Origin of the sequence: Pseudolactococcus raffinolactis NBRC 100932, from assembly GCF_001591765.1 — a bacterium.
Classification (GTDB): Bacteria; Bacillota; Bacilli; order Lactobacillales; family Streptococcaceae; genus Pseudolactococcus; species Pseudolactococcus raffinolactis.
In genome coordinates this window covers 1-56,417 of record NZ_BCVN01000007.1, presented here as the reverse complement: position 1 = coordinate 56,417, position 56,417 = coordinate 1, and the positions used below count along the sequence as shown (strand labels likewise).

General features: G+C 41.5%; 69 protein-coding genes and 4 pseudogenes (1 of these 73 running past the window's edge). 5 read left to right on the top strand and 68 right to left on the bottom strand.

The features are described 5' to 3' along the window. The 23 genes from LRA01S_RS04045 to rpsJ form a co-directional block, all read right to left on the bottom strand. A protein-coding gene (locus tag LRA01S_RS04045) for an adenylate kinase (RefSeq protein ID WP_061774337.1) crosses the window boundary here: on the bottom strand, positions 1-553 show its 5' portion. The gene continues 95 nt to the left of window position 1, outside the view; 553 of the gene's 648 nt are visible here — the first part of the coding sequence; it begins with the start codon at positions 551-553; its stop codon lies beyond the left edge, outside the window. 122 nt (positions 554-675) lie between these two features. Next, complete coding sequence (gene secY / locus LRA01S_RS04040) at positions 676-1,986, bottom strand: preprotein translocase subunit SecY (protein ID WP_061774336.1); 1,311 nt, start codon at positions 1,984-1,986, stop codon at positions 676-678. A gap of 155 nt (positions 1,987-2,141) precedes the next feature. Continuing rightward, positions 2,142-2,591: a 50S ribosomal protein L15 gene (rplO, locus tag LRA01S_RS04035; protein WP_061774335.1), complete on the bottom strand. Its 450-nt coding sequence runs from the start codon at positions 2,589-2,591 to the stop codon at positions 2,142-2,144. Positions 2,592-2,712: 121 nt separating this feature from the next. Continuing rightward, positions 2,713-2,892, bottom strand: coding sequence for a 50S ribosomal protein L30 (gene rpmD, locus LRA01S_RS04030; RefSeq protein ID WP_003138079.1), 180 nt, complete (start codon positions 2,890-2,892; stop codon positions 2,713-2,715). Positions 2,893-2,902: 10 nt separating this feature from the next. Further along, positions 2,903-3,397 carry a 30S ribosomal protein S5 gene (gene rpsE, locus LRA01S_RS04025; RefSeq protein ID WP_003138081.1) on the bottom strand — a complete coding sequence of 165 codons (495 nt, stop codon included), beginning with the start codon at positions 3,395-3,397 and terminating at the stop codon, positions 2,903-2,905. A 20-nt stretch (positions 3,398-3,417) separates the two neighbouring features. Further along, positions 3,418-3,765, bottom strand: coding sequence for a 50S ribosomal protein L18 (gene rplR / locus LRA01S_RS04020; RefSeq protein ID WP_003138082.1), 348 nt, complete (start codon positions 3,763-3,765; stop codon positions 3,418-3,420). Between the two features lie 198 nt (positions 3,766-3,963). After that, a complete protein-coding gene (gene rplF / locus LRA01S_RS04015; RefSeq protein WP_061774334.1) occupies positions 3,964-4,500 on the bottom strand; it encodes a 50S ribosomal protein L6 in 537 nt (178 codons plus the stop codon). A 120-nt stretch (positions 4,501-4,620) separates the two neighbouring features. Continuing rightward, positions 4,621-5,019: a 30S ribosomal protein S8 gene (gene rpsH, locus LRA01S_RS04010; RefSeq protein WP_061774333.1), complete on the bottom strand. Its 399-nt coding sequence runs from the start codon at positions 5,017-5,019 to the stop codon at positions 4,621-4,623. A gap of 253 nt (positions 5,020-5,272) precedes the next feature. Next, a complete protein-coding gene (locus LRA01S_RS04005) occupies positions 5,273-5,458 on the bottom strand; it encodes a type Z 30S ribosomal protein S14 (protein WP_031366996.1) in 186 nt (61 codons plus the stop codon). A 17-nt stretch (positions 5,459-5,475) separates the two neighbouring features. Continuing rightward, on the bottom strand, positions 5,476-6,018 hold the full coding sequence (gene rplE, locus LRA01S_RS04000) for a 50S ribosomal protein L5 (RefSeq protein ID WP_061774332.1): 543 nt from the start codon (positions 6,016-6,018) through the stop codon (positions 5,476-5,478). A 22-nt stretch (positions 6,019-6,040) separates the two neighbouring features. Then, a complete protein-coding gene (rplX, locus tag LRA01S_RS03995) occupies positions 6,041-6,346 on the bottom strand; it encodes a 50S ribosomal protein L24 (protein ID WP_003138088.1) in 306 nt (101 codons plus the stop codon). Positions 6,347-6,453: 107 nt separating this feature from the next. Beyond that, positions 6,454-6,822: a 50S ribosomal protein L14 gene (rplN, locus tag LRA01S_RS03990; RefSeq protein WP_003138089.1), complete on the bottom strand. Its 369-nt coding sequence runs from the start codon at positions 6,820-6,822 to the stop codon at positions 6,454-6,456. Positions 6,823-6,845: 23 nt separating this feature from the next. Continuing rightward, a complete protein-coding gene (gene rpsQ, locus LRA01S_RS03985) occupies positions 6,846-7,106 on the bottom strand; it encodes a 30S ribosomal protein S17 (protein ID WP_003138090.1) in 261 nt (86 codons plus the stop codon). Between the two features lie 22 nt (positions 7,107-7,128). Beyond that, the gene (rpmC, locus tag LRA01S_RS03980) at positions 7,129-7,335 is read right to left on the bottom strand and encodes a 50S ribosomal protein L29 (RefSeq protein WP_003138091.1); all 207 of its coding nucleotides are present in this window, start codon (positions 7,333-7,335) and stop codon (positions 7,129-7,131) included. Beyond that, positions 7,325-7,753: a 50S ribosomal protein L16 gene (gene rplP / locus LRA01S_RS03975; RefSeq protein ID WP_003138092.1), complete on the bottom strand. Its 429-nt coding sequence runs from the start codon at positions 7,751-7,753 to the stop codon at positions 7,325-7,327. Before rplP ends, rpmC begins: the two co-directional genes overlap by 11 nt. After that, on the bottom strand, positions 7,753-8,406 hold the full coding sequence (gene rpsC / locus LRA01S_RS03970) for a 30S ribosomal protein S3 (protein WP_003138093.1): 654 nt from the start codon (positions 8,404-8,406) through the stop codon (positions 7,753-7,755). The genes rplP and rpsC overlap by 1 nt, the downstream gene beginning before the upstream one ends. A gap of 12 nt (positions 8,407-8,418) precedes the next feature. Then, on the bottom strand, positions 8,419-8,763 hold the full coding sequence (gene rplV / locus LRA01S_RS03965; protein ID WP_003138094.1) for a 50S ribosomal protein L22: 345 nt from the start codon (positions 8,761-8,763) through the stop codon (positions 8,419-8,421). A gap of 19 nt (positions 8,764-8,782) precedes the next feature. Further along, a complete protein-coding gene (gene rpsS / locus LRA01S_RS03960) occupies positions 8,783-9,061 on the bottom strand; it encodes a 30S ribosomal protein S19 (protein ID WP_003138095.1) in 279 nt (92 codons plus the stop codon). 100 nt (positions 9,062-9,161) lie between these two features. Beyond that, positions 9,162-9,995: a 50S ribosomal protein L2 gene (gene rplB / locus LRA01S_RS03955; protein ID WP_003138096.1), complete on the bottom strand. Its 834-nt coding sequence runs from the start codon at positions 9,993-9,995 to the stop codon at positions 9,162-9,164. 14 nt (positions 9,996-10,009) lie between these two features. Beyond that, positions 10,010-10,297, bottom strand: a complete 288-nt coding sequence (locus tag LRA01S_RS03950; RefSeq protein WP_003138097.1) for a 50S ribosomal protein L23 — start codon at positions 10,295-10,297, stop codon at positions 10,010-10,012. Next, positions 10,297-10,923 (bottom strand): 50S ribosomal protein L4, encoded by a 627-nt coding sequence (gene rplD, locus LRA01S_RS03945; protein ID WP_031366994.1) that lies wholly within the window; start codon positions 10,921-10,923, stop codon positions 10,297-10,299. The genes LRA01S_RS03950 and rplD overlap by 1 nt, the downstream gene beginning before the upstream one ends. Positions 10,924-10,946: 23 nt before the next feature. Then, the gene (gene rplC, locus LRA01S_RS03940; protein ID WP_003138100.1) at positions 10,947-11,570 is read right to left on the bottom strand and encodes a 50S ribosomal protein L3; all 624 of its coding nucleotides are present in this window, start codon (positions 11,568-11,570) and stop codon (positions 10,947-10,949) included. A 14-nt stretch (positions 11,571-11,584) separates the two neighbouring features. Then, entirely contained in the window at positions 11,585-11,893 is a 309-nt protein-coding gene (rpsJ, locus tag LRA01S_RS03935) for a 30S ribosomal protein S10 (RefSeq protein ID WP_003138102.1), read from the bottom strand. Between the two features lie 259 nt (positions 11,894-12,152). Here rpsJ and mscL point away from each other — a divergent pair, with 259 nt between their 5' ends. Beyond that, positions 12,153-12,530 (top strand): large-conductance mechanosensitive channel protein MscL, encoded by a 378-nt coding sequence (gene mscL / locus LRA01S_RS03930; RefSeq protein ID WP_061774331.1) that lies wholly within the window; start codon positions 12,153-12,155, stop codon positions 12,528-12,530. 73 nt (positions 12,531-12,603) lie between these two features. Here mscL and thrC read toward each other — a convergent pair whose 3' ends face one another. The 5 genes from thrC to LRA01S_RS03910 all read right to left on the bottom strand — a co-directional run bounded on the left by thrC (position 12,604) and on the right by LRA01S_RS03910 (position 17,427). Beyond that, positions 12,604-14,094, bottom strand: coding sequence for a threonine synthase (thrC, locus tag LRA01S_RS03925; RefSeq protein ID WP_061774330.1), 1,491 nt, complete (start codon positions 14,092-14,094; stop codon positions 12,604-12,606). Positions 14,095-14,207: 113 nt separating this feature from the next. Beyond that, on the bottom strand, positions 14,208-14,801 hold the full coding sequence (nusG, locus tag LRA01S_RS03920) for a transcription termination/antitermination protein NusG (protein WP_061774329.1): 594 nt from the start codon (positions 14,799-14,801) through the stop codon (positions 14,208-14,210). A 93-nt stretch (positions 14,802-14,894) separates the two neighbouring features. Further along, positions 14,895-15,089: a preprotein translocase subunit SecE gene (secE, locus tag LRA01S_RS03915; protein WP_061774328.1), complete on the bottom strand. Its 195-nt coding sequence runs from the start codon at positions 15,087-15,089 to the stop codon at positions 14,895-14,897. Beyond that, the gene (gene rpmG / locus LRA01S_RS10750; protein WP_072353644.1) at positions 15,089-15,238 is read right to left on the bottom strand and encodes a 50S ribosomal protein L33; all 150 of its coding nucleotides are present in this window, start codon (positions 15,236-15,238) and stop codon (positions 15,089-15,091) included. The genes secE and rpmG overlap by 1 nt, the downstream gene beginning before the upstream one ends. Before the next feature lie 41 nt (positions 15,239-15,279). Beyond that, positions 15,280-17,427: a transglycosylase domain-containing protein gene (locus LRA01S_RS03910; protein ID WP_061774327.1), complete on the bottom strand. Its 2,148-nt coding sequence runs from the start codon at positions 17,425-17,427 to the stop codon at positions 15,280-15,282. A 150-nt stretch (positions 17,428-17,577) separates the two neighbouring features. Between LRA01S_RS03910 and LRA01S_RS10745 the strand changes: the two genes are divergently transcribed. Beyond that, on the top strand, positions 17,578-18,576 hold the full coding sequence (locus LRA01S_RS10745; protein ID WP_082785377.1) for an RluA family pseudouridine synthase: 999 nt from the start codon (positions 17,578-17,580) through the stop codon (positions 18,574-18,576). Here the strand turns inward: LRA01S_RS10745 and LRA01S_RS03905 are convergent. The 24 genes and pseudogenes from LRA01S_RS03905 to LRA01S_RS03790 form a co-directional block, all read right to left on the bottom strand. Next, positions 18,474-19,286 carry a metal ABC transporter permease gene (locus LRA01S_RS03905; protein WP_061774326.1) on the bottom strand — a complete coding sequence of 271 codons (813 nt, stop codon included), beginning with the start codon at positions 19,284-19,286 and terminating at the stop codon, positions 18,474-18,476. The two genes, LRA01S_RS10745 and LRA01S_RS03905, sit on opposite strands and share 103 nt — an antisense overlap. Then, a complete protein-coding gene (locus tag LRA01S_RS03900) occupies positions 19,279-20,049 on the bottom strand; it encodes a metal ABC transporter ATP-binding protein (protein WP_061774325.1) in 771 nt (256 codons plus the stop codon). The genes LRA01S_RS03905 and LRA01S_RS03900 overlap by 8 nt, the downstream gene beginning before the upstream one ends. Continuing rightward, positions 20,049-20,498 carry a zinc-dependent MarR family transcriptional regulator gene (locus LRA01S_RS03895; RefSeq protein ID WP_061774324.1) on the bottom strand — a complete coding sequence of 150 codons (450 nt, stop codon included), beginning with the start codon at positions 20,496-20,498 and terminating at the stop codon, positions 20,049-20,051. Before LRA01S_RS03895 ends, LRA01S_RS03900 begins: the two co-directional genes overlap by 1 nt. 75 nt (positions 20,499-20,573) lie before the next feature. Next, entirely contained in the window at positions 20,574-21,422 is an 849-nt protein-coding gene (locus LRA01S_RS03890) for an aminotransferase class IV (RefSeq protein ID WP_061774323.1), read from the bottom strand. Between the two features lie 83 nt (positions 21,423-21,505). After that, a complete protein-coding gene (gene ispE / locus LRA01S_RS03885) occupies positions 21,506-22,357 on the bottom strand; it encodes a 4-(cytidine 5'-diphospho)-2-C-methyl-D-erythritol kinase (protein ID WP_061774322.1) in 852 nt (283 codons plus the stop codon). A 4-nt stretch (positions 22,358-22,361) separates the two neighbouring features. Then, on the bottom strand, positions 22,362-22,646 hold the full coding sequence (gene comGG / locus LRA01S_RS03880; RefSeq protein ID WP_061774321.1) for a competence type IV pilus minor pilin ComGG: 285 nt from the start codon (positions 22,644-22,646) through the stop codon (positions 22,362-22,364). 11 nt (positions 22,647-22,657) lie between these two features. Beyond that, positions 22,658-22,933: pseudogene (locus LRA01S_RS03875) on the bottom strand (competence type IV pilus minor pilin ComGF); the annotation flags it as partial. Between the two features lie 142 nt (positions 22,934-23,075). Next, positions 23,076-23,381 (bottom strand): competence type IV pilus minor pilin ComGE, encoded by a 306-nt coding sequence (gene comGE / locus LRA01S_RS03870; protein WP_082785376.1) that lies wholly within the window; start codon positions 23,379-23,381, stop codon positions 23,076-23,078. Then, positions 23,353-23,715 carry a hypothetical protein gene (locus LRA01S_RS03865; protein WP_144259879.1) on the bottom strand — a complete coding sequence of 121 codons (363 nt, stop codon included), beginning with the start codon at positions 23,713-23,715 and terminating at the stop codon, positions 23,353-23,355. The genes comGE and LRA01S_RS03865 overlap by 29 nt, the downstream gene beginning before the upstream one ends. Before the next feature lie 37 nt (positions 23,716-23,752). Then, positions 23,753-24,058: a competence type IV pilus major pilin ComGC gene (comGC, locus tag LRA01S_RS03860; RefSeq protein WP_174519819.1), complete on the bottom strand. Its 306-nt coding sequence runs from the start codon at positions 24,056-24,058 to the stop codon at positions 23,753-23,755. A 23-nt stretch (positions 24,059-24,081) separates the two neighbouring features. Continuing rightward, complete coding sequence (comGB, locus tag LRA01S_RS03855) at positions 24,082-25,167, bottom strand: competence type IV pilus assembly protein ComGB (protein ID WP_306301678.1); 1,086 nt, start codon at positions 25,165-25,167, stop codon at positions 24,082-24,084. Beyond that, positions 25,049-25,990, bottom strand: coding sequence for a competence type IV pilus ATPase ComGA (gene comGA / locus LRA01S_RS03850; protein ID WP_061774317.1), 942 nt, complete (start codon positions 25,988-25,990; stop codon positions 25,049-25,051). Before comGA ends, comGB begins: the two co-directional genes overlap by 119 nt. Before the next feature lie 62 nt (positions 25,991-26,052). Further along, a complete protein-coding gene (locus tag LRA01S_RS03845) occupies positions 26,053-27,897 on the bottom strand; it encodes an acyltransferase family protein (RefSeq protein WP_061774316.1) in 1,845 nt (614 codons plus the stop codon). Next, the gene (locus LRA01S_RS03840) at positions 27,894-28,256 is read right to left on the bottom strand and encodes an MORN repeat-containing protein (protein WP_061774315.1); all 363 of its coding nucleotides are present in this window, start codon (positions 28,254-28,256) and stop codon (positions 27,894-27,896) included. Before LRA01S_RS03840 ends, LRA01S_RS03845 begins: the two co-directional genes overlap by 4 nt. A 140-nt stretch (positions 28,257-28,396) precedes the next feature. Further along, the gene (locus tag LRA01S_RS03835) at positions 28,397-32,791 is read right to left on the bottom strand and encodes a PolC-type DNA polymerase III (RefSeq protein ID WP_061774314.1); all 4,395 of its coding nucleotides are present in this window, start codon (positions 32,789-32,791) and stop codon (positions 28,397-28,399) included. A 211-nt stretch (positions 32,792-33,002) separates the two neighbouring features. After that, entirely contained in the window at positions 33,003-33,227 is a 225-nt protein-coding gene (locus LRA01S_RS03830; RefSeq protein WP_138491819.1) for an AbrB/MazE/SpoVT family DNA-binding domain-containing protein, read from the bottom strand. Positions 33,228-33,410: 183 nt separating this feature from the next. After that, a pseudogene (locus LRA01S_RS03825) lies at positions 33,411-34,595 on the bottom strand (ATP-binding protein). A gap of 159 nt (positions 34,596-34,754) precedes the next feature. Further along, positions 34,755-36,749: pseudogene (gene tkt / locus LRA01S_RS03820) on the bottom strand (transketolase). 62 nt (positions 36,750-36,811) lie between these two features. Further along, complete coding sequence (gene araD, locus LRA01S_RS03815; protein ID WP_373279974.1) at positions 36,812-37,543, bottom strand: L-ribulose-5-phosphate 4-epimerase AraD; 732 nt, start codon at positions 37,541-37,543, stop codon at positions 36,812-36,814. After that, positions 37,536-38,390 (bottom strand): L-ribulose-5-phosphate 3-epimerase, encoded by an 855-nt coding sequence (locus LRA01S_RS03810; RefSeq protein ID WP_096824039.1) that lies wholly within the window; start codon positions 38,388-38,390, stop codon positions 37,536-37,538. Before LRA01S_RS03810 ends, araD begins: the two co-directional genes overlap by 8 nt. Next, a pseudogene (locus tag LRA01S_RS03805) lies at positions 38,386-39,027 on the bottom strand (3-keto-L-gulonate-6-phosphate decarboxylase UlaD). The gene LRA01S_RS03810 and the pseudogene LRA01S_RS03805 overlap by 5 nt, the downstream one beginning before the upstream one ends. Before the next feature lie 9 nt (positions 39,028-39,036). After that, the gene (locus LRA01S_RS03800; protein WP_061774311.1) at positions 39,037-39,336 is read right to left on the bottom strand and encodes a PTS sugar transporter subunit IIB; all 300 of its coding nucleotides are present in this window, start codon (positions 39,334-39,336) and stop codon (positions 39,037-39,039) included. Positions 39,337-39,351: 15 nt separating this feature from the next. Then, positions 39,352-40,815, bottom strand: coding sequence for a PTS ascorbate transporter subunit IIC (gene ulaA / locus LRA01S_RS03795; RefSeq protein ID WP_061774310.1), 1,464 nt, complete (start codon positions 40,813-40,815; stop codon positions 39,352-39,354). Positions 40,816-40,841: 26 nt separating this feature from the next. Beyond that, positions 40,842-41,300 (bottom strand): PTS sugar transporter subunit IIA, encoded by a 459-nt coding sequence (locus tag LRA01S_RS03790; RefSeq protein ID WP_061774348.1) that lies wholly within the window; start codon positions 41,298-41,300, stop codon positions 40,842-40,844. A 275-nt stretch (positions 41,301-41,575) separates the two neighbouring features. On the opposite strand from LRA01S_RS03790, the gene LRA01S_RS03785 reads away from it, so the two are divergent. After that, positions 41,576-41,974 (top strand): DUF4430 domain-containing protein, encoded by a 399-nt coding sequence (locus tag LRA01S_RS03785; RefSeq protein WP_061774309.1) that lies wholly within the window; start codon positions 41,576-41,578, stop codon positions 41,972-41,974. Positions 41,975-42,006: 32 nt separating this feature from the next. Here the strand turns inward: LRA01S_RS03785 and LRA01S_RS03780 are convergent, their stop codons facing one another. The 16 genes from LRA01S_RS03780 to LRA01S_RS03710 all read right to left on the bottom strand — a co-directional run bounded on the left by LRA01S_RS03780 (position 42,007) and on the right by LRA01S_RS03710 (position 54,483). Further along, positions 42,007-42,453 carry a CoA-binding protein gene (locus LRA01S_RS03780; RefSeq protein WP_061774308.1) on the bottom strand — a complete coding sequence of 149 codons (447 nt, stop codon included), beginning with the start codon at positions 42,451-42,453 and terminating at the stop codon, positions 42,007-42,009. A 66-nt stretch (positions 42,454-42,519) separates the two neighbouring features. Further along, positions 42,520-43,128, bottom strand: coding sequence for a nitroreductase family protein (locus LRA01S_RS03775; protein ID WP_061774307.1), 609 nt, complete (start codon positions 43,126-43,128; stop codon positions 42,520-42,522). Between the two features lie 67 nt (positions 43,129-43,195). Then, positions 43,196-43,720 (bottom strand): VanZ family protein, encoded by a 525-nt coding sequence (locus LRA01S_RS03770; RefSeq protein WP_061774306.1) that lies wholly within the window; start codon positions 43,718-43,720, stop codon positions 43,196-43,198. 48 nt (positions 43,721-43,768) lie between these two features. Continuing rightward, the gene (locus LRA01S_RS03765) at positions 43,769-43,957 is read right to left on the bottom strand and encodes a hypothetical protein (protein WP_061774305.1); all 189 of its coding nucleotides are present in this window, start codon (positions 43,955-43,957) and stop codon (positions 43,769-43,771) included. 19 nt (positions 43,958-43,976) lie between these two features. Next, a complete protein-coding gene (gene rlmN, locus LRA01S_RS03760) occupies positions 43,977-45,125 on the bottom strand; it encodes a dual-specificity RNA methyltransferase RlmN (RefSeq protein ID WP_061774304.1) in 1,149 nt (382 codons plus the stop codon). A 303-nt stretch (positions 45,126-45,428) separates the two neighbouring features. Then, a complete protein-coding gene (locus tag LRA01S_RS03755) occupies positions 45,429-45,671 on the bottom strand; it encodes a GlsB/YeaQ/YmgE family stress response membrane protein (RefSeq protein WP_061774303.1) in 243 nt (80 codons plus the stop codon). Positions 45,672-45,816: 145 nt separating this feature from the next. Continuing rightward, entirely contained in the window at positions 45,817-46,494 is a 678-nt protein-coding gene (locus LRA01S_RS03750) for a YutD family protein (protein WP_061774302.1), read from the bottom strand. A 36-nt stretch (positions 46,495-46,530) separates the two neighbouring features. Continuing rightward, on the bottom strand, positions 46,531-47,886 hold the full coding sequence (locus LRA01S_RS03745) for a bifunctional metallophosphatase/5'-nucleotidase (protein ID WP_061774301.1): 1,356 nt from the start codon (positions 47,884-47,886) through the stop codon (positions 46,531-46,533). Positions 47,887-48,392: 506 nt separating this feature from the next. Beyond that, a complete protein-coding gene (locus LRA01S_RS03740; RefSeq protein WP_061774300.1) occupies positions 48,393-49,850 on the bottom strand; it encodes a glycoside hydrolase family 1 protein in 1,458 nt (485 codons plus the stop codon). A gap of 113 nt (positions 49,851-49,963) precedes the next feature. Further along, complete coding sequence (locus LRA01S_RS03735) at positions 49,964-50,392, bottom strand: DUF3284 domain-containing protein (protein WP_061774299.1); 429 nt, start codon at positions 50,390-50,392, stop codon at positions 49,964-49,966. Continuing rightward, complete coding sequence (locus tag LRA01S_RS10905) at positions 50,392-50,568, bottom strand: hypothetical protein (protein WP_156470218.1); 177 nt, start codon at positions 50,566-50,568, stop codon at positions 50,392-50,394. Before LRA01S_RS10905 ends, LRA01S_RS03735 begins: the two co-directional genes overlap by 1 nt. Next, positions 50,565-50,774, bottom strand: coding sequence for a hypothetical protein (locus tag LRA01S_RS03730; protein WP_061774298.1), 210 nt, complete (start codon positions 50,772-50,774; stop codon positions 50,565-50,567). The genes LRA01S_RS10905 and LRA01S_RS03730 overlap by 4 nt, the downstream gene beginning before the upstream one ends. A gap of 111 nt (positions 50,775-50,885) precedes the next feature. Then, positions 50,886-52,331: a PTS sugar transporter subunit IIC gene (locus tag LRA01S_RS03725; RefSeq protein WP_061774297.1), complete on the bottom strand. Its 1,446-nt coding sequence runs from the start codon at positions 52,329-52,331 to the stop codon at positions 50,886-50,888. Between the two features lie 121 nt (positions 52,332-52,452). Next, complete coding sequence (locus LRA01S_RS03720) at positions 52,453-52,767, bottom strand: PTS sugar transporter subunit IIA (RefSeq protein ID WP_061774296.1); 315 nt, start codon at positions 52,765-52,767, stop codon at positions 52,453-52,455. A gap of 508 nt (positions 52,768-53,275) precedes the next feature. Beyond that, on the bottom strand, positions 53,276-53,959 hold the full coding sequence (locus LRA01S_RS03715; RefSeq protein WP_061774295.1) for a rhomboid family intramembrane serine protease: 684 nt from the start codon (positions 53,957-53,959) through the stop codon (positions 53,276-53,278). 8 nt (positions 53,960-53,967) lie between these two features. Next, on the bottom strand, positions 53,968-54,483 hold the full coding sequence (locus LRA01S_RS03710) for a 5-formyltetrahydrofolate cyclo-ligase (protein ID WP_061774294.1): 516 nt from the start codon (positions 54,481-54,483) through the stop codon (positions 53,968-53,970). Positions 54,484-54,615: 132 nt separating this feature from the next. Here LRA01S_RS03710 and LRA01S_RS03705 point away from each other — a divergent pair, with 132 nt between their 5' ends. After that, complete coding sequence (locus LRA01S_RS03705; RefSeq protein WP_003138831.1) at positions 54,616-54,813, top strand: cold-shock protein; 198 nt, start codon at positions 54,616-54,618, stop codon at positions 54,811-54,813. 191 nt (positions 54,814-55,004) lie between these two features. Then, positions 55,005-56,387 (top strand): MATE family efflux transporter, encoded by a 1,383-nt coding sequence (locus LRA01S_RS03700; protein ID WP_061774293.1) that lies wholly within the window; start codon positions 55,005-55,007, stop codon positions 56,385-56,387. Positions 56,388-56,417: the final 30 nt, after the last annotated feature.

The window sequence follows — 56,417 nt, the reverse complement described above, 5'->3', positions numbered from 1 at the left end:
GGATTGGCGCACCTTGCTTGATGTTAATATCCAATCGGTTTTTAACTGTTTCAGGTTTGTCATCCTCGCGTTGGTAGAAATCATGGCCACCACATTTGTCACAAGTGCCTTCGATTTTAGTGGGGTTGAAAACTTTATGATAAGTTGCACCACATGTGCGACAGATGAAACGGCCTGACAAACGCTCAACCAAGATAGAAGGATCTACGTCAATATTCACAACTGCATCAAGTTTAATACCCAGATCCATAAGCATGGCATCAAGTGCTTCTGCTTGTTCAATCGTCCGTGGAAAGCCATCCAGCAAGAAGCCTGATGCTTGGATGTCATCTTGTGCCAAACGTTCTTTCACGATACCGTTTGTAACATCATCTGGTACCAATTCACCTTTATCGATGTAAGATTTGGCCAATTTACCCATTTCAGTTTCATTTTTCATTGCAGCACGAAACATATCTCCAGTTGAGATGTGTTGTACACCATATGTTTCAACGATTGTTTCAGCTTGTGTCCCTTTACCAGCACCTGGTAGGCCCATGATTAATAAATTCATTTGTTCTCCAATTGTCTATTTTTCTCTACCCTTCTATTTTAGCGTTTTCAAGTCCTTTTGACAACATCAAGCAGGCATTCTTTTTGAGTATCAAAAAAACCGGTCTTTCGACCAGTCTTTTATCATTTGATTGGATCGTCCATAAAGCCTTTATATTGGCGTTTAAACATGTAACCTTCCAATTGTTTCGCACCTTGAATCGCTGTAGAAATCAAGATCAAAAGGCTCGTACCACCAAGGGCTACCATTTTAGGCAGATCAAACAAGTTAGTCGCAACAATCGGAATAATCGAGATTAATCCGAGGAAGAGTGCACCAACCGTTGACAAACGAATCAACAAACGTGAGATATATTTTTCTGTCCCCTTACCAGGACGAACAGAAGGAATATACGATCCTTGTTTTTGTAAATTCTCTGCCATTTTTTCAGGATTTACCTGAACAAAAGCATAGAAGAACGTAAAGAGTGCTATCAACAAGGCGTAAAATAGCATCCCTGTCCAAGTGTTATAATCTAAGGCATTTTTGATATTTTCAACCCAAGCTATATTCTTATTAGAATGTTGCAAGAGCTGTAAAATCGTTTGTGGTGCCGTAGAAATTGAACTGGCAAAAATAACCGGAATAACCCCAGCAGGATTGACCCGCAATGGCAAGTATGAACTTGTCGGTGCACCTTGCACGAGTTTCGTATATTGGACTGGAATTTTACGCTCAGCTTGTTGAACAAAGGTTGTGATAAATACGATAGCTGCCATAGCAACAAGTAGAATCACGACAAATATGCTAGAGTTGAATATTTCTCCCGAGCGGACATTAACAAATTTATCTTGATAAACCTGGCTAATGGCACCGGGTATTGATGAGATAATCCCCGCAAAGATAATGACTGACACACCTTGACCAAACCCACGATCGGTGATTTGCTCACCCAACCAGACAACAATCATAGATCCTGTGGTTAAGATAGCACCGATAAACAGATAGGTTTGCCATGTCGGATTCGTCACGATATTTTGAGCACTCATTGCCTGAAAACCTGCAGTTATCCCAACGGATTGTAGCATAGCTAGAACCAGCGAAATGTAACGTGTGGCTTGATTGAGTTTCCGGCGACCAATCTCACCTTGTTTGCCCCATTCGACAAACTTAGGTAGGATATCCATTTGCAATAATTGGACAATGATGGAAGCCGTGATATACGGCGACACACCCATGGCAAAAACCGAAAAGCTTTGCATCGCATTCCCTGACACCATGTTCATCATTGACAAAAATGGCAGGTCACTCAAGGCATTTAAGTTATTAACGTTAATCCCAGGCACAGTGATATGCGCACCTAAACGGAAAACGAATAGAATGCCAAGCGTAAATAAGATTCGTGCTCGAATCTCCTTAACTTTGAACGCTTGAAACAAGAGTTTAAAAAACATAGAACCCCTTTATTCTGATTTAAATCAGCTTAATCTCATAGTATTTGAAAAAAGTTTTATTTCTCTAATTGTACTATAATTAAATCTGAAATTCAAACGACTGACTAAAATCACCAAAAGTCTGATGGGAATTCCCGTCAGACTGATGAGTGTTTTTAGGCTTCAGGAGTTACAACTGAACCACCGTTAGCTTCAATAGCAGATTTTGCAGAAGCAGAAATTTTTGCTACCTCAACTTTAAGGTTTTTAACTGTGAGTTCGCCGTTACCTAGTACTTTAACACCAGATTTAACATCTTTGATGATTTTAGCAGCAACTAATGTTTCAGCAGAAACAGTTGCGCCATCTTCAAGACGGTTTAATGTATCAAGGTTAACGATTGCGTAATCTTTACGGTTAACGTTCAAGAAACCACGTTTAGGCATACGACGGAACAAAGGTGTTTGACCACCCTCGAAACCAAGACGGACACCGCCGCCTGAACGAGATTTTTGACCTTTTTGACCACGACCAGATGTTTTACCATTACCAGACGAAGTACCACGACCAACACGATTACGGACTTTACGGCTACCTTCAGCAGCTTTGAGTTCATTTAATTTCATTATAAATTTCTCCTATTATAGTTACCCCTATAGAGATAACCTTTACTAAACGCCAAGACACTTTCGCGGGAAATCGCGGAAGTGTCAGGCTCGCTTTTATTTTTGATTAATAGTTAGCCTATTAAACTTTTTCAACTGTTACCAAGTGTGCGATCTTAGTGACCATACCGTTGATAGCAGGTGATTCTTCTTTGATGACTGAGCTTGACAATTTGCCAAGGCCAAGCGCTTTAACTGTTGCGCGTTGTGCAGGCAAGCGGCCAATTGGAGACTTAGTCAAAGTAATTTTAATTTGAGCCATGATATCCTCCTTACGCTAAGTCTGCTACAGATACGCCACGCAATGCGGCAACATCTTCAGCACGTTTAAGTTGTTTCAAACCATCAACTGTTGCGCGAACAACGTTGATTGGTGTGTTTGAACCAAGTGATTTTGATGTTACATCTGCAACACCAGCAAGTTCGAGGACGGCACGTACAGCACCACCGGCTGCGACTCCAGCCCCTTCGACAGCAGGTTTGATCAAGATCTTACCGCCGCCAAATTCACCAAGTACTTGATGCGGTACAGTTGTACCAACCATTGGTACTGTGATCATGTTTTTCTTAGCTGATTCAATAGCTTTACGGATAGCTTCTGGTACTTCTTGTGCTTTACCAGTCCCAAATCCAACGCGACCGTTACGGTCACCAACTACAACAAGCGCTGCAAAACGCAGACGACGTCCGCCTTTAACAACTTTAGTAACACGGTTGATACCAACAACGCGTTCTTCGAATTCTTTTACTTCTTCGTTTCTAGCCATTTTAGTGTCTACCCCTTTCCTTAGAATTTAAGTCCATTTTCACGTGCAGCCTCAGCGAGTGCTTGCACACGTCCATGGTAAAGGTATCCACCACGGTCGAAGATTACTTCTGAAACGCCAGCAGCTACTGCTGCTTTAGCTACTGCAGTACCAACTGCTTTAGCTTGTTCAGTTTTAGTACCGTTTTCTTTCAACGATGAGGCACTTGCGAGCGTTACACCTGCTATGTCATCAATTACTTGTGCATAGATGTTTGTGTTAGAACGAAAAACATTCAAACGTGGGCGCTCTGCAGTACCAGAGATTTTACCGCGTACGCGACGATGGCGTTTTTGACGCGTTTTATTTTTATCTGGTTTAGAAATCACAATATTTACCTCTTATTTTTTCTAGTCCCTCTTAGTAGCTATTAAGCCGCTTTGCGCAGCCAAATTCTCTCCAAAAGGTTATTGTTGGTTGTTTTACTCAAAACAGTAAGCAATATCAACATGTAGTCAATAACTCCGAGCTCATCCGCTGAACGCAAGATTAACCAGAGGCCAAAAACTACAAAAATTGAAAATAGCTTATTTACCTGTTTTACCTTCTTTACGTCTTACAAATTCACCAACGTAACGAATACCTTTGCCTTTATAAGGCTCTGGTGGGCGTAAGCCACGGATGTAGGCAGCAACTTCACCGACCACTTCTTTGTTAGAACCAGACACATTAATTTGTGTGTTTGATGGCACTTCAAAAGTGATACCGTCAGGTGCTACAACTTCATCTGGATGAGATTTACCTACTGACAATGTTAATTTATTGCCAGCAAGTTGTGCACGGTAACCAACCCCGCGCATTTCAAGCTCTTTTTTGAACCCTTCAGATACACCAATCACCATGTTGTTAAGGTTAGCACGAGTTGTGCCGTGGATTGTTTTCATTTCTTTTGAATCGTTTGGACGATGCAAAGTAATTTCAGTACCTTCGATTTTAATCTCGATGTTTTTAGAGAAAGTACGAGTTAACTCGCCTTTCGGTCCTTTTACTGTCGCTGTATTGTCGTCAAGTTTAACCTCAACGCCAGCAGGGATAGTAATAATTTTATTACCAATACGTGACATGTTTGTCTCCTGTTAAATTGTCAGTTAAGCAATGGCTCACACCATTGCTTAACAGTTTTCACGGGTTTCGCTAGAGAATCTAGCGAGTTTCCAGTTGCAGATAGAATTGAAAAACAATTCTTACCAAACGTAAGCGAGAACTTCGCCGCCGATGTTTTTAGCGCGAGCTGTTTTATCAGTCACAACACCTTCAGAAGTAGAAATCACAGCAGTACCAAGACCGTTAAGGACTTTAGGTACTTCACCAGATTTCACGTAAACACGCAAACCAGGTTTAGAGATACGTTTCAAGTTAGTGATAACTTTTTCGCCATCTTTACCGTATTTAAGGAAAACACGGATGATACCTTGTTTGTCATCTTCAATGAATTCTACGTCTTTAACGTAACCTTCAGTTTTGAGGATGTTTGCGATATCGCGTTTGATTTTTGATGCAGGTGCTTCAACGACTTCGAATTTACGCATGTTAGCGTTACGAATACGAGTGAGGAAATCTGCGATTGGATCTGTCATTACCATTTTAATTTTTCTCCTATTATGAATAGTTTGATGCGAACATCACTTGTTCATTAACGACTCCACTAGCAACAAAACTAGCAGATTTATAAATACCATAATTCAGCAACTTAGGAAACCTAAGCCCATCATTCAAAAAGCAAGGCCTTTACAAGCAAATGCCAAGTAAAGTTTTTGGCGTTGTCTGCGAGGCGGTGGAAACGACGCAACCTTGCGGTTGTGAGCTGAACACCAACGAAGCAGACAGCGTCAAAAATTACCAAGATGCTTTTTTAACGCCTGGGATTTGCCCTTTATATGCCAATTCACGGAAGCAAATACGGCAAAGTTGGAATTTACGGTATACTGAATGTGGACGACCACATTTTTCGCAACGTGTGTACGCTTGCGTTGTGAACTTCGCTGGACGTTTGTTCTTTGCAATCATTGATTTTTTAGCCAAGATATTTACCTCCTATATTATTTAGCGAAAGGCATGCCAAGTTTAGCAAGCAATTCACGTGATTCTTCGTCAGTGTTAGCTGTTGTTACAATAACAACATCCAAACCACGGACTTTATCTACGTTATCATACGTAATTTCTGGGAAGATGAGCTGTTCTTTCACACCTAGCGTGTAGTTACCGCGGCCGTCAAACGCTTTGTTTGAGACACCATGGAAGTCACGGACACGTGGAAGAGAGACAGATACCAATTTATCAAGAAATTCGTACATACGTTCGCCACGGAGTGTTACTTTCGCTCCGATCGCAACGCCTTCACGCAAACGGAAACCAGCAATTGATTTCTTAGCTTTAGTGATCAATGGTTTTTGACCAGAGATTAAAGCCAATTCAGCAACTGCTTTATCAAGGTTTTTTGAGTTGTTTACTGCATCACCAACACCCATGTTGAGGACGATTTTGTCAACTTTTGGCACAGCCATAACAGATGTGTAGTTGAATTTTTCAGTCAACGCTGGGATTACTTCGTTAGTGTATTTTTCTTTCAAACGATTAGTCATTATATTCTCCTTTCCGTGTCTATTAATCTAGGATTTCGCCAGATTTTTTGTTGTAACGCACTTTTTTGTCGCCTTCAACTTTATAACCAACACGGCCAGCTACACCATTTTTGTCAAGTACTTGTACGTTTGACACATGGATAGGCGCTTCTAGTTCAAGAATCGCACCGTTTGGATTTTCGTTGTTTGGTTTTTGGTGTTTTTTGATCATGTTAGCACCTTCAACAACGACTTTGTTAGCTTTTGGCAAAGCTTTAATGACTTTACCAGTCAAACCGCGGCTTTTGCCTGCGATGACTTTGACAGTATCACCTGTTTTTACAAACATTTGAATTTTCTCCTAATTTTCTTACGTCGCATCTTGCGACACCCTTAATGTATAAGGGGACTGTGTTTGTGTTTTGTTGGCTTAAGTTTTAAACCTAAGTTTAAAGCTTAAAGTACTTCTGGTGCCAATGACACGATTTTCATGAAGTTACCTTCACGCAATTCGCGAGCAACTGGGCCAAAGATACGTGTTCCACGAGGCGTTTTGTCATCTTTGATGATAACAGCAGCGTTTTCGTCGAACTTGATGTATGAACCGTCTGTACGGCGTGCGCCTGATTTAGTACGCACGATAACCGCTTTGACAACTTCACCTTTTTTAACAACTCCGCCAGGAGCTGCAGATTTTACAGATGCAACAATAACATCACCGATACCAGCAAATTTACGACCAGAGCCACCTAGGACTTTGATAGCAAGAATTTCTTTGGCACCGCTGTTATCAGCAACTTTCAAACGAGATTCTGATTGAATCACAGCAAATTCCTCCTTTTAGAATGTTAGATGATGACTGCTTCTTCAACGATTTCAACAAGACGGAAACGTTTGTCTTTAGACAAAGGACGAGTTTCCATCACGCGAACGATATCACCAGTTTTAGCTGAGTTGTTTTCGTCGTGAGCTTTCAATTTTTTAGAGTAGTTAATACGTTTACCATAGACAGGGTGGTTACGTTTTGTTTCGATGACAACAGTAATGGTTTTGTCCATTTTGTCAGAAACCACGCGGCCTTGATAAACTTTACGTTGATTACGTTCCATTTTAAAGGTTTCTCCCTATCTATTATTTCGCTTCGCGTTGAACAGTTTTCACGCGAGCAATTGTTTTCTTAACTTCGTTGAGGCGGACAGTGTTTTCAAGCTGACCAGCAGCTGCTTGGAAACGCAAGTCGAACAATTCTTTTTTCAAATCTTGTTCGCGTGTTGCGAGTTCTTCAGCTGAAAGACCACGAAGTTCTGTCAAAAGTGATTTTACTTCATTAAGCTTCATTTGTTTCCTCCTCAGCACGTTTTACAAACTTAGTTTTAACAGGAAGTTTGTGTGATGCAAGACGTAATGCTTCGCGAGCGACTTCTTCTGAAACGCCAGCGATTTCGAACATTACTTTACCGCGTTTAACTGGAGAAACCCAACCTTCAGGTGCCCCTTTACCAGAACCCATACGGACCCCGATAGCTTTTGCAGTATATGATTTATGAGGGAAGATTTTGATCCAAACTTTACCACCACGTTTCATGTAACGTGTCATGGCAATACGAGCTGCCTCGATTTGACGGTTTGTGATCCAGTGAGAAGTTGTTGCTTGGAGACCAAATTCACCAAATGCGACTTCTTTGCCGCCTTTAGCTTCCCCACGCATTTTACCACGGAATTCGCGGCGGTGTTTCACACGTTTAGGTACTAACATTATTTGTCTCCTTTCACTGATTTTTTAGTTGGCAAGATTTCACCACGGTAAATCCAAACTTTAACGCCAAGTTTACCATAAGTTGTATCTGCTTCTTCCCATGCGTAGTCGATATCAGCACGGAGTGTGTGCAATGGCACAGTTCCTTCTGAATAACCTTCAGCACGGGCGATGTCTGCACCATTCAAACGACCAGATACTTGTGTTTTGATACCTTTGGCACCAGCACGCATTGTACGTTGGATTGCTTGTTTTTGAGCACGACGGAAAGCCACACGTTGTTCAAGTTGACGCGCGATACCTTCACCTACAAGGTGAGCATCAAGGTCAGGTTTTTTGATTTCAACGATGTTGATGTGAACTTGTTTACCAGTCAAAGCGTTTAATTCTGCACGAAGTGCATCAACGCTAGCGCCTGATTTACCGATCACCATACCTGGTTTTGCTGTGTGCAAAGTCACGATGACTTTGTTAACAGCACGTTCAGTTTCGATAGTTGAAACTGAAGCATCCGCAAGTTTAGTTTGAACAAGTTTACGGATTGCAAGGTCCTCATGGAGGTAACTTGCGTATTCTTTTTCAGCATACCATTTTGCGTCCCAGTCACGAATGATTCCGACACGCATTCCAATAGGATGTACTTTTTGACCCACGATTTTACCTCCTTATTTTTCTGTCACAACCACAGTGATGTGGCTTGTGCGTTTGTTAATTGGTGAAGCTGAACCTTTAGCCCGTGGACGGAAACGTTTCATTGTTGGACCTTCATTGATGTAGGCTTCAGAAACGAAAAGGTTTGCTTTTTCAAGACCAAAGTTGTTTTCAGCGTTTGCGATTGCAGAGTTCAAAACATTCTCAATCTCATTTGCTGCTTTAGTCGGTGTGAATTTAAGTGTTGCGATAGCATCTGCAACGTTTTTTCCACGAATCAAGTCGATTACAAGACGTGATTTACGAGGTGAAACGCGGACTGTACGAGCAGTTGCTTTAGCTGAAGTAATTTCTGCCATTTTTTTCCTCCTCTATAAATTAACGACGTGTCTTTTTATCGTCTGCTGCGTGGCCACGGTAAGTACGTGTTGGTGCGAATTCGCCCAATTTGTGTCCTACCATGTCTTCTTGGATATATACTGGCACGTGTTTGCGACCATCATAAACTGCAATCGTGTAACCGATGAAGTTAGGGAAGATCGTAGAACGACGTGACCAAGTTTTAATAACTGTTTTCTTTTCGTTGCCTTCTTGAGCAACAACCTTTTTCATCAAATGATCATCGACGAAAGGGCCTTTTTTAAGACTGCGTCCCATGTGTTATGGTTTCTCCTTTAATTTTTAGTGATTCAAACTAAATATTTGAACGACTTGTATTAGAACCACTGCCGGTGCAAAGCCGGAGCTGGCGGATAGATTATTTTTGGTTTTTACGACGAACGATAAGTTTGCTAGATCTAGCTTTCTTATTACGTGTTTTAAGACCAAGCGCTGGTTTGCCCCATGGTGTAGATGGAGATTTACGACCAACTGGTTGTTTACCTTCACCACCACCGTGTGGGTGATCGTTCGGGTTCATTACTGAACCGCGGACTGTCGGACGGATACCCTTCCAACGGTTACGACCAGCTTTACCGATATTGACAAGACTGTGCTCACCATTACCGACAACACCGATTGTTGCACGTGCAGTTGAAAGAATCATGCGAACTTCACCAGATTGTAAACGCACAAGTGTGTATTTACCTTCTTGACCAAGTACTTGTGCAGATGCACCAGCTGAACGTACCAATTGTCCACCTTTACCAGGTTTCAATTCGATGTTGTGAATCAATGTACCTACTGGAATGTTTGCAAGTGGCAAAGCGTTACCAGTTTTGATGTCGGCTGTTGGGCCAGAAACGATTGTTTGACCAACAACAAGACCTTTAGGTGCAAGGATGTATGTTTTAATACCATCAGCATAAACAACCAAAGCGATGTTTGCTGAACGGTTTGGATCGTATTCGATAGTCGCAACTTTAGCAACGACGTCATCGTGATTACGTTTAAAGTCGATCACACGGTAATGACGTTTGTGTCCGCCACCTTGGTGACGTACAGTGATGCGTCCGTTGTTGTTACGGCCTGCTTTACTTTTAAGTGATACCAACAATGATTTCTCAGGTTTGTTAGTCGTAATTTCAGCAAAGTCAAGGCTTGTCATGTTACGGCGACCGTTGGTCGTCGGTTTGTATACTTTAATACCCACTGATTACTCCTTTCTTATTCCCCGAAAATTTCAATGTTTTTAGAATCAGCCGTCAGGGTCACGATAGCTTTCTTCACTTTGTTTGTGTAACCTGTGTATTTACCTACGCGTTTAGCTTTAGGTTTCACATTGACAGTGTTAACAGAAGCAACTTTAACCCCTTCAAACGCAGCTTCAACAGCTTGTTTGATAAGAAGTTTGTGGGCACGCCCGTCAACTTCAAAGGTATATTTCTTTTCATCCATTGCAAGCATAGAGCTTTCAGTGATGATTGGTTTTTTGATTACGTCGTACAATGACATTATGCAAGAACCTCCTCAATTTGAGATAGAGCTGCTTGTGTCACCAAAATTTTATCGTTGTTTACGATATCAAGAACAGATGCTGAGTTAGCAGTTGTGACTTGAACATTTGGAATGTTACGTGCAGACAATTCAGCGAATTTATTTCCTTCGTTTTCGAAGATGACAAGAACTTTACGTTCAATGGCAAGTGCTTCAAGAACTTTTACAAATTCTGCAGTTTTTGGTGCGTCGAAGTTCAGCGCATCAACTGCCACAAGTTTGTTTTCTGCAACTTTTTCAGAGTAAACTGATTTAAGTGCAAGTTGACGAACTTTTTGTGGCAATTTGTAACCGTAAGAACGTGGTGTTGGTCCGAAGACTACGCCACCACCACGCCATTGTGGTGAGCGGATAGAACCTTGACGTGCACGACCAGTTCCTTTTTGACGCCATGGTTTTTTACCACCACCGCGTACTGCTGAACGGTTTTTAACTGCGTGAGTACCTTGACGAAGGCTAGCACGTTGGCTTAGGATTACGTCGAAGACTACAGATTCGTTTGGTTCAATACCAAAGACTGCATCGTTCAATGTGATATCGCCAGCTTGCGATCCGTCTTGTTTAAATAATGATACGTTAGTCATTTTTAACTTATCTCCTTTCCTTATTATTTAGCTTTAATAGCTGATTTTACTGTGATAAGTGATTTCTTAGCACCTGGGACATTACCTTTAACGAGGATAACATTTTTTTCAGGGACAACTTGTACGATAACGAGGTTTTGAACTGTTACGCGGTTGCCACCCATGCGACCTGCAAGGTGTTTATTTTTGAATACACGGTTAGGTGCAACAGGACCCATTGACCCTGGACGACGGTGGTAACGTGAACCGTGAGCCATTGGCCCGCGTGATTGTCCGTGGCGTTTAATAACCCCTTGGAAACCTTTACCTTTAGTCGTACCAGTGACGTCAACAACATCTCCAGCTTCAAATTGTTCTACTGTCAATTCAGCGCCCACTTCCAAGCCTTCAATGTTCTTGAATTCACGAATGAAGCGCTTAGGAGCAGTGTTTGCTTTTGCAACATGGCCTTTGGCAGGTTTGTTACTCAAAACTTCACGTTTGTCATCAAAACCAACTTGAACAGCTTCGTAGCCATCAGTTGCGACTGTTTTGACTTGAAGTACAACATTAGCTGCAGCTTCAATGACAGTTACTGGGATTAATTCGCCAGTTTCGGTGAAAATTTGGGTCATTCCCACTTTTTTCCCTAAGATTCCTTTTGTCATTAGAGTTCCTTTCCTTATAATTTAATTTCGATGTTGACACCACTTGGTAAGTCGAGTTTCATCAAGCCGTCAACAGTTTTTTGTGTTGGGTTAATGATGTCGATCAAACGTTTGTGTGTACGCATTTCGAATTGTTCGCGTGAGTCTTTGTATTTATGAGTCGCACGGATGATTGTGTAAACTGAACGGTCTGTTGGAAGCGGGATTGGACCTGCTACAGATGCGTCAGTACGTTTCGCAGTTTCTACGATTTTTTCAGCCGCTTGATCAAGAATACCATGTTCGTACGCTTTCAAACGAATGCGGATTTTTTTGTTTGCCATTTTTTCTCCTCTCGTCTATTTCTTAGAATAGGCTAGCTCCACGAGAAAACTAATACAGGATGCGTGGCAACGCCTCCGGGTGTATCACAACCTCTCGCTTCACAGCTACATACTACGCTTTACGCAGTACTTATCCATGATAACAGAAAGCTTGACCATTTGCAAGCTTTTCATCTATTTTTTTCTCGAAGGCTTCACACATCCCTTTCCTACAGTGGTTATGATATAATTAGACTATATTATTTTAGGAGGAAACGTCGTGTTAAAAGAATTTAAAGCATTTATTCTGCGAGGCAATGTCCTTGACCTAGCTGTCGGTGTCATTATTGGGGGTGCTTTCACCGCTATTGTCAAATCATTAGTGGATAATCTCATCAACCCGCTCATCGGAATTTTCGTCCAAGACGGTGCACTTGCACAGCTCAGCTTCAAATTAGGCAATGCAACATTCGCCTATGGTAAGTTCTTAAATGATGTCTTGAACTTCTTGATTACAGCATTTGTGATCTTCGTTATCATTAAAACAGTTAACAAATTGTTTGCCGCTAACAAGACAGAAGAAGCCGAAGAAGTTGCTGCTATCAACGAAGAAGTCGAAACATTGAAAGAAATCCGCGATTTGTTGAAACAAAAATAAACATCTATTATATAGAAGAAAGACCCTAGATCGTCATCTGGGGTCTTTCTTCTATATAATAATAGACATTTTATTAACCAAGTACTAAATACGCTTCAACTGCTGCTCGCATGTCAGTTGCTGGAATGACCGTATCGTGTAAAACCGGTGCACCAAAGAGATCCGAAACAGCTTTCGGTAGCGGTGTGCCTGAAATCTCCTCTAGCTTTTTAACCAAATCAAAGTCATCTTCTTGCCCGGTCAATGTCGTTAGACTTTCGACAACAACTTTTGGAAACTTATAAGGACTAGCTGTCGAGACAATAACAGTTGGTGTTGTATCTTGCGTTTCAGCAAGGTATTTTTTGTATACCGCACTCGCAACCGCTGTATGTGGATCTTCAACATAGTGATCACCTTCAAAAGTCGCTGCGATCTGAGCAGAGATTTCAGCTTCATCCGCAAAATCTGCATAAAAGCCGTTAAGTTCTGCCAACATCTCATCCGTGATTTTATAGGTGCCTGTTGTATTGAGACTCGTCATCAATTCTGATGTTGCGGCATCGCTATCCCCTGTTAAATGGAAAATCAACCGTTCCAGATTAGACGAAACCAAGATATCCATTGAGGGTGAACTCGTCACAAAGAAGTCTCGATTTTTATCATAAGTCCCTGTTCGGAAGAAATCAGTCAGGACATTATTTTCATTTGAGGCACAGATGAGCTTACCTACTGGCAAACCAATTTGTTTGGCATAGTAACCCGCTAGGATATTCCCGAAATTACCTGTCGGTACTGTGAAATTGATGCCAGCACCATTTTTAATCGCACCCGAATTAACAAGTTGCGCATAAGCATAAACGTAGTAGGCAATTTGTGGTACAAGACGACCAATATTCATCGAATTGGCACTTGAAAATTGTTTGCCGTTAGCCAGCATTTTATCGCGCAAGGCTTCATTGTTAAACATGGCTTTGACATTGGTTTGGGCATTGTCAAAGTTACCATCAATAGCGATGACCTTAACGTTTTCACCCACCTGAGTCGTCATTTGATGTTCCTGAATTTTTGAGACACCATCTTTCGGATAGAAAACAACGATTTTCGTCCCAGGCACATCAGCAAAACCTGCCATGGCAGCTTTCCCAGTATCACCAGAGGTCGCCGTCAAAATGACAATTTCACGATCAACACCGTGTTTCTTAGCAGCTGTTGTCATAAGGTAAGGCAAGATAGAAAGTGCCATATCCTTGAAGGCAATCGTATTACCATGGAACAACTCTAAATTATATTGACCATCCAGCTTAACAAGTGGTGCAATAGCTGCATCATCAAATTTACTATCGTAGGCATTTTCGACGCAATAAGCAATCTCTTCAGCTGTAAAATCATCTAGAAAAGCTGATAGAACAAGTGTTGCCACTTCTTGGTAGCTTGCATTCTTAAGTGTCTCAAAATCCAAAGCAACATTTGGTACTTCAGTTGGCACGTAAAGACCTCCGTCAGTCGCAAGCCCTTGTAGAATAGCTTGACTAGCGGTTACTTGATTGGTTTTATCACGCGTTGATTGGTAGATTAAAGTCATTTTCGGCTCCTCATGATTGGCATTTCAGTTAGTCATATTGTAGCATAATTATCAGAATATTTCAAAAAAACTTCCAAATTTCGGAAGTTTTTAGTCGATCTTCTAGGCGTTAATCAGTAAGTGATTTCATCAATTTGTTGAAGATCAAGTTCAACCGGTGTTTCACGCCCAAACATGTCAACCGTTACTTTCACTTTGTCACCATTGACTTCTGTGATCGGTCCTTCAAATCCAGAGAAAGCACCGTCAATAATTTTGACACGTTTGCCTACATGGATATCAAAGGTAATTTCACGAACGACTTTGCCCATACCTTGAAGGATTTCTTGAATTTCTTCTTCAAATAAAGGCGTTGGTTTTGACCGGTTACCATGGGAACCAACGAAACCTGTTACGTTAGGCGTATTACGTACGACAAACCAAGCTTCATCCGTCATGTTCATCTCAACTAAGACATAACCCGGGAAAAGGTTTTCTTCAACTTCTTTACGCTTACCATTGACTTCTTTATCAACAGTTTCTGTCGGAATCTCAATGCGCAAGATGTTATCCGTCATATTGTAAGTTTGCGCGCGTTCAAGCAAGTTTTCCTTCACTTTGTTTTCATAACCAGAGTAGGTTTGAATCACAAACCACCCTTGGTCAAAGTTGACAACTTGTTCCTCAGCAGCTGCTTGTTCAATGTTTTCTTCGAATGCGTCTGACATGCTCGTTCTCCTTATAAATAGTAAATAGACAATTCTGAGTATCTTTTTAGTACAAGAAAAAGGCTTTCCGCCCTTTTCCCATATTATACCATATTATTTGATCATTGGTACCAATAATTTAACGGCTTGTGTGACACCGCTTTTGATCAACCAGTCAAAAATCATGATGAATACCATGAAGAATATTGAGTACTGAATGACCATACCAAAGTCTTTTACCGCTTCTGAGCGCGTTGGCCATGTGACAAGGCGCATTTCGGCAACAATTGAATTGATAAATTTAAACATTATCTAGTCTCCTTATGCAGGGTATATTTTCCACACGTTTTGCAGAATTTGTTCACTTCGAGACGTTTATCGCGTCCGTTTGAGCTGACAGTTATCGAATAGTTGCGCGATCCACAGACCGTACAAGCTAAGCTTGCTTTTTTAATCATCTAATTATCTCCAGTTTATTATTCTACCAAAATATAGCGAATTAGTCAAACCATGACTTAACACGGTCCCAGATGTTATCGCCAACTTCTTTAGCTTTTTTACCGGCTTTATCTGTGAAAGCTTTTGCCTTTTCCGTAATATCCTTAGCTTTACTCTTAGCGTCTTCAACAACATCATTGGTAGCTGGATCCTCTGATGCTGTTGTAACAGGGTCTAGTCCTGCCAAACTATAGGCATTCTCTTCTTTGAACTGCGTATTATTGGTATAAGGCAAGATGGTACTAGCCATCGTTCTGAATATTTCCGATGCTGTCCCTGCGGATGTTCCATCCAATCTGTGCAATTCGCTCTCAGGATTTTCATAGCCTAACCAGAGTGTCATCACAACATCAGGCGTGTAACCGATAACCCATTGGTCGATATCCTCATTCGTTCCTGTTTTTCCTGCCAGTGTATACCCATAAGGCGCTGCATAAATCCCTGTCCCATTGGTATAAGTCCCTAACATCATAGATGTCATTTTTTGCGCCGTTTGACTATCAATCACACGCGTTGATTTAACTTTCGCAGTCGCAATGGTCGCACCCGTTGCACTAACAATTTTTTTGATCAGATGCGCTTCGTTCATAATGCCATCATTGGCAAAAGTCGCATAGGCTTGCGCCATCTGCCAAGGGTTTGTCTCAACACCAGCACCTAGCGCCGTCGATAAGGTGTCATTTTTATCCGTCAAGTTAAGCCCGAATTGTTTACCTTTTGCTATACCGGTTTTAATACCTATAGCCTTAAAGGTATTGATCGCCGGAATATTATAGGAATTAGCAAGTGCCTGATACATTGGCATATTGCCATGCCACTGCCGATCAGCATTGAGCGGCTGCCAACCATCATAATTCATCGGCTCATCGTGGACCGTCTTATTGATCGACCATCCCGCTTCAACCGCTGGCGTATAAACAACCAAAGGTTTAATCGTTGAGCCTGGGCTACGACCAGATTGTGTCGCAAAGTTAAAACCACGGAAACTATCATTGTCCACTGTTGGTACGCGCCCAATCAGCGCTTCCACTTCACCTGTGCTAGGATTAATGGCGACAGATGCAGACTGGGCACTAACACCATCAGCAGCGACTGGAAATTGGTAGGTATTGGCATAAGTCGTCTGCATCCCTGTCTGCATATTTTGATCCAGACCGGTGTAGATTTTATAGCCATTATTTAAAATATCGTGCTCAGTTAAGCCATAGACATTGATTGCTTCCTGAATCACCGCATCAAAATAGCTCGGATAATTATAATCGTCATCTTTACCAACATAGGCATCTGCTAGATTGCTAGTAATTCCGATTTGCATGTTCGCTTCGGCGTCCGCTTGCTTAATAAACCCTGCGTTAACCATATTTTGTAGGACCGTATCCCTGCGATCCTTGGCAAACTTACCTTCCTTATACAGCGGATTATAGACCTCAGGCCATTTGAGAATCCCCGCAAGGGTCGCCGCTTCTTCAACAGACAATTCCTTAGCAGACTTGCCATAGTATTTCATGCTGGCATCTTGAATACCCCAAATCCCATTCCCAAAGTAAGAATTATTCAGGTACATGGTTAAAATGTCTTTTTTATCGTATTTTTTATTGATTTCAAGGGCTAGGAACAATTCCTTAGCCTTACGATCGACCGTTTGCTTTTGGGTTAAGAAAGCATTTTTAGCTAACTGCTGCGTGATGGTTGAGCCACCGCCAAATTTACCTAGCGTCACGACAGCTAAAAGCGTCCGCTTAAAGTTGATACCATTATTATCATAGAAAGTTCTGTCTTCTGTTGCAATCACAGCATTTTTGACATTATCTGAAATCTCATCAAATTTGACCGTTGTTCCTTTTTGACCATACATAGCACCTGCAGATTGCCCGTTTTTATCAATGATTTCCGTCCGTGCTTCCATTGATTGCTTGAGCGTTTCAACATCAGCTGTTTTGGCGAGAAAAAGGAGATAACTCGCAATCGATAGCACCAAGAAAAGGACCAAAGCAATCGTAATTTTGGTCAAATTATAACGTTTCCAAAAGCGCTTAATGGGCGCAGGAATCAATTGTCTTTTTTTTGTTTTTGCTTTTCTATCTAATTCCGGATCAGCATTTTTTTGCGATCGACTTAAACTCGATTTCTTCAATTCGTTTTCTGTCATAGCTCTATTCTACCATATTTTAGTTAGCGGACCTTAAAGAAAGGCGATAGTCAAGCAATAAACCAAGGAAAATGAAACGTGTCTCGATTTTTTTATACTAATTGAGAGAAATTTTAAAATAGTAGCGTCTATTTTTGGTATAATAGCTACATGAAATTCACGATCAAACTACCTACCGACCTAAAGGAGATGTCGGTAGAGGCACTTTTAATAAATGAGTGGCTTGTGCCTAAAAAGCAACGCCATTTTCTAAGGACTAAGCGCCACCTTCTTATCAATGGTGATATCGCTAACTTTTCTCATCAGGTTGAAGGTGACGATCAGATCACTGTGATATTTGATTCTGAAGACTTTCCCGCTAAATCATTATCCTTTGGCGATCAAATTTTAGGGAGATCTTTAATTTTGTATGAAGATGAACATCTGGTCATTGCCAATAAACCCGAAAATATGAAAACACACGGGAACGACGCAAATGAGATTGCCTTGCAAAATCATGTCGCAGCTGCTTGTAATCAAACTGTCTATGTCGTTCACCGGCTAGATTTTGAGACTTCTGGTGCCGTCTTATTTGCTAAAAATCCTTTTGTTCTACCTATTTTAGACCACATGTTGCGAGAGCGCCAAATTCACCGGACTTATCAAGCCTTGTGTGCTGGTCAGGTCAAACAAGATAAGATGATAATCGACCAACCTATCGGGACTGACCGCCATGATAAAAAACGGCGAGTCGTGGTCTCACGTGGTGGCCAACGTGCGGTGACGCATGTCCTTGTTTTGAAACGTTTGGCAACTGAAACCTTGGTCCAGTGTCAGCTTGAAACCGGGCGCACGCATCAAATCCGCGTCCACCTCAGCAGTCTAGACCATGCCATTCTAGGCGATGCTGTGTACAGAGGGCGCAAAGCCTCACGTCTTATGTTACACGCGAAACATCTCGAACTCAGACACCCATTTACCCAAGAAATAATTCGCGTGACAGCTACTTCTGAGTCATTTGAACGCATCATGAAAAAAAATCGTTACAGACTAAGCTGTAACGATTTTTATTTGAGCATTACTTTGATTTTGCTGATAGCTAACGTCAGGATAAAGACACCGACGAAGACGAGAGTGATGGTGGCACTGGCTGGTGCACCACTTTCGTAGGAAATCACCAAACCTGCTAGCATACCGATGAAACCGATGATAACAGACAGCGCAAGGACACGCTTGAAGGTCAGACCGACCCGCATGGCAATGGATGCTGGCATGACCATAATAGCTGAGACTAGGAGGGCGCCTGCGACTGGGATCATCAAGGCGATGGCGATACCTGTGACGACATTAAAGAGAGTTGACATGAGTCGGACGGGCAGGCCATCAACGAATGCTGTATCTTCGTCAAAGGTCATCACATACATAGGCCGCATGAAGAGGACAAAGACAACTAAAACCACAACCGCTAGAATGGCTAACAAGATGACTTGGGTTTGAGAAACAGTCACAATCGAGCCAAAGAGATACTGATCGAGATTGATGCCTTTGCCACGGCCTGTATTCGCAAAAATCAAGGCTAAAGATAGACCTAAGCTCATTAAAATAGCTGTCGCAACTTCCAGAAAGTTTCTGTAGAGGGTCCGCAGATACTCAAGGAGGATTGCCGCCAAAATGACCACGATTATCGTTGAAACATTTGGCGAGATCCCGATGAATAAGCCAAAAGCGACACCTGCTAATGAGACGTGGCTGAGCGTATCACTCATCAAACTTTGTCGGCGTAGCACTAGAAAGACACCTAAAAGTGGTGCAAATAACGACATGGCAACAATCGCAAAGAAGGCCCGTTGCATAAATTCATATTGAAAGAGACTAAACACTGCTCACCTCCTGATGTCTCAAGGCATCTTGATCTTGATCTTGATCTTGATCTTGATTTTGATCCTGATTTTGTTCAGTCATATCTTCATGAACACTAAAACAACGCCAATGGGTATTTTGCTTACGGGCAAGGTGGATATTGCGATCAGAGAAGGCTTTGACATCCTCTGCATCGTGCGTGATCATCAAAACCGCTTTGCCGTGTTTATGGGCAGCATGACTCATCAACCGATAAAATTCCGAACGACTAACGTCATCCATCCCAGTCGTTGGCTCATCTAAGATAAATAGATCCGGATCACTGGCAAACATTCTAGCAATAGCGACACGTTGTTTTTGACCACCAGAAAGGGCACCCATCCGTTTATCGCGCTGCTCCCACATGCCAACAGATCGCAGGGATTTTTCCACATGTTCTAGATCGTGCTGCGAGATACGTTTGAACCATCCGTTTCTTGGAAAACGACCGCTAGTCACAAATTCTTTGACTGTACTTGGAAAGCCAGCATTAAAACTCGCAATCTGTTGCGGGAGGTAAGAAATTCTCAGTTTCTTGCCTTTAATGTTTTGCTTGGCTATCGTGATCTCACCTGTCTTAGGCTTGATGATGCCTAAGGTAGCTTTGACGAGTGTTGATTTGGCTGCACCATTTTCCCCTGTCAAAGTGACAAACTCGCCAGAGCTAATCCGAAAGGCGACATTTTCCAAGACGGGTTCCGCATCGTAAACGAAGCTTAGATTTTTTACTTTAATGTAATCCACTAAAACTCCTTTTCCAATTTTTCCAGAAATCTTGCGATGATTTGCTGCTCGTTTTCTGAAAATGCGTCAGCAATACTCGCATAGGTTTCAAGCGTCGCTTGATGATGATGCGCATGTTCTTGTGCAATTGGCAAACCTGTTTGAGACAGGCGCCAAAGGACGATCCGTTCATCCGAGGTTGATTTCTCAGAGTGCGTCAACTGTAACTGCTGCAATTTTTTCAAGGCCTTAGTTACTGCAGCTGGAGAAATATTGAGTCTCTCAGCCAATTTAGCATTGGTTAGTTTTTCATGCAGGAGTAACATTAAAATATGTTCTTGTGTATTGGTCAGGCCCGCATCAGACTCACACTTGCCCAATAACACTTCCTGCTTATTTTCAGCCAGTTGCATGATTTTCGTGAATAAGACATCAATTTGCTGACTAACATCTTGGGTATTTTTTTTCATATCTCGTCATTTCCTTTACCAGTTAAGTATATCATACTGGACAAAAATGTCAATCAAAAAAAAACAGATCTCCTTTTAATCGATATCTGTTTCTTTGAAAAAGTCTTGATAGATTCTATCCTGCAGTTGCTGCAATCTTTCCGGATCTCGACCACCTACAGCTCGCCCATCAATTTCTGAGACTGGAGCACAGAGCGATCCTGAACTAGAAACGATGACTTCGTCCGCTGCTAGCATTTCTTCAACCGTGAATGGGTGTTCCAAAACATCAAAACCAAGCGCTTGACTCATCAGTAAAAGATACTTTCTTGCAATTCCCGGTAGAATCCAGTGATCTAGCGGCGCCGTTTGGAAAACACCATTTATCAAAATACTGATGTTACTATGGGCGCACTCTGTCACGCGCTGATCTCGATGATAAACCACCTCGTCCAATCCTTGTGAGGTTGCCGCTTGACTAGCTAAAACATTGGGCAAGAGATTCAAGGTCTTAATATGGCAAAATTCAAAACGATGATCCGGTGTGGTCATCAATTTAAGCCTTTTTTGACTAGAAAAATCCCCTGTCCAAGGTAGCATGTAGACGGATAAGTTAGGCTTGAGCGTTTGGGCATAGCTATGATTCCTAATGGCTGTCCCACGACTGACCTGAAAATAAACGAACAGATCACCAGTGTCTAACTTTTGGCATAAGGCTTGTAGCAACTCGCGTAACTCATCCTTTGTAAAATCCGGCTGAATATCAATCAAGGCCATGCTATTAAAAAAGCGGTCTAGATGGTCTTCAAGTTTAAAGATAATGCCATTTCTCGCAACACTGGCATCATAAACGCCATCACCGAAAAAATGTGACCGATCATTAAAGGGCACCATCATCTCTGAGAGTCGCGTAATTTTACCATTGTAGTAAGCCAAATCTTCCATGTTAAACCTTCCGTTTCTTTAGCAACATCAAATTTCAAACGCAATTGCTTTCAACTGATCAACATCTCATCAAGCTGGCATCCTTACAGCATTCTGACCAAATAGACTTCATCACAAAATCCCTTGATACTATTGCAGATGCGTTGGGCTTTTTTCTCTTGCTGACACAAGGCAAAAACAGTTGGACCACTCCCGCTCATCAGCACACCATCTGCACCACTAGCTAATAACCGTTCCTTAATCTTCGAAATCAAAGGATGCTTGGCTAATGTGACAGCTTCCAAGGAATTGCCAAGATTATCAAGCAAAGCGTTAAAATCAGAAGTGACCACCGCTTGTTCTAAGGCATCAATATTGGGATGTGGAATCTGATCCAACTTGACATGTCTGAAAATTTCAGGCGTTGACACACCAAATGATGGTTTAACCAAAACAACCCAGAATTTTTTAGGATTCTCAATTGGTCGAACATGCTCACCACGTCCCGTCACGCGCGCCGTTTGCCCATAAACGCAATAAGGGACGTCTGAGCCAATCTGCTCGCCTAATTTTGCGAGTTCTGGCGTTGTTAAATTAAGCTGCCAGAGTTGGTTGAGGGCACGTAAAGTCGCCGCGGCATCCGAAGAACCACCAGCGAGTCCTGCCGCAACCGGCGTTTTCTTATCAATATAAATCTCAACACCGGTTTTTATACCAAACGTTTTCTTTAGGACCATAGCTGCTTTGTAAGCGTGATTCTTTTTATTAAGAGGTACAAAACTTGAGTTAGATTGTAAACGAATCACATGCTCATTTTTAAGCTCTCGTACCGTAATCCGATCTGCCAAATCGATACTAGTCATAATCATATCCAGTTCATGATAGCCATCAGATCGCTTGCCTATGACGTCTAATCCTAGGTTAATCTTGGCTGGTGCTTTTTCTGTAATTTCCATACCCCTATTTTACCACATTCGGCAATTCAAAATAATAAGTTCGTTCATTTTCTAGCCGAACTGTCACTTTAAGTATGGTTTCAGTTTGTTCATACTCAGCAATACCCATGTTAAATCGAACCTGACCTGATGTTTGAGCGGCACCCCGATCCCGTGTCATTCTTGCCATGAGTTGGGCACTCAGAAATTCCTTTTGGTGTCTCAGATTTTTCTGATTGTTAACCACAGCGCTTAGGTAAAAACTTAGAATCATCCCAAAAATGGCCGTCATCACAACAGCATAGAGCATGATACCACCTTTTACTTGAGTTCTGGGAAAGCGTAGATGAATGTCCGTTCACCTCCTTTTTTAAACCTTATGCGAATCGTCACAACCTTGTCAACAGATGACATCTCAGCAGAAAATACGCCATAAATCATGGGATGATAGCCCTGACCTTGTTCGTTTGTTTTGCGAAAATCATCAGATCCTGCTTTTACCCCAAATCGTCTGATGCCCTTAGGCGTTTGCACATAAAGAAAATGATTAGATACCCTATCTAATTGTGCTTGCTCAAGTTCGCGTCTCATCAAATTTGAAAAATTTTGTCAATTTTTTTCATCCGATTGACCAATTGCTTTATATTCTTGTGAAATAAGCGCTGTCATGCTTTGAAACACAAGTAATGTTAAGCTAATCGACAAAAGTGCCACCATACATTCCAGTAAAGTAAAAGCCCTAAGGTGTTTCTTGTAAAATTTCAAGGCGCAAGACCTCCTGTCCTGAATGCTCAATCACCACTTGTTTATCTGACCTAGTCACTGAGACATCTACCCCATTTTCACTTAAGTTACTCTGCTTGCTATCAAATGCCATGAGCCCGACGTTTAAAACTTCAATGGCTTGATTTTGCTTACTTAATTGAGCGCGACTCGCTGAAATTTCGGTAAGTACAACGCTTACTAGCATCGTAAACAAGGCCATGGCCATGATACTTTCAAGTAGAATGTAAGCCTTAATGTCGTGTTTTTTTATACTGACCACTTCCTATCTGAAGCTGATAGCTAATTTTTGCGCCGCTCTCATAAGGTAACGTAATCACGATTTTTGCTTCCTTGAGAGACTGGATATTACCGTTAGCATTAAAGGTGATATCAAAATCCGAGAATTTGGTTTCATTCGGCACCTGAAGTTTGGTACCATTAAGCTTAACTATCCCATTTACCGAGGCTAACCTTCTAGACCTAGCAGTCGTGATGGCCTGTGCTTGTTGATCTTTCAAGATTGTCTCAAACTCCAAAACGAATAACTCTCCCCGTGCAACGTGAACTGTTTTCTGAAAAGCGACAGATACCACCAAAATTAGAAAGCAAGTCACCGACAATGTTAGCAAAGATTCAAGTAAAGTGAAGGCTCTAGCTTGGAATTTCACGTGATTCTGTTGTGTTCTTCTTATAATACTCATTATAAGCATCCGCCTGTTTTTGTGTGATATTGCCATTGCTGACTAGCTTGCCTAAGGTAACATCATCAGTATGGTCTAATCTATAAAGTTCCGCTTGCGAGTTAACTACCTTTACAACAGCGCCGTTTCCTGTATTCTTAACAGTCTCTTTTTGTTTGGATAGATTGGGGATAAACAATAAAATTAAGACACTAATGACAAGAAGAACAACTAGCATTTCTACTAAAGTAAAAGCACGTACTATTTTTTTCTTCATATCTTCTTTCTTCAGGTTCCTTTCTACATGCCCAGATCCATCTGAGCATAAATAGGTAGCAACATAGCTGCATAGATTAAAACAATCATCAAAGCGACAAACAAAAAAACCAATGGCTGAATGACATTCATGGCGCTTTCAACCTTTTCAAAAAATTTTGTCCAGGATTCATCCGAATAGATGAGTAATTCATCACCTAATTTGCCCTTCATTTCACCATATTCGATGATGAGGGCCAACTCCGGTGTGAAAAAGCTGTATTGCTTAATCTTGTCGTGAAATTCTTCCCCCACTTGCATAGCCCGCCTTATATCTTGACCAATTTCACGAAAAAGTAGATTCTGTTGGCTGGTCATCATCTCCAATATTTGTCGCATCTCCAAACCTTGCTTAACCAAGTTTCCCCACTCTCGCGCATAAAACGCTGTCAGATAAAGCTTTAAGTACCATCGGATCAAGGGAAGACGACCTAACCATTGGACATTAGCCAATGGTGATGTTGATTTGAAATATCGAATCAGTCCTAACGCAAAAAATGTTAACACGAGGCTCAACCCGATAAAAATCAAAGGTAAGGCATTGATCACAGTGCCCGCAAAACTATCCGTTTCAACTTGGGGTAGCAAATAGGTTTTTAATCCCAGTACGATGATGATTAGAAAAGTTAACAAGATGATGGGATAGGTCGATACAGCCACCAATTTTTTTCGAACCTTCTGAATTTTTGTTAAATTATCTATTATTAATGTCAGTGTTTGCTGGGTATCACCATGGTAATCTGCTAAAGCAACTTGTGTGACGACTAAGTTTGAAAAACGTAAATCATTTAAGATTTGTGAGAGATTTTGACCATTCGATAAGCCATCTCGCATAGTCGCAACAAATCTCTCCTCCACTAGCTTCGAGCGGCTCAAAAAATTAACAATTTCTGCTAAATGAAAACCACTCAAAAAGAGGTTATTCATCAACTGCATCAGCTTCACTTGTTGCTTAATCGCTAACCTTTTCGGCTGTCGCCTGATCAGGTGTGAGATGTCCTTCTGTAACCAATTTTTCAATTTTGGCATGCCACTTGTCGTTGGCATGCCTTTCGAATGCTTTTTCAGCACTATCTAGCACCCCCTTTCCTGCAATCAACCGTTGATAGACAACACCTGACAACGAATTATTGATTTCTTCTTTTGTTACGCCAAGCTCCAATAATCGCGCATAAACACCCGCAATCGACTTAGCATGAATCGTCGAAAAAACAGTATAGCCCGTCAGACTGGCCCTCATGACTGCTCGCGCAGTTTCCTGATCTCGAATTTCTCCGACAATCACAAGATCTGGCATATGGCGCAAGGATAATTTAATCAAGCTATCATAGGTGTTGCCAATCGCTTCATTCAGTTGGAATTGGAGCAGATCTGGTGCAACGATTTCAACTGGATCTTCAATCGTAATGACTTGCTGACCAGAAAACTTTTCTTTGGCAATGTGATGCATCAGCGTCGTTTTCCCAGAACCAACTGGCCCCGCAAATAAATAAAGACCGCGTCTAGCTACTAACTTTTTTACCTGAGGTAAATCTGCCTCAATCCAAAACTTGAGTGGTTGTTTCGTGTCATGCAAAATTCGAATCACCAAACTTTCGCGACTTTCAAAGTCACCCGCTGAGGATAGACGCAAGCGACACTTTCTATCTGCAAGCTCATACAAGCAAGATCCTAGTTGTGGCCGGCGCTTCTCACCTACATTCATCCCTGCTGTAAATTTGAAATGGGAAATGAGACTTTGACCTTCAGCATCTGACAGGAGCTGATCATATTCACGATGTGCTGACTTTCTGAAAACAACCGAAAATCCTGTTCTGGCGGGTAATATATAAATATCACTTGCCCCAAAATCGCTTGCTTTCTTTAACATCCTTTGCGCTATTTCCTTTATCATGTCATTTCCTCCTACTTTTATATACGAAAAAAATCCCCAAATGTTTGAGGATTTTTTTTGATTTATTTCGTGGGCGTTTTCTCTGCTGCTTTCAAAGCATCATTGATACACTGCGCATATAAAGCACCTCCGACATCATTACCGCCGAAGTGGGTGCCATCAGTTCCAGTAAAAGCTTCTGGATGCGCTTTTGCCAAAGTGTTCCAATCTGCCAGCGTGACATACTTATATTGATTGACTAAACTTCGTTCATAGACAGCTAATTTCTCTGAATTATAGCTTGCATCAGCACTACCGTCATGTGGCGTCATCAAAATCACGCGATGCCCTTCAGGTACAGTTTGAAGCAATAGATCTGTCTGTTCTTTATAATCATCTAAAGAGTTTGTGCCAACAGCAATCACGACATATTCACGTAAAGTTTTGCTAGCAATTTCAGCTTTCATCACTTCAATTGCTTCATTCATCTTCCGGTTACCAGCTGCATCAACAGAACTATTCGGCACATGTGCTAGTAGATATTCTCTAGTTCCCAAAGTAACACTATCACCAATCACTGAAACTCCTTTTGGAATCATATACTGGTTAGATTTGGCGGATGTCAATGGTGCCTCTAACGTACCTAAGGCATCAGCATCTTGTTGTATACCACTTAGCCATAAACTTGATTCAAGTTGACTATTTTGAGGTGCTCTAAAAATTTGGAGCGTCATGACTACTAATAAGATTCCTAAAACAGCAACCCCTGGCTTCTTAATCGCTTCGAGCGTCAATTTTGATTTGCCAAGCAATTGTTTAGATTGATCAAAAAAGAGTGGTACCGTCTTACCTCTCAACAAAGGCTCAAGATAGTAATAAGAAAGTGTTGAGAAAAGGGTCGAAAAGAGCACTGTTAAAAGGGCTGCTGGTACTTTACCTACAAATTGACCGAAAATGATGATGAATGGCCAATGATACAAATACATCGCATAGCTAATATCTGCTAGGAAAGTCAATCCCTTTGGCTCTACAATATCTAGTGTTTTCTCATGTAAGATACGAGCTTGAAAAATCATAGTTGCGGCTAAGATACTAGCCACAAGCATACCAAAAACATACGTTACCCAACTATCAAAATGAAGTTTGAAACCTAAAACCAAGAGCAAGATTAGGCTACCAATAAATATACCTATGGTTTGCTTAGTAGATTGCTGCTCGATTTTTTCTTTAAATTTACGTGGCAGACCGCGGACACCAGAAATTGAAGCTAAAATAACGCCAATAAAGAATGGGAAAATATGCGTCAAATCTGAAAAATAAAGCACAGATTTATCCATTCCGATCATCAGCCCGATAACCATGGCAAGAAAGCTGAGCAAGAATAGACTCCCTGCGACAACAAAGACTTGTCCTCTTAAAATCGCTATTTTTTGATTCACAGTACCTTCTGATTTTCTGACTCTTTTCGCCAATAAAAACAGAATTAAGCCCCAAATGATATAAAAGTGAATCTCAATTGCTAGTGACCAAGTATGGATAAATAGATGTGGTATAAACTTGTTTTCATAAGAACCACCAGAGAATATCTCATAATAATTCGTCACAAACCCCAAAGCCGCGGTGATCTGTTTACCTATTGCTGTCAAAAAATCACGATTAATGATTAAAGTAAAAGGCATAACAATTAAAATCGAAAAAACAAGTGGTGGAACAATCCGATAAAACCTACGATGAAAAAAGGATGGCAGATCAAAAGACTCAGATTTCTCAAACTCATCAAAAAAGAGACCTGTGATGAGAAAAGCTGAAAATGTAAAGAAGAGATCTACACCTATAAAACCACCAGGAAATTGATTCTCAAAGAAATGGTAATAGAGGACAAAAAAGAGACCGATTATCCGAACGATACTAAACCATTTGATTCTCATTTTTCAAATCCTCCGTTTACAAAGCGACCTGAAAAAACTTTATCTGATACGGTAATCAATTTCCCTTTGCCATTGGGTTTTCCCTTGCTAAATTCACCTTCATAGGACCATTTAGCAACTGACGTAAACTTACCTTTACCGTCAAACTGTCCATCTTTAAAATTACCTTGGTAACGATCCCCATTTTTAAAAGTTAAGGTACCATTGCCTGAAAACTTACCTTTCTTTAGCAAACCACTATAGGTTAAAGATGAGTTCGGTTTATAATTGGTCACCTTGTTGCTTGATTGTGGCCAAAAGGTAATAACGACTGCCATAAACATAACAATTAGACTAGCAATCTCGACTTTTCTACGCATCTACTTCTTATTATTCCTAACTTGTCCATTTATCATAAATTATTTAACAATAAACTAGCCCTTAAATCTATTAAACGTTATATTGTTATCTAAATAATTATATCATAAAACAAGCTTAATTTTAACAAAACGTAGAGTATTTAAAACAAATCGTCGAACAAACTCAACTGATTATCCTCAGGCATATTGCCAAGAATGCCCATCTCATCCATTTTTTCTACCAGGGTTTGAGAGACACCAGCCCGTTTTCTAAGTTCAGTTTTACTGAGGAACTCTCCTTCTTGTCTGGCCGCAACAATTTGCTTGGCCACATTGCCACCAAGACCATCCATAGCTGAAAATGGCGGGATCAATGTGTCACCTTCAATAATGAAGTCATTGGCTTCGCTCCGATAAAGATCAAGTTTGCCAAATTTAAAACCGCGCTCTAACATTTCATTACATAGTTCTAGCGTCCCAAAGAGGGCATTTTCAACATTACTAGCTTCAAAGCCCTTGGCCTTGATTTCTTGCATTTTGGCTTTCACAGCATCTAAGCCATCACCCATAACTTTAAGGTCAAAAGCATTAGCACGAATCGAGAACCAGGCACAGTAATAGTAAATCGGCATGTGCACCTTGAAGTAGGCGACACGCAAGGCCATCATAATATAGGCAGCCGCATGGGCTTTGGGGAACATATATTTGATTTTACTACATGAATCGATATACCACTCCGGCACATTATTTTCACGCATGGCAGCGATATAAGTCTCACGCTCTTCATCATCAATCTTATTCCAAAGTCCCTTACGTACACGTTCCATAATTGTAAAGGCCATTGACTCATTGAGCCCCGCATGAATCAAGTAAACCATGATGTCATCTCGACAACCAATTACATTGGCTAGATTGGCGATACCTTGCTTGATCAACTCCTGCGCATTCCCCAGCCAAACGTCCGTCCCATGGGAGAGACCGGAAATTTGGAGTAATTCTGCAAAAGTGCTAGGCTTTGTTTCCTCTAACATGCCGCGAACGAATGTTGTTCCCATTTCGGGTACACCTAGCGTGCCCGTCTTAGAAAAAATCTGCTCAGGCGTGACACCCAGAACTTCTGTTCCCGCAAAAATTTTCATGACATCTGGATCATCCATCGGAATAGTTGAGGCATCCATGCCGGATAAATCCTGTAATTTACGAATCATGGTCGGATCATCATGGCCCAGAATATCGAGTTTGAGGATATTATCATGGATGGCATGGAAATCAAAGTGGGTCGTTTTCCACTCGGCATTGATATCCTCAGCTGGATAGGCCACAGGACTGAAATCATAAACATCCATATAACCTGGAATAACGATAATACCACCCGGATGCTGACCTGTCGTTCGTTTAACACCTGTACTGCCTGCCGCAAGACGCTCGATTTCAGCGCCACGGTAGAATTTACCGTAGTCACGTTCGTAGCCTTTAACAAAACCAAAGGCTGTCTTCTCAGCCACCGTACCAATGGTTCCGGCACGAAAGGCATAGTCTTCTCCAAAGATATCTCGGACGTCCAAATGGGCGCTCGGTTGGTCAGCACCAGAAAAGTTCAAGTCGATATCGGGTACTTTATCCCCCTTGAAACCAAGGAAAGTTTCAAATGGAATATCGTGGCCATCTTTTGTGAGCCTGTGTCCACATTCTGGACAGCTTTTCTCCGGCATATCAAATCCTGAGCCATATTGCCCCTCGGTAAAGAACTCAGAGTACTGGCACTCTGGGCAGACATAATGGGGTGGCAGTGGATTAACCTCGGTAATACCGGTCATGGTCGCGACAAATGAGGAGCCGACAGACCCCCGCGAGCCAACGAGATAGCCCCGTTTGTTAGAGCGCTCAACGAGAATTTGGGAAATGAGATAGATGACGGAGAAGCCGTTACCAATAATCGAATTGAGCTCTTTTTCAATCCGCAAATCGACGATATCAGGCAAAGGATTGCCGTAGGTGGCATGCGCTTTTTCGTAGGTCAGCTTGGCCATTTTTTCCTCAGATTCAGGAATATAGGGCGTATAGAGGTCGTCACGAACTGGCGTCAAGACATCAAAAGAATCCGCCATTTTCTGTGTATTTTCAATGACAATTTGACGCGCCGTCGCTTCTCCTAAAAAGGCAAAATCGTCCAGCATTTCATTGGTCGTGCGGAAATGGACTTCTGGCAATGGTGCAGGCATGGCGTGTTCACCGCGACCGACAGGACGGTTGATGATGGCGCCGGCACCTAGGGAACGGACGATGATTTCACGGTAGATGGCATCTTCTGGATTGAGATAGTGGACATTTCCTGTCGCTAGGACTGGTTTGCCCAGTTTATCCGCAATCCGCATCAAGTCTTGCAAAATCCGTTGGAGCTCCACTTCGTCTTTGATTGTTTCTTTGGCAATCAAAGGGCGATAGATGGCTGGTGGCATGATCTCGATAAAGTCATAATAATCAGCGACTTTCAACGCATCATCAAAGGATTTATTGGTAACCGCCTCAAAAACTTCACCTTCTGAACAAGCCGACCCGATAATCAATCCCTCACGATGTGCTTCAAGGACTGATTTTGGAATTCTAGGCACGCCTGAAAAGTAATTAACGTTTGAGTAGGAGATGAGTTTAAAGAGGTTTTTCAGACCATCTTGGGTTTTAGCATAAATTGTCGCATGCTTGACCCGCGCGCGCTTGTAGGAATCCGCGTCCACGACCTTGGTATTCAAATCGCTTAGTAGCTCAATGCCAAATTTCTCCTTGGCATCATTTAAGAAGATAAAGAGCAAACGCCCCGTCGCTTCCGCATCAAAGTTGGCCAAGTGATGGCTTTCAAGGGAAACCTGGAAACGCTTAGTCAAAGGCCCCAAGCCATGTCGCTTGAATTCTGGATACAGGTTACGGGCAAACTCCAAGGTATCAATGACTGGCTGTTTAATCACAGGCAAATGATGGCGCTGATAATTCATATTCATGAAGCCAACGTCAAAGGTCGCATTATGGGCGACAAGAATACTGCCCTGACAAAAGGCTTGGAATTCTTTTAAAACTTGCTCTAGGGGTTTAGACCCTCTGACCATATCATCGGTAATCCCTGTCAACTGTGTTGTAAACTCACTCAAGGGATGACCCGGATCGATAAACTCATCGAACTGTTCGATGACATTTCCCTTGTGCATTTTAGATGCTGCGACTTGAATCAGTTTATTATATACGGCAGAAAGACCGGTCGTCTCCACGTCAAAAACAACGTAGGTCGAATCTGACAGATTGCTGTCATCTTCATCATAAGTGATCGGCACCCTGTCTTCGACTAGATTAGCTTCTATCCCATAAATAATCTTGATCCCATTTTTCTTACCGGCAGAATGGGCGTGCGGGAAACTTTGCGCCCCCGCGTGATCGGTGATGGCGATAGCCTGATGTCCCCAGCGTGCGGCTTGGGCAACGAGATCCGTCACATCAGGGATAGCATCCATGGTCGACATGTTGGTATGAGCATGGAACTCGACCCGCTTTTGATCCTCAGGCATGAGATCCTTGCGAACATTTTTGGCCTTGATTTCGACCATATCACGCGCACTTAGAACCAACTCATGCTTGTACTGGTCCATCTGAACACTACCCTTGACCTTGATCCACATACCTTTTTTGACCATATCAAACATGGCCTGCTCCTCAGGCTTACGTCCCCATTTTTGGACGATAAAAGAGCTGCTGTAGTCCGTCATCTTGACTTCCAACATGTGACTTTCCTTACCGGTCGTGCGATTCTTAAAGACCTTATGCTCCGCCGCAAAAACGTAGCCCTCAAAGACGACATTTGCCTCCTCAGTCACGACATCCTTCATTTGGAACACGGTATCAGACGCCTTGATTTCCCTGCCCAGTGCGAGTTGGTTAGGGGATGCGACCGCTTCTTTTGAAGCAGGTGCTTGATTATCAGGCTGGAAGGGGGCTTCTGGTTGGTTAGCTAAAATATCCGCTAGCGCTTCCTCAGATTTTTTTTCATACTCAGCGACCAATTTATCGGTTAACTGGTAGTCAACCTCTGGTATAATCTGTAAATCCGTGAAGCCAAAATCTTGATAGTGTTTGGCCATAACTGGAAAATAATGTTTGACAAAATATTCCAGGTTTGACAAATCACCGACTAGCAGTTTCGCTGTTGCTGCCTGGTCAGCTGTTGTGAATTTGTACTTCTTGAAAATCGCCGTGAAACTTGGTGTATCACAGCCTGGCAAGTCAAAAATGAGCGGGAGGTAGTTATTCAGCAAGGTTTCATCAAAACGACCATCTTCTGTTAAGATTGTCACTTGTGTTTTGGCGATATTTGAAAAGGCCATCTCTAGGCGATAGGCCAGTTCTCGGTATAAGTCAATCGATAAAATTGCTGGGAACTTCAAATAAAAATGCCAGACTTTACTGATGGCATGAACTTCAACCTTGTCAATATTGCCACGAAATGCCGGATTCTGACGGATTTCCGCAGGCATGTCGAGCTGATCCATGAGTTTTTCAAATAAATCGTTCATTGCACTTCTTTCTTAATTCTTTTCATTGTCATTTTCAAATTCTGAAGATGACTGATAAATTCCTTGAGTCTATCAGATATATCTCTCTTGAAATCGTATAGTCCTATTATAACAGAAAATGAAATATTGCTTTAGTTTTTCTTGGTTGTCTCTTTTGTTACACGTCCTTTAGACCATGCCCCAGACATAATGACTGGTATGCCATATACTTTCAAGTGGCAACATGTGTTTCAAAGTCACCATCCCATCCATCTAATAAATCAGCTAAACTTTCTGGTGTTATCATATGTTTTTTGATGACGAGAGCACGCGATTTTTCATCCTGCATCACATCGATTTCCCCACCAACTGTTACATCAAGAAATTCTAATAGCATCGGATCAAGTCTCATACCTACTGAATTTCCTAATCTACTAATTTTAGGTGATGTTAGCATGACCTCACCTCTTATGCTATGATAAACATGGTCAATTTATACCTTTTAACTTTCTACAATCTTAAGAATATCAAAAAAGAGCATCTCTGCTCATTTTGGAATAATCAATTTATAACATTTTTCGTGTTATATCACGACTTCTTTATGATGTATCTTAAACTTTTGATTGCCTTTATTTTAATTTTATCTGGCTAATAACCAATCTATGATATTGAGTTGTTCTATCCCTTCTTGATTGTAACGCCCATTGTCCATGGTTAGTAAAATTTTTCGGTAGTTATCTTGAATACTTTGAAATGGGCGAACTTCTCTTTGATAAGTCCTGTCATCTTCAACAGTGAGTGACACTTGATAATATTCGGTGACCCCATTTTTTTGTGCCACAAAATCAATCTTAAATTCTCCTATATTGCCAATAAAGACTTGATAGCCTCTTCGCAACAACTCCAGATAAACAACACCTTCTAAGCGATGTCCAAAATTCGGGCGTTTATTGCCCAAAAGAACTTTTCTTAGAGACTGGTCGACAGGATAGTATTTTGAATTGATCGACAGGTATTTTTTACCCGCGATATCATAGCGGTCTGCTCTAAAAAAGAGATAGGCTTCTTGAAAGCCAGATAAATATGTTGAAACGGTGTCACTTGTCGTCTTTTGTCCCATTGATGTCAGGGTATCTGCTATTTTCTTTATCGTCACTAGACTACCTGAACTATCCGTCAAATATTTGGCTAATTGTTCAACCAATGTTGCATCACTGCGCTGTTTTCTCTGCAAAACATCCTTGATCAAGACAGTATTGACGATACCTGAAATGTAATCTCGATAGGTCAACTCATCTGGAATTTCTGTTGCATAAGGAAAGCCACCAAATTCGAGATAGCGCTGAAACACGGTCGCTTTATCACCGCCCAGAGCGCTGAAAAATTCTACAAAAGATAAGGGATAAACTTTCAACTCGACATAACGTCCAGAAAGCAGAGTCGCAAGTTCACCTGATAGCATTTAAGCGTTAGAACCTGTCACGTATAAATCAACATTTTCTTTGATAAATAAGCTATCTAATACGCGCTCAAACTCAGGTACCATCTGGATCTCATCCAAGAAAATATAGTTCATCTGATCTGCTTGCAAGTTATCCGTAATTTTTTCATACAGCTTTCAATAGTCCAGATAATCAGCTAGTGCCAAATCTTCAAAATTATAGGATTGAATTTGAGTTTGACTAACCTAATCGGTGATTAGCTGTTCTTGAAATAAGGCTAAAAGCGTTGATTCCCCGCTCCGTCGCACGCCTGTCAAAACTTTGATAAATCGTTTATCTTTTAAACGTTCTAAATCAGATAGACATGTCTCTCTTCTTATCATGACAACCTCTTTCAAATTAATTCGATTTTCATCTTACATCTCTATCATAAATCAAATTAATTCGAAAGTAAATGAATTTTATTTACTTCATTCAAATTAATTCGAAACTCAGAACAAAAAAACGAGTAGTTCCCCACTCGTCAATTCAGTCTATCAAATTCACAAAGCCTTAAACGTTCCAACTACATTGTCAACCGTAAAGCCCAAAGCTTCAAAGATACGTTCAGCAGGTGCGGAAGCTCCAAAATCATCTGCTGTAATCATAGCACCTTCTGAGCCAACATATTTTGCCCATCCAAAACTACTTCCAGCTTCAATCGCTAGGCGTTTGGTCGTCGCTCTTGGTAACACACTTTCTTGATAAGTCGTATCTTGGACATCAAATAGTTCAAGGCTTGGCATGGAAACGACAGTCACACTGAATCCTTGCTCAGCTAAAATAGCTTGTGCATCTATCGCTAACTTTACTTCCGAACCTGTCGCGATGAGGATACCATCCAAGTCTTCTCTATAGCCTTTTGATAGGACATAGGCACCGCGCTCTAGATTTTCAGGTGCTAGCGCTTCTGTTCCAGCAATAACAGGAAGGTTTTGCCTTGTCAATATAAGCGCTGTTGGTCGATCTGTCGCTGATACCGCAAATTTCCAAGCTGCTACCACTTCATTGCCATCAGCAGGACGTAGGGTCACTAGATTTGGCATCGCTCACAAACTTGTCAACTGTTCTATCGGTTCATGCGTTGCCCCATCTTCACCAACAGCAATCGAGTCGTGTGTAAAGACATAGGTCACAGGTAAATGTTGAATCGCTGCCATCCGAATTGCGGGTAAAAGGTAATTTGAAAAAACAAAGAATGTCCCACCATATACTTTCGTCCCGCCATGTAAGGCAATACCGTTGATAATGGCACCCATAGCAAATTCACGCACGCCAAACCAGATATTTCTACCTCTATAATGATCAGCTTGAAAAGCTTGCTCAGCCTTAACCATGGTGTTATTTGAAGCGGAGAGATCCGCTGAACCACCCCAGAAAAAAGGGATGTTCGCTGATAACTTCTGAATCATTTCTTGCGATGAGACACGGCTAGCTACAGCACTTCCTAGCTCGAAAGTTGGCATGTCCTGCGACCATTTTTCAGGCAGATTGCCTTCAAAAGTGGCTAAAAGTGCTTGTGCCAACTCTGGATACTCCACCCGATAATCAGTAAATAACTGTTGCCAACTCGCCTCTTTTTCACGACCCGCATCATTTATAGTTATCTTGAAGCGCTTCTGTACTACTCCTGGTACAGTAAAATCAGCTTCTTGCCAACCTAGATTTTCTTTGGCAGCTTTGACACCGGCTACACCTAAAGGCGCACCATGAACTGCTGAAGTCCCTTGTTTATCTGCTCCAAAACCGATAATCGTCTTCACTTCAATTAACGTCGGTCTATCAGTTATCAACTTCGCCTGTTCAATCGCCGAGGCAATGGCTGTTAAATCATTACCATCCTCGACAAGAATATGTTGCCAGCCATAAGCTTCAAATCGTTCACCAACATTTTCAGTAAAAGCCATCGAGGTAGGGCCGTCCAAAGAAATGTCGTTGGCATCATAGAGCACGATCAATTTACCTAGTTTAAGATGTCCCGCAAGTGACGCCGCCTCAGCTGAAACACCCTCCATCAAGTCCCCATCGCCACACAAGGCATAGGTATGGTGATCTATCATCGGAAAATCAGGCTGATTAAAACGAGCAGCGAGATGCGCTTCTGCCATTGCCATTCCGACAGCGTTCGCGATTCCCTGACCCAATGGCCCCGTTGTCGCCTCAACGCCATCTGTGTAACCGACCTCTGGATGACCGGGCGTTCGTGACTGCCATTGCCGAAAGTTTTTTAGATCGCCTAGTGATACCTGATAATTTGCAAGATGGAGCAGGCTATATAAGAGTGCTGAACCATGTCCTGCGGACAAGACAAAGCGATCGCGATCTACCCATTTTCGTGAAGTCATAGGATTTATTTTTAGAAATTTTGTCCACAGGACATAAGCCATTGGTGCTGCCCCCATGGGTAACCCTGGATGACCAGAATTTGCTGCTTGGATCATATCCATTGACAGCGTACGAATCGTATTAACACCTAATTCATCTATTTTATCAAACATTCATCTCTCCATTTTTAATAAAATAGTGTAACAAAGTTTTAGCTTTGCCACACCATTTCACTTTAACCTTGGCCATAGTAAGCATTGGGCCCATGTTTTCTAAAGTAATGCTTGTCCAGCATATAACTCGGTAACACATCATGTTGAAGATTGAGCATTTCAGTAAACATCGCCATATGTGCTACTTCGTCCAAAACAATCGCATTTTCGACTGCTTTTCCAACTGTTGCACCCCAGGTAAATGGCCCATGACCAATAGTCAAAACACCTGGTACGGCAAGTGGATCAATCTGACCTTTTTCAAAGCGCTCAACAATCACCTTGCCAGTATCTCGCTCATAAGCCGTTTCAACTTCAGTCTGGGTCAATTGTCGTGTACATGGAATTGGTCCATAAAAAGTATCGGCATGCGTTGTGCCATAAGGTGGAATGTCTCGTCCAGACTGCGCCCACATCACCGCATATTTAGAATGGGTATGGACGACGGCATCAATGCCTGTAAAATGTTTGTAAAGATAAACATGGGTCGGTAAGTCTGAGGATGGCTTCAATGAATCTCCTTCTAAAAGATTACCCTCTAAATCCGTTACAACCATTTGATCAGCCGTCATGGTAGCATAAGAGACGCCACTAGGTTTGATGACGATGATGCCTAATTCACGATTAACCTCACTCGCATTTCCCCACGTCAGAACGACTAGTTTAGCTTTTTCCAGCGCTAAGTTAGCTTCCCAAACGCGATATTTCATGTCACTTAATACTTGTGGATTAATGTCCATTACATTTTCAAGCATAGCCAGCCTCCTTCAAGAAAGGTAAAACAATCCCTTTTGCTTTTTCGATTTCAGCAACTGGTGTCTCGCTCGTTTCACTCCACATTTCCATGACAAAGGATCCCGAATAATTTAGCCGTTTCAATGTTTTTAGACAGCCTACAAAATCAACACAGCCCGCACCAAATGCAACATTTTTAAATTTCCCCTCAAACTCAGAAGTCACCGCAAGCGTATCTTTTAAATGGACTTGACTAATCGCAGCAATTCCTTTTTCTAATTCATAACCTACTAGATTTTCAGGCCATGCGGATAAATTGCCAAGGTCTGGGTAAACTTGCAGATAAGGTGACGGAATTTGTGCTTTAATCTCCAGGAACTTAGAGATTGAGTTAATGAAAGGATCGTCCATAATCTCAATGGATAAGACAACTGATTTATTGGCAGCAATAGTCACACATTTCTGAAGATTTTCGATAAAGGCATTGCGACTCATTGTTGTTTTAGGTTCATAATAAACGTCATAGCCTGCCAGTTGAATCGAGCGAATTCCTAAATCACTTGCTAAATCAACCGCTTTTGTCATTAATGCCAATGCGATTTCCTGTTTGTCTGGATCAGCAGAGCCTAATGAATAGCGACGATGTGCTGATAAACACATCGACAAAATCGGCATGTCCAACTCAAAAATCGCATCACGAATAGCCTTACGTTCAGCCTTTGTCCAATCCAATCGTGCAATTCGCTCATCTGTTTCATCTACCGACATCTCAACAAAATCAAAACCAAGCTCTTTCGCCAGAGTCAAACGCTCAAACCAAGAAATATCCTTGGGAAGCGCTTTTTCGTAAATTCCTAGCATCTTAATCCCCCCAAATACGTTTTATTTCATCTAGGAAGTCAGTTGCAGCTTGTGACGGATTTCCAGCCGCCGTAATCCCTCGACCTGTGATAAAGGTGTAGACAGACATGCCTTTAAATAGTTTCAAAGTTTCAACATCTAAGCCACCTGTGACAGACACCCGAAAACCCATATCGATGAGTATTTGCACTTTGGTCAAATCCTTCTCTCCCCAAGTTTCACCTGCAAGGAGCGCATCGCGACTTTGATGATAGATAGCTTGAGAAATCCCCGCATCTAACCATAGTTGGGCCTGCTCATAAGTTCAATCGCCATAAAGCTCAACTTGAACTTCTTCTATTTTTTCAGCAGCTGCTTTCATGGTTGGAATCGTCGCACAACAGATGACCGTTGTCCAATCAGCACCAGCTTTTTGCACATTTTCAGCTAGTGTCCCACCAGCGTCTGCACACTTTGTATCCGCAACAATTTTCTTATCTGGATACATGGCACGAATACATTTAACGGCCTGATCTCCTGCCTGAAGGAGTAAAATCGTACCGACTTCAATGATATCCACGATATCACCAACATTTTTGACATCTTTAATCGCACTTGGCAAATCAGAATGATCCAAGGCAACTTGTAGATTTGGTCTTGCCATCCTAGCCTCCTAGCCACGACTAATTAAGTCGGTTTCTGTTTCAATCCGTTCTTGGATTTCTTTGGCGCTCATGACATTTTTAACACCAACAACCGTCACGCCTTTTGCTTTAGCACCGTTAAACATCTCAACGAAATTCAGAGGGGTGAAAACAACATCATAATTTCCTGCCTGTCCTTTCCCTTCGGAAATAGAGCAGTGATGAATGTTGGTAATTTTAATCCCTAGTGTTTTCATGGCTTTTTCAACGCTGCGTTTCATAATTAAACTGGTGCCTGAACCATTGGCACATGATACGAGTACTCTCATTTTGATACCTCCATTTTATGCTTTGCGTTCAGCATAAGCATCATAATCTTCAACGACCAAGAAGTAACCTTCTGGATCTCTGCGATATTGTAGTTGCGGAATAACGACTAAGATAAGAACAACGACGGCAATGCCAACATAACCCAGTAATTTCATCACGATGGTGAAACCTGGCCAAATCGTCGCCCAGTCAAACATCCCAATGTAACCACCAAATTTAGATAAACCAACCCATGACGCGATTAAGGCCGAACCGCCAACCTGGATAATTCCTGAAAGAAATGGTAGGATACAAGCTGCCTTTATCCCACCTCGATTATTGGCATAAACAGCAAAGGCTGCATTATCGAAGAAAAGCGGTATGAAGCCTGCAATGATGACAACTGGTGATTTGACTAAAATCAAAAGACCAATCATCAAAAATTGTCCCAAAGCTCCGAAAAGAAAACCAAGTGTGACAGCATTTGGTGAACCAAATGCAAATATTGCCGCAACGTCTATACCCGGTACAGCACCAGGGAGTAAAGTATTTGAAATCCCTGTAAAACTTTCTGTCAATTCTGAAACGAAGGTCCGAACACCAAGTTGTAAAATTGCCAGATTAACCGCAAATTGTAGTGATGTTGTCATGATATAGAAGAAGAAGTTTTGTGTCGATGGGATGAATTCATTTGTAACGAAGTAATCTTTCCCTAAAACAGTCATGATGATTCCAAAGAAGAAGAGCATCAGAATCGCTGTTGCCACCATATTTTCATTGAAGATAGATAAGAAACCAGGTAACTCGATATCCTCAATTTTCTTCGATTTCTTAGATTTGAACTTCTCAGCAATTGCAGAGACGATAGCAATCCCAAATCCTTGTTGGTGAGCCACCGCGAATCCTGCACCTTCTGTCAATTCTTGGGTATAGCCAACCGTCAAATTGGTGCTAACCGCCCAATAAAGACCTAGAATTAAGCCCATGACGGCAAGAATCTGAATCCGTCCCAAACTCGGAAAACAAAACAAGATGAGCCAGAAAGCTGTTGCGGCTTGTTGGACCTGAACATTCCCTGTTGTGAAAACTGCCCGCATTTTTGTATATTTTTGAAAGCGAACCAAGGCGATATTAGCGATGAAAGCGATGAGGAGTAACACCATGACATCACCAAAGGTCCGGCCAAATGTTGCCATAATCCCTGTATCGATTGCATTTTGACCAAAGTAAGGGTCGATAACAGTGGCATCCAGATTGAAACGATCCTTTAGACCTGCTAAAATCGGTCTAAAGTTATTAACCAAGCCACCTGAACCGACAGATAAGATAAAGTAACCAACCGTTGCTTTTAGAAAGCCTGCCAGACACTCATACCATGGTTTCTTCAAAAGTAAGTAACCAACTAAAACGATAACACCTATGAAATAGGCTGGCTGTGTCAGAATATTCTTAGCAAAGAAATCCCACACGACCAAAATAGCATTGAATACATTTTCCATATTGATCTTTCCCCTCTAGGACTTTCCTACGTCCAATTAACTTGGAGCAAGGCCTCAAAATCAGCTATTGACTCAATATTTTCTAGTGCTTCAATCACACCGTCTGTCATCAATAAATCTGATAAAGTCGCAATGTTCGCCATATGTTCATCAGGATTTTTGGCCGCTAAGGTGAAGAATAATTTGGCCTGCTTTTCTTCATTACCTGCTTCAAAATAAATCTTTTCCTTGAATTTTGTAAAAGCAATGGCTGTCCCGAAGACACCTTCGCTCTTATCTGTTGATTGTGGCATTGCTACGCCTGGTACAATGACAATGTAAGGACCATACTTGTGAACAGCTGCCACAACCTCATCAACATAAATTTGATTGATGATTTCTTTTTCGATTAAATTGTCACAGGAAATCCGAATCGCTTCCTCCCAATTAGCCGGCTGTTGATCAGAAATTCTGACTAAATCTTTTTCCTGAAAATAAGTTAGCATCTCTGTTCCTTCCATAATATCACCTGCTCTTTCTTACAAGAATGACGGAAATGGCGTATCATTGTCAACTGTAAAGACATCATCAAAGCCACGGTCAAAGTTATCTCATTACAGATACTTTTGCCGATCAAGATAGCTTAAAAAATATCGAAAATTGCGGTGTCAATGTCATCCAGATTCAACTATAATTGGCGCTATATTACATTAAAAAGAACTTTTTATTTTGTCATCTCCATAAAACATAGTACAATATAAAATAAGGAGATCTGACTATTATGAAAATTTTAACTTTCAAAAAAACCGTGACGGTTTTAGTGGCAACTGGGTTCGCTGTTTCTTTGGCAGCTTGTGGTAAGCAAGCAGAAGCACCTAAAAAAGCTACTGTTTCTAAGGATACAGCAACTATTACGCTGGATTTTGAAAATGACAAAAAAGTCGATAAAACGAAAAAAATCACAATTATTAAAGACCAGACTTTACTTGATGCCCTTAAAGAGAATTTTAAGATTGAGGAAAAAAGTGGTTTTATTACATCAATTGATGGCAAAGCTCAGGATCAAGCAGCTAACAAGTACTGGATGTTTGATGTTAACGGTAAGATGGCCGATAAGGGCGCTGCGGATATTCATCTAAAAAAAGGTGACACGGTTGCCTTCTATCTTGGTAGTTTTTAAGCCAAATAAAAAAGCCCACGGGCTTTTTTTATTTACTCTTTTTCTTGTCTTAAGCCACTGTAAGCATACTCGACTTTGATGCAGCGATCCATGACGATTTGATGGCGATCATGATCACGCAGTATCTGCTCCGCTTCTTGATTTTCCAGACCTTGTTGGGCCCAGAAAACGTCGGCATCTGTTTCGATAAAGTCCCGCGCAACGTCGGGTAAAAATTCTGAGCGACGGAAAACATCTACAATGTCAATGTGTTCAGGAATATCTTGAAGTCTGGCAAAAACTTTTTCACCCAGAATTTCCTGACCGGCAAGTCGTGGATTGACTGGAAAAATCCGATAGCCGTCAGCTTGTAGGGCTTGCGTGACCATAAAACTTGATGTTTCTGGACGGTTTGACAGGCCAACGACAGCTACTGTTTTAGCCTTGCGCAAATAATCAAAAATCACTTCCGGTGAACTGTTTTCAAATGTATATGTCATTTAAACTCCCTTCAATTTTCAACCGATGCCCGATGTCATCTACCATGGCATCAGGAAAATGTGGTTTTACAAAACGTCCGTGATATCCTCAACAGGCAAACGGTATGAGGCTGTACCTTGCTCGTCTGAATAACCCATGGTAATAATGAGCTCTGGCCAGAAACGGTCTTCAATGGCTAAAACTTCCTTGGCTTTAGCTTTGTCAAATCCGAGAATCATGTTAGTTTTCAAGCCTTTATTGTTGGCCGCAAGGACGAAGTTTTGAGAGACGAGGCCGATGTTGAGGGCCAAGTACTCTGCCAGCTGCTCTGATGTAAATTTTTCAAACATGCCTGGCAATTTCATTAACAAATCAGCTTTGTGATCAACTGGCAAGAAATCGGTACCGATTTCGACCATGTCACGAACACGCTCTGGCAGATCTTTATCTGAGAAGACGACTAATGTGGCACCTGCTGCTTCGTTTTGGACGGCATTTTTGCCGTGCATGGCTGTGGATAGGGCCAACCGCATCTCTTGTGAATCGACAATCACAAAGTGCCAAGGCTGGATGTTGTGGGCTGAAGGTGCAAGAACAGCTTCAGACAAAATCGCTTTGACTTCATCAACTGTGACTTTTCGGCCGTCAAACTTTGTGACCTTGTGCCGATTTTGATTAAGTTTTGAAAATTCCATGATGTTATAACACTCCTTATTTGTGAATTTCTAGCTAACTTCTTATGCTTAGGAAAAGCCTATTTTTCTACAGAAGTTTACGACTGCTATCAATATTATTTTTTACAATTTTATAGAGCAGATAAGCAAGCACCCCACCTAAGGTATTGGTGATTAAATCATCTACTTCAAATACGCGATTAAAATCGAACAATAAATCCAAGATGGCTTGCGTGGTTTCAATGGCTAGACTCATCAGAAAACTCATGAGAAGTACCTTTTTAAAGTGCCTGATACCTGGTTTCAGCAAACATAGTGCGAAAACCAAGGGGAATAGCAGAAAGATATTAGCCACATTTTGGAGAATGATAAAAAACAAATCAACCAGACTTGGGATTTTTCCAAAGTGTACCAGGGTATTAAAAGGGGTCAGAATCGCTGTGATCCGGCCGAAGTGCTGAACCCCTGGTGTTTCGACACTTTTCAAGGTTGGATAGGTGCTCTGAGGTAGAAAACACATCAAACAGATAGCAATAGTGTAGCATATCGCAAGTGCTTTTACAATTTTTTGAAATGGCGCTTGCAGATTAGCTTGTCGATCAAACAATTTCATAATTTTATTGTATCATAAAACGCCAGATATCCGTCTGACGTTTCTTTATTATTGATGGATCATATTGATGACTTTTTCAAACCACCCATCTGGTACGATTGCAACGATGACCGCAGCAACCAAGATGCCAATGGCTGATAGACGTGAGATAGTTTTTCCTATCACAGCTGTCACAATTATCCAAACCATGGCAAGCATGGAAAAGCTTTGATAAAATTTATGCAAATAATTTTTCAATTGTTTGCCTCCATTTTCTTTACTTAATTTTCGTCTCAAAGCCAACTGTTACGGCATCAAATTCTTTCGTGTCTGGTTGTTTTTTCTTATCTGCTTTCATGGTCTTACTGCGAAGTTGACCACAGGCTGCATCAATGTCTGTACCATGTTCTTGACGAATGACACAGTTAATGCCACCTTTTTTAAGGATATCATAAAACTTAAGCACGTCATCTTTTGAAGAACGGCTATACTGGTCATGTTCGCTGACCGGATTATAAGGAATCAGGTTGACGTAGACTAATTTTTTCTTGTCTTTTAAGAGGGCGACCAACTCACGCGCATGTTCAGGGCGATCATTGACACCACTGAGCATAATATATTCGAATGTGACACGACGATTGGTTACTTCGATGTAGTAATCGATGGCTTCAAATAATTTTTCGATTGAAAATTGACGGTTGATGCGCATGATGCTTGTTCTGACATCATTGTTTGGTGCATGTAGGGAAATCGCCAAGTTAATTTGGAGACCTGTCTCAGCAAATTCACGAATTTTAGGCGCTAAACCAGAAGTTGATACCGTGATATGACGCGCACCAATCGCAAGACCATTGTCATCGTTAATCGTTTTGATAAAATTGATGACATTGTTATAGTTATCAAAAGGCTCACCAATCCCCATGACCACCACATGACTAACACGTTCTTCTAAGCCACGTTCATCAAAGTATTTTTGAACGAGCATGATTTGCGCTGTTATTTCACCTGCAGTTAAGTCACGTTGTTTTTTAATGAGGCCTGAAGCGCAAAACGTGCAGCCAATATTACATCCGACCTGAGTCGTCACACAGACGGATAAGCCGTAACGTTGGCGCATGAGCACTGTCTCAACTAACATACCATCAGGTAGTTCAAAGAGATACTTAACAGTGCCATCTTTAGCTTCTTGGACTAGACGCTGTTTCAAGGGATTGAGGACAAAATTGTCTTTCAGAATTTCGATGAAATCCTTGGCAATATTAGTCATGTCATCAAAAGATTGAACTCGTTTTTTGTAAAGCCAGTCCCAAATTTGCGTTGCTCGAAATTTTTTAGCACCATGTTCAAGCGCCCAAGTAATCAGCTCGTCACGGGTTAAATCATAAATAGAGGGTTTTATCATGTCATTTTGGATAGTTTTTGTCATGCTACTAGTATAACATGTTTTGAAAACTTTATGACATGAAATTAGAACAGTTACATGGCCTGACTGTCCTAGATGCTGTTGATTTCCTGCAACTTAGGGAGAAGAAAGACTCAGATCTGAGTAATGTTATCTAGATGACCCAATCTTAACATAAGTTAATTAAAATTGGTGACACTTTGGCGCGAACGCTCGAATATTTGTACCGAACGCTCAAAAATCTTGTCGCAATATTTGAAACCTCAAAAAAAAGCATGTCAACTGGGAATGTTTTCCCTGCTGATATGCTAATTGTTTTAATATTGTTTATTTCTTGCCAATGAAGAATGAGACAACAGCAACTAGAATGACCGCACCAAGCACAGATGGGATCAAGGCCATTCCAGCTAAGCTAGGACCCCAATGGCCAAAGATTGCTTGACCGATACTAGAACCGACTAAACCAGCGACGATATTCGCAATCCAGCCCATTGATTCACCTTTTTTCGTGATACCACCAGCAATAACACCGATGAGCGCACCAACAATAAGAGACCAAATCCAACCCATAATCAATTCCTCCTTAAACAGTACAAAAAATTATAAAATCCATTAACACCTTCATTTTATAACATTAGTTTAAAAGTGTCAAAGATTCCGTTTGTTAAGGTTAGCATGATAAACAGCTGGATTACTAAAAAAAGGAGGCCTAAACTTATTTTTTTCGAGTTCTAACGACAAAAGCTGGACGCTTACTACCCTCTGTCTGACGTGGCGCTTGAGTCTTTTCAGTCTTGATAATTGGTGCCTGTTGCTTGACCGATTTTTCCTTTTGGATAAAACTTGTCTTGCTTGGCTGACGTTTTCTAGAGAACTTAGAAGACTCGCTTTGTTCTCCTTTTGTGTTAGGTGTTTTAATGCCTCTACTAGAGTCTTTTTTAACTTCTTTACGGACTTCTCTTTTTGGACTTTTAGGCACCACGACTGGCGTTTTCACTTCATAGACTTTTTCGCCAACAAAAGCTTCGTCTCGCTTGATATCTTTACTTCGCATCCGTTTCAAGACAAAAAAAGCTGCCCCAAAATTCATATATTCCTTGATATAATCTTCCAGATGGGAAATCTTTAACTCATCTGGCATTTTTTTACGAGAGCTTGAGAAAAAGCCTTTCAAGCGCAGTTGCTCATGTCCCCAATCTCCAACGAGATAGTCATATTTCGCAAAAATATCGGAATAGCGTTGCTCAAGTTTCTCTTGATTAAAACCATCTCGATAGTTATGGATCAAGTGAAACACCTTGTCACCAATCGTGACCACATCATCTAGGACAATGACATGTTCACCTGGGAATTTGTTATAATTTTTTTCTTCTTCTGGAATTACTTTCGCCATACTGTTTCTTTCTTTTAGGGTCTTGTCTCTTTTGGATCATAGGTTGTCGTGCAGTGTCAAATCATCTGCAACAATTTCCCGCATAAACCGGGGGAATTGAATCTCTGCACTGCCTGAACTTTTCAGAATCGGAAAATATGATGCAAATAGATATTGGTCAGGTACAAGGATAATATAAGTTTGATGTTCAACAACTGGGTTATTTTGATAGCTTAGCTGACCATTATCATCAGTCAGTCCAATTGTAACGATATCACCAAACTGCTTGCCACGAAATCCCATGCCGACGATGCGTTGGGTTCTAAGGTAACTGCCTACCTCATATAACTCTCCCAGGATGTCTTGGAGTTCAGCGCCCGTCACGGTCAATTTAACCATACGAATACTGTGAGGTAAAATTTCGTGCAAATCATCTAAAGTTAGCGTTTGCGGGATTTCCTCAACAATCATGCCACTATTGAGGATAACTGCTGGCACATGATAATAATCGCCCATAAGGCCTGCCACAAACTGGGTCGCCGCATATTCAGGTAACTTATTTGTAAGCGACTGAGATAGCTGCGCGACCTGACAGGCCCGAAGCAACTGATGCCCTTGATCTGCTTGATGCTGGATCCATTCTTTATCGCCAGGCAAGGGCGATAAGTGCCGAATATCCTCAGCCATAATTTCAGACTGAATACACTGAAAGTCATCATCAAATCTTAGCGTCACCTCACCAACGTACTCACCATAGCGACCAGCGGCCGCAAGCATGGTATCATTGATATACTTACCATATTCATATAAATGATGCGTGTGAGCGCCTAAGATGAGATTGAGGTTATCAAAGGTCATAGCAGCTTTCTCATCAAAGCGCCAGCCTAAATGGCTCAGGAGAATCGTAAAGTCAGCATCTGATTCGCGCAACTGCTGGGCTAAGACAGACTCAGGCTCTAAGATATCCCACCCCATTGGCGGATAGGCCAGAGGATAGGGTGCCGTCAGACCGAAAATATCAATGACCATCCCAAAAGAGGTGGTGACTCTTTTTTTCTCGACTGCCCAATTCGGTTGTCTGCCTTGATCCTTCAAGTTAGCCAAGACGACATCAAAGTTTGCGTTAGCATAAAGCATATCTAACTTCTCTTTAGGCAGACCTAGGCCTTCATTGTTACCAATCGTCGCTGCTGTTAAGTCTAGCGCATTCATCAGGGACACGTTAGCCTGACCTAGCGTCGCCTCACTAAGCGCATGTGAGCGGTCAACGTTATCTCCGATGTCAAACCGCAAAACATCCGAAAAACCCGCCGATTTATCCGCAAAAAAGCGTTTAATTTTTGGATAATTTTCAAAATGAGAGTGTAAATCATTCAAATGTAAGATTTTTAGCACATTTTCTTGAGGGGTCATAATCTCATTATATCAAAAAAAAGGGCCTATGGCCGATTTCTATCCCAGAAACTTACAGGTTCCACTCAAATGACTGATCAAAAAGTATCTTTGCTTTCGAATATTGAGTTCATCCAAAAAAAGCGACCAATGTCGCTTTTTCCGGTGTTTAGAATCATAAACCAAGTCTACTCATGAATGACGTTGCTATCTCAGATTCATCAAACCTATTCTTGCAACAGCCTTTCTTTAACAACTAAGGCTAACATCATTTTCCAATATCTGACGCGGGGTATTATTGTGTCTTTTCCCAACCAGTCACAGTCGGTCAAATCAGAAAAACATCTTGCCCCCCATCGGTTTTACACCACGGACAGCTATCTGACTTGATCCAACACGCTTACACCCTACCTCTACACTCTTATTATAGCATAGCTCTTCGAAAAAAGAAAGCGTTTTCTTTTTGGTATTTTTTCTTAATTGAGGGATTCATAAAAGAGCTCTGATCATCAGAACTCTTTTCTAGTTTATTTCAACAAAGTCTCATCTTCACCATTGCTTGCGATAACGTCTTTGTACCAGTAGTAGGAATCTTTCGGAATACGTTTTAACGAGCCATTCATGGTCTCATCTTGATCGACGTAGACGAAACCGTAACGTTTTTGGTAACCGTTGAGCCAGCTTAGGAGGTCTGTGTAGCTCCATGTGGTGTAGCCGATGACATCAACTCCATCAGAAATTGCTTCTTTGATAGCTAGGACGTGTTTTTTTAAGAAGTCGATGCGGTAATCATCGTGGATTTGACCGTCTTCAAGTTTATCGTATTCACCCAAACCGTTTTCTGTAATGAGGACTGGCAAGCGGTAACGTGAGGCGATGCGGCGTAAAGCAATGCGCAAGCCAACTGGATCAATCGTCCAATCCCAGTTTGTTGTTTCAACAAATGGATTCGTGACAGTTTTTTGTAGACCCGGAATACCTGAATCTTGTGATGTACCTTTTTTACCAGTCGTGTTCATTTGATAGCTGTCTTTATTTTCGACACCGCCATCAATTGGGTTCCAAGCGTTGGTTGCTGTTTGATAGAAGTTTAAGCCCATGAAATCTGGTTTGGCAGATTTGAGTAACTCAGCATCGCCAGGTGCGAACTCAGGCGCCAACCCTCTTTCTTTCAAGTAGTTGAGGGCAACGATTGGATATTCGCCATAAACATAGACATCCATCCAGAAGTGTGCCCCTAATTCTTCAGCGTTTTCAGCTGCTAAGACGTTGAGCGGGTTAGAATCAATCGCATACTGTGGTGTATAAGCAAACGATGGACCAATTTTGCCGTCAATACCCATGTCATGGAATTTATTAATGACTGCCGCATTAGCCAAATTCGCATGGTGATTCACTTGATAGAAAAGTTTTGGATCTTTTTTACCAGGTGGGTGTGTGGCGATTTGCCAGCCCATGTGTGTGAAGATATTTTGCTCATTCAATGACACCCAATATTTCACGCGATCGCCATAGGCTTTGAATAAAGTCTCAGCATAGTTCACGAAATCTGGAATGATTTTGCGCGATTCCCAACCACCATAGGCGTCCTGAAGGGCTTGCGGGAGATCCCAATGATAAATTGTCACCAAGGGTTCAATGCCATTGGCTAACAAATCATCGATTAAATCGCTGTAGAATTTTAGGCCAGCTTCATTCACTTCACCTGTGCCGTTTGGAAAAATACGTGTCCAAGCGATCGAAAAGCGATAGGCTTTCATGCCCATCTCAGCCATGAGTTTGACGTCTTCTTGATAACGATGGTAATGATCGACTGCGACGTCACCATTAGTCCCTTTGAAGGTTTTACCAGGGATTCTAACAAAGTTATCCCAGACTGACAAACCTTTCCCATCTTCATCGTAAGCGCCTTCAATTTGATAAGCAGCAGATGCGCTTCCCCAAAGAAAATCACTTGGAAAAGCTGCTAATTTTTTATGTTCCATGTTCAACCTCTTTACTCTTTATATATAAATTATATAGTTATTTAGAGAAAAAGTCAAATAATAGTTGGCTTTTTCTTATTCCAAACAAATAAAAGTATATAAAAATATATATATTACTTTCCATTATAAGCTGCGGAAATGTTATTTAAGATAGCTTTCATCTGGCGCTTTTTAATCCACCCCATACCGATTTGCATCATCATATCATTAAGATTTTGGAAGAAACCGTGAGATTCCAATTTTTCTGAAATAACAACTTCCGTCGTCGCATCATCAATCTTGTGCAGTTCCCAACGTGTCGTAAACGTATTTCTAATCGTCTTCGTTGTGAAAGCATAGACTGAAGGCTCTGTCACCTCGTCAATCTTAATTTTGCCTGCTTGATTTTGCTTGGCACCAAATTTTTTCTTGTATTCAAAGCCTGACAAGCTTGAAATTTTAGGATGCTTACCAGTATTTTTTTCGATATCATAAAGGCCAGATTCTAGCAATTTATCAAAAATAAATTGGCGCGGCACCTTCAAGGTTCTGATAATTTCCATTACTTCGACTCTCCGTTTTGATCTGATTTATCCTGCTTACCACCAACAATGATCATACCAAGACCAAGGGCAAACAACAAAATACTAACGATCAAGAATGCGCCTCTGCCTTGTAGCGTTGAGATAAAAATCAATAAGGCTAAACTAACAAAAGCCCATCCCCATTTTTGCATCATGATTTAGCCACCTCTACATTGAAGAATAAAGCTGCTCCCCATGGTTGAGCTTTGATGAGCGCTTTAGCTTCTGCTGCTTTTTCATTCAAATCACCATCTGTTTCGAAAAAGAGACGAATGCCTTTTTTTTCTACAAATTTGTATCCATTTTCTTCCAAGACTGCAATCACATCATCCTGTTTCATTGCCATATTCACTACAAGCATATCCTACCTCTTTCTTTTTCTTGGTATAGTATTATTTTATCATCTTTTAATAGAAAAAGACGACTTTCGCCGTCTTTTTTGAGCATAAGCTCAACAAAGTGAGACTTATAATTAAGCTTCTTCTTCCATTGAGTTTGCTGCAATAACAAATGGGAACCAGATAACGAATGATGCTGCAAATGTCACGGCTGTGACAATGATTGCACGCCAGTCAAAACCTGTCGCCATGAAAGCGTTGATGAATGGTGGTGTTACCCATGGCACTTGCAAGACAACTGGTGCAACCCAGTGCATGGCAGTCGCAAAGTAAGCAATCCCTACTGATACCATTGGTGCAAGTAACAACGGAATAAAGAAGAGTGAGTTCAATACTAACGGCATACCGAACATAACAGGTTCATTGATGTTGAAGATACCAGGCGCAACTGAAAGTTTCGCAACTGTTTTGTAGTCTTCACGTTTAGAGAACCAAAGGATAGCAATGATCAATGTGATGGTACCAGCAGTACCACCGAACCATGCAAAGGCATCCCATGAACCACGTACCCAAAGGGTTACGAAGTTACCATCGATAGCGTGTGCTTTATCTGTTGCACCTTTGGCAACGAGATCTTTAACACCTTCCAACTTAACTTTGTTGTAAACGTCCATGTTGGCAAGTTGGAGTGGACCCCAGATACCATCGAGCACAGCGCCCAAAACGTTTGTCCCATGGATACCGAAGAACCAGAAGAGTGAAACGAAGAAAGTAACGATCAATACTGAGAAGATTGATTGTGACAAGGCTTGGAAAGGTTCAGCGATGTATTTGCTGATCAAGTAGATCAAGTCGCTACCAGTCCATACTTTGATGAAGTAGTAAATGATTGACACAACATAAACCGCAACGATAGTTGGGATGATGGCCAAGAAAGCTTTAGAGACTGCTGGTGGCACTGAATCAGGCATTTTGATTGTGATATCAGCAAGCATTAATTTAGCATAAAGGATAACGGCAAGCGCACCCATGATGATAACAGTAAAGTAAGCACCCGCGTCCAATTGACCTACTGAGAGACCCATTTTCCAAGTTGCGATACCTTGTGCTGCGATGTTATCGTTAACTGTTGCCATTGCTTTTTCAGAAAGACCATTTGTTGCAATCGCAATAATGTTTGGTAGACCTGAAACTAAAGCAGCAACACCGACGATACCACCCGCGAGTTCATTGACTTTGTAAGCTTTTGAAAGGTTGTAACCCCATGAAAAGGCGAAAATAAGACCGATAATTGTCAATGTACCTTGGCTTACGAGACTTGAGATACCAGCAAGTTGTTGGAAAACTGGTTTGTCAGAAAGTGTCCAAGAGCCATCAGATGCGCTACGCTGAATAAGTTGTTGAACCGCTGCGGGTACGGTACCAATCATAACTGATACCAATGTTGCCATTGCCCCTACCATCGTCGCTGGCAACATCCCAACGAACGAATCACGAAGCGCAACTAAGTGTTTTTGCGAGCCAATTTTGGCTGCGACTGGAACGAGATGTTTCTCCATCCACTGTTGTAATGCATTCATAAAAGATTCCTTCCTTTTTACGATTGAGTGTCGGTCTGATTAAGACCCATACTCAAGCAAATTACCTCATCAAAACGATTCTAACGTCACGATTCTAAAGTCATAACAAAAGACGATCGTTTTAATTTTTAATAACCTTGTACAATTCGATGATTTCTTTTGCGAGATCAACGAAAGCAATCCCTGTCATCAAATGATCTTGGGCATGTACCATGTAAATTGATACGGGTACATCTTCACCATTTGCAGCCTTAGTCAATAATTCCGTTTGACCATGATGGGCTTCCACGATTGCTTTGCTAGCTGCTTCGATTCGTTCGTCAGCTTTTTCAAAGTCACCTGCTTTAGCTGCGCGAATTGCTTCGACAGCTGAAGACTTCGCTTCTCCACCATACATGATCAGCGGCATGATGACTGCCATCTGTGCATCGTCCATGTTTCTCCTTTCTTCGATAAGACTTCCTACAATAAAATAAATACGTGGATAACTTGTCATGACTTCTGAAATCGCATACAAATCACCTACCCCATTATATTACCACGTAACATAATAATTTGCAAGCGTTTCCTAAAATAAAAATATATAGTTATACAAAACTCTAAAAACCGAGATAAAGTCCCTATATATAAGGATTAAGTGCACATGAACAGATATCATGACCGACATCCAATAAAATTCCAGACACAATCTCATATAGTTTTATCACCATTTAATAGCCGATAAAATTAGTTTGTGTCCCGACCACAGAAAGGGAAACGCTCTCAGTGGTCTATACCAATATAGTATCATTTAATTTTCATTTTTGCAAGCGTTTTACACCATCAAACATTAATTATTTTATTCACAAAGTACCATTTTTCTATACTTCTATTTCATAGATCAAAAAAACGACGCTTCTCAAGATTTACTTCGTCGTTTATCGTTTCTTTAATTAAAGTCCAAATTAACCCATGATCGTGAGCACTACCATCAACACAGCTGAAACAAGGTAGACTATAAAAAATGTGACCTTCTGAGTCTCTGAAATCTTAGACTGCAAAATCTTCGGTGCAAAAGGCGCAGCCAGCAGAATACCACCAATTGCACCACCAATATGCCCGAAAATGCCGACATCTGGTTGGAAGATATTAATCGCTAGGTTAGCAAGAATGAGCACAGCAAATTGCTTGCCGATTGCCTGAAACGATGGATTTTTCGTGAGGTAGCCTAACATGGCCATGGCTGCAAAGATACCAAAGAGGGAGGTCGAGGCGCCAGCGGACAGGGTCTCTGGTTTAAGGAAAAAGGTTAAGATATTGCCGTATATTCCTGATAATAGATAAATGGCAAAAAACCTCTGACTGCCAAAAATATCTTCGATCTGACGACCGATAAAAATCAGTGAAAAAAAGTTGAGCAAAAAGTGTTCCCAACCGATGTGAACGAAAATAGGTGTGACCAATCGCCAAATATGGCTAGGATACTCAATAATATCTAAACCAAATAAGGCACCGAAATGAAAGAGGTTGATAGGATCTGTTGCTTGTGCACCATTGGCAAAAAACTGAGATAACCAGACTCCAAGGGTAATGGCAGCTAAGCTATAGGTCGCCCGATAACGGCGAAAATCTTTTTGAAAGTTAGTCATATATTTTATTATACCTTAAAAATGTGTCTGACAGGGATGTCGAATTTGTTTCTTTCTATAGTTGGTAAAATCTGAAAGTCATAAACAAAGCTGGCTGTCTGCCCTGTAAAATCAGCCAAATAACGGTCATAATAGCCACCACCATAGCCGACACGATAACCATCTTCTGTCCAGGCCAAACCTGGTACAATAATCAGATCTGGGATGACAGCAAAATCTGACTTGGATTCTCTGACACCAAATGGCGTCAGAAAGAGCGCGTCTTCATCATAATCCGTAAAAATCATTTTACGCTGGGGCAATGTTTTTGGGATGACAATCCGTTTGGACGTGTCATTTAAAAGTCTTATCACGTCAAATTCAAAAGACATTGGCATAAAAATCGCAATCGTTTGCGCTTGCTGATAGATGTCTGATATTAGAAATTGATCAATGATAGCCTGAGTTTGCTTCTGTCTGTCAGAAAAATCAAACGTTTTTAAGGCCAATTTCATTTTTTTACGTATTTGCGCTTTCTTTTTCATATCTTTTATGATACCATAAAGGAGTAGTTTGTATACGATTTAAAAAGTTTGGTTCATTTTGTTTCATCCTTTCTAAGCAGTTTCAGAATTACACAAAATTAAAATGCCCCCAAGGGGCGAAGGAGATTCAAAATGGCACAAGGTACAGTTAAATGGTTTAACGCTGAAAAAGGTTTCGGTTTCATCACTGGTCAAGACGGAAAAGACGTTTTCGTACATTTCTCAGCGATCCAAACTGACGGTTTCAAAACACTTGAAGAAGGTCAAGCAGTAAACTACGACGTTGAAGATGGCGCTCGCGGTTTGCAAGCTGTAAACGTAACTAAATAATTATTAGTTGCTTATAACAATGGACGATTTCTTGCGAAATCGTCTTTTTGTGTTAAACTATAACTATTAAATAGAAAACGTTTCCAAACCGTGTCTCTAACAACAAAACCAACCAAGACACCTTTATAGAGAGGATGACACAACACCGCGTCTGTAAGCTATCATAAGACGCACTTGTTGCACAACTTATCATGATTGATTTAACTAAAGGAAAACCTATAAAAGTCATTTTGCTCTTTACTTTTCCACTGCTTTTAGGAAATTTATTCCAGCTTTTTTATAATTTTATTGACGCCATTATCGTCGGGCAGACACTCGGCAAGGATGCTTTTGCTGCCGTTGGAGCGACAAGCGCATTAAATTTCTTGATTATGGGATTTGCAATCGGGATTACCAGTGGTTTCTCCATCATCATCTCCCAGCGCTTCGGTGCAAATGATGATGAAGGGGTTAAACATTCCTTTGCCATTGGACTTTTCCTAACCCTCATCACGGCACTTGTTCTAACCGTCATCGCTTTCACCATGGCACGCCCCTTGCTTGAAATCATGCAGACACCACCAGAGTTAATCAGGGACGCTCACGACTTTCTAAAAGCCATCTTTGGCGGGATGGTCTTCACAGTTCTCTTTAACTACCTGTCCAATGTCCTGCGGGCAATCGGCGACTCACGGACACCCTTGATCGCTCTCATCATCTCAACGATTCTCAATATTATTTTAGAGTTCGTCTTTATTCTGGGGCTTCATGCGGATGTCTTTGGTGCAGGGATTGCGACGATTATCGCACAAGCCTTCTCTGTACTTTACCTGGTCATCTATATCAAACTCAAAGTACCCGTGCTGCATCTGCACAAACAGCACTTCAAGTTTGACAAAAAAGAAATCAGTAAACACGCCGCGCTTGGCTATCCCATGGGCTTCCAGTCCAGCATCATCGCCATCGGCAGTTTAACCTTACAGATCGTGCTCAATAAAATGGGGACTGATGTCGTTGCCATGCAAGCCATTGGTCGCCAGATCGATCAGCTGGCCATGCTTCCCATGATCAGCCTAGGTCTTGCCGTCACAACCTTTACCGCGCAGAACTTCGGCGCCCGCCAGTACAAACGCATGCTCATCGGTCTCAAACATTCCGTGATCATCAACGTCATCTGGGGCATCGTCTTTGCTGCCGTCCTCGTCACCTTTAACCAGTTCTTCTCCAGCCTCTTCATCAGCCACAGCGAAACCAAAATCATTCATCTCGCTTTTGAGTATTACTTGGTCAATGGTCTCTTTTATTGGATCTTAGCCATTCTCTTCGTTGTGAGGTCTTTCATTCAAGGCTATGGCAACAGTTTAGTCCCTACCCTCGCAGGGATGGCAGAACTTGTCATGCGGGCAGGGGTTTCTGTGCTGAGCCTCGTAACCGTTGGTTTGATCGGCGTTCTCTTTTCAAGCCCAGCGGCCTGGATTGGGAGTGTCATCATCCTTGTGCCTAGCTACTTTAAGATTACCAAGGACTTGCGACATCGCAGTGATCAAGAACATGATGAAGCCGATGAGTTGAATGAAACGTTAGAGATAATTTAATTAATATAAAACCCACCCAGATCAAAATGG

Bases quoted from the DNA above. Each gene is read 5' to 3' on its own strand.
- ulaA (WP_061774310.1), bottom strand. From the start codon at position 40,815: ATGGAAAATGTATTCAATGCTATTTTGGTCGTGTGGGATTTCTTTGCT.
- LRA01S_RS03745 (WP_061774301.1), bottom strand. From the start codon at position 47,886: ATGACCCCTCAAGAAAATGTGCTAAAAATCTTACATTTGAATGATTTA.
- rplF (WP_061774334.1), bottom strand. From the start codon at position 4,500: ATGTCACGTATTGGTAATAAAATTATTACTATCCCTGCTGGCGTTGAG.
- rpsH (WP_061774333.1), bottom strand. From the start codon at position 5,019: ATGGTAATGACAGATCCAATCGCAGATTTCCTCACTCGTATTCGTAAC.
- LRA01S_RS03770 (WP_061774306.1), bottom strand. From the start codon at position 43,720: ATGAAATTGTTTGATCGACAAGCTAATCTGCAAGCGCCATTTCAAAAA.
- ispE (WP_061774322.1), bottom strand. From the start codon at position 22,357: ATGGAAATTACAGAAAAAGCACCAGCCAAGATTAACCTAGGATTAGAC.
- LRA01S_RS03845 (WP_061774316.1), bottom strand. From the start codon at position 27,897: ATGAGAATCAAATGGTTTAGTATCGTTCGGATAATCGGTCTCTTTTTT.
- LRA01S_RS03950 (WP_003138097.1), bottom strand. From the start codon at position 10,297: ATGTCATTGTACGACGTAATCAAAAAACCAATCATCACTGAAAGCTCT.
- rlmN (WP_061774304.1), bottom strand. From the start codon at position 45,125: ATGACAAAAACTATCCAAAATGACATGATAAAACCCTCTATTTATGAT.
- LRA01S_RS03720 (WP_061774296.1), bottom strand. From the start codon at position 52,767: ATGGACGATGCACAGATGGCAGTCATCATGCCGCTGATCATGTATGGT.
- rpsE (WP_003138081.1), bottom strand. From the start codon at position 3,397: ATGGCTAGAAACGAAGAAGTAAAAGAATTCGAAGAACGCGTTGTTGGT.
- LRA01S_RS03800 (WP_061774311.1), bottom strand. From the start codon at position 39,336: ATGAGAGTACTCGTATCATGTGCCAATGGTTCAGGCACCAGTTTAATT.
- LRA01S_RS03750 (WP_061774302.1), bottom strand. From the start codon at position 46,494: ATGGCGAAAGTAATTCCAGAAGAAGAAAAAAATTATAACAAATTCCCA.
- LRA01S_RS03895 (WP_061774324.1), bottom strand. From the start codon at position 20,498: ATGAAAAAAAATACCCAAGATGTTAGTCAGCAAATTGATGTCTTATTC.
- LRA01S_RS03700 (WP_061774293.1), top strand. From the start codon at position 55,005: ATGATTGATTTAACTAAAGGAAAACCTATAAAAGTCATTTTGCTCTTT.
- LRA01S_RS03730 (WP_061774298.1), bottom strand. From the start codon at position 50,774: ATGCTTGTAGTGAATATGGCAATGAAACAGGATGATGTGATTGCAGTC.
- LRA01S_RS10905 (WP_156470218.1), bottom strand. From the start codon at position 50,568: ATGATGCAAAAATGGGGATGGGCTTTTGTTAGTTTAGCCTTATTGATT.
- LRA01S_RS03775 (WP_061774307.1), bottom strand. From the start codon at position 43,128: ATGGAATTTTCAAAACTTAATCAAAATCGGCACAAGGTCACAAAGTTT.
- comGG (WP_061774321.1), bottom strand. From the start codon at position 22,646: ATGCTCTATGCTGTTGTGATGACGGCCATTTTTGGGATGATTCTAAGT.
- LRA01S_RS03740 (WP_061774300.1), bottom strand. From the start codon at position 49,850: ATGGAACATAAAAAATTAGCAGCTTTTCCAAGTGATTTTCTTTGGGGA.
- rplC (WP_003138100.1), bottom strand. From the start codon at position 11,570: ATGACAAAAGGAATCTTAGGGAAAAAAGTGGGAATGACCCAAATTTTC.
- thrC (WP_061774330.1), bottom strand. From the start codon at position 14,094: ATGACTTTAATCTACCAATCAACGCGTGATAAAACCAATCAAGTAACC.
- rplV (WP_003138094.1), bottom strand. From the start codon at position 8,763: ATGGCAGAAATTACTTCAGCTAAAGCAACTGCTCGTACAGTCCGCGTT.
- rplE (WP_061774332.1), bottom strand. From the start codon at position 6,018: ATGACTAATCGTTTGAAAGAAAAATACACTAACGAAGTAATCCCAGCG.
- LRA01S_RS03705 (WP_003138831.1), top strand. From the start codon at position 54,616: ATGGCACAAGGTACAGTTAAATGGTTTAACGCTGAAAAAGGTTTCGGT.
- rpmD (WP_003138079.1), bottom strand. From the start codon at position 2,892: ATGGCTCAAATTAAAATTACTTTGACTAAGTCTCCAATTGGCCGCTTG.
- LRA01S_RS03725 (WP_061774297.1), bottom strand. From the start codon at position 52,331: ATGAATGCATTACAACAGTGGATGGAGAAACATCTCGTTCCAGTCGCA.
- rplP (WP_003138092.1), bottom strand. From the start codon at position 7,753: ATGTTAGTACCTAAACGTGTGAAACACCGCCGCGAATTCCGTGGTAAA.
- araD (WP_373279974.1), bottom strand. From the start codon at position 37,543: ATGCTTGAAAATGTAATGGACATTAATCCACAAGTATTAAGTGACATG.
- LRA01S_RS03790 (WP_061774348.1), bottom strand. From the start codon at position 41,300: ATGCTAACTTATTTTCAGGAAAAAGATTTAGTCAGAATTTCTGATCAA.
- LRA01S_RS03840 (WP_061774315.1), bottom strand. From the start codon at position 28,256: ATGCGTAGAAAAGTCGAGATTGCTAGTCTAATTGTTATGTTTATGGCA.
- LRA01S_RS03780 (WP_061774308.1), bottom strand. From the start codon at position 42,453: ATGACATATACATTTGAAAACAGTTCACCGGAAGTGATTTTTGATTAT.
- rpmG (WP_072353644.1), bottom strand. From the start codon at position 15,238: ATGATTAAAAAAGCAAGCTTAGCTTGTACGGTCTGTGGATCGCGCAAC.
- nusG (WP_061774329.1), bottom strand. From the start codon at position 14,801: ATGTCAGACGCATTCGAAGAAAACATTGAACAAGCAGCTGCTGAGGAA.
- comGC (WP_174519819.1), bottom strand. From the start codon at position 24,058: ATGAAGAAAAAAATAGTACGTGCTTTTACTTTAGTAGAAATGCTAGTT.
- LRA01S_RS03710 (WP_061774294.1), bottom strand. From the start codon at position 54,483: ATGAAAAAGAAAGCGCAAATACGTAAAAAAATGAAATTGGCCTTAAAA.
- rpsS (WP_003138095.1), bottom strand. From the start codon at position 9,061: ATGGGACGCAGTCTTAAAAAAGGCCCTTTCGTCGATGATCATTTGATG.
- rplX (WP_003138088.1), bottom strand. From the start codon at position 6,346: ATGTTTGTAAAAACAGGTGATACTGTCAAAGTCATCGCAGGCAAAAGC.
- rplO (WP_061774335.1), bottom strand. From the start codon at position 2,591: ATGAAATTAAATGAACTCAAAGCTGCTGAAGGTAGCCGTAAAGTCCGT.
- comGA (WP_061774317.1), bottom strand. From the start codon at position 25,990: ATGATAAAGGAAATAGCGCAAAGGATGTTAAAGAAAGCAAGCGATTTT.
- secE (WP_061774328.1), bottom strand. From the start codon at position 15,089: ATGTTTAAATTTATCAATTCAATTGTTGCCGAAATGCGCCTTGTCACA.
- rpsQ (WP_003138090.1), bottom strand. From the start codon at position 7,106: ATGGAACGTAATCAACGTAAAGTTTATCAAGGCCGCGTGGTTTCTGAC.
- rpsJ (WP_003138102.1), bottom strand. From the start codon at position 11,893: ATGGCAAACAAAAAAATCCGCATTCGTTTGAAAGCGTACGAACATGGT.
- rpmC (WP_003138091.1), bottom strand. From the start codon at position 7,335: ATGAAGCTTAATGAAGTAAAATCACTTTTGACAGAACTTCGTGGTCTT.
- LRA01S_RS10745 (WP_082785377.1), top strand. From the start codon at position 17,578: ATGAAATTCACGATCAAACTACCTACCGACCTAAAGGAGATGTCGGTA.
- secY (WP_061774336.1), bottom strand. From the start codon at position 1,986: ATGTTTTTTAAACTCTTGTTTCAAGCGTTCAAAGTTAAGGAGATTCGA.
- LRA01S_RS03735 (WP_061774299.1), bottom strand. From the start codon at position 50,392: ATGGAAATTATCAGAACCTTGAAGGTGCCGCGCCAATTTATTTTTGAT.
- LRA01S_RS03830 (WP_138491819.1), bottom strand. From the start codon at position 33,227: ATGCTAACATCACCTAAAATTAGTAGATTAGGAAATTCAGTAGGTATG.
- LRA01S_RS03785 (WP_061774309.1), top strand. From the start codon at position 41,576: ATGAAAATTTTAACTTTCAAAAAAACCGTGACGGTTTTAGTGGCAACT.
- rplD (WP_031366994.1), bottom strand. From the start codon at position 10,923: ATGACTAACGTATCATTATTTAAACAAGACGGATCGCAAGCTGGCGAT.
- LRA01S_RS03755 (WP_061774303.1), bottom strand. From the start codon at position 45,671: ATGGGTTGGATTTGGTCTCTTATTGTTGGTGCGCTCATCGGTGTTATT.
- LRA01S_RS03715 (WP_061774295.1), bottom strand. From the start codon at position 53,959: ATGACTAACTTTCAAAAAGATTTTCGCCGTTATCGGGCGACCTATAGC.
- LRA01S_RS03835 (WP_061774314.1), bottom strand. From the start codon at position 32,791: ATGAACGATTTATTTGAAAAACTCATGGATCAGCTCGACATGCCTGCG.
- LRA01S_RS03890 (WP_061774323.1), bottom strand. From the start codon at position 21,422: ATGGAAGATTTGGCTTACTACAATGGTAAAATTACGCGACTCTCAGAG.
- LRA01S_RS03910 (WP_061774327.1), bottom strand. From the start codon at position 17,427: ATGACAGAAAACGAATTGAAGAAATCGAGTTTAAGTCGATCGCAAAAA.